Here is a 55,044-nt window from a genome sequence, read left to right on the forward strand (position 1 = left end):
GGTCACGGGCAGCCACAACCCGAAGGACTACAACGGCTTCAAGATGGTGATGGCCGGCCGCGCGATCTACGGCGACGAGATCCAGGCCCTGCGCCGCGTCATGGAGGACGGCAGCGCCGTGCTGGCCGAAGGCGGCAGCGTGCGCCAGGTCGACGTGATGCCCGCGTACGTGGAGCGCATCGTGGGCGACATCAAGCTGCAGCGCCCGCTCAAGATCGTGGTCGATTCGGGCAACGGCATCGCCGGTGCGTCTGCGCCGGCGATCTTCCGCGCCATCGGCTGCGAAGTGACGGAGCTGTTCAGCGAGGTGGACGGCAACTTTCCCAACCATCACCCCGACCCGAGCAAGCCCGACAACCTCAAGGACCTGATCGCGGCCCTGCAAAGCGGGGATGCCGAACTGGGCCTGGCCTTCGACGGCGACGGCGACCGCCTGGGCATCGTGACCAAGGACGGGCAGAACATCTTCCCTGACCGCCAGATGATGCTGTTCGCGCAAGACGTGCTCAAGCGCGTGCCGGGCGGCACCATCGTCTACGACGTGAAATGCTCGCAGCGTCTGGCGCCCGCCATCGAGGCCGCGGGCGGCGTGCCCATGATCTACAAGACCGGCCACTCGCTGATCAAGGCGAAGATGAAGGAAGTCGATTCGCCGCTGGGCGGCGAGATGAGCGGCCACATCTTCTTCAAGGAGCGCTGGTTCGGCTTCGACGACGGCACCTACGCCGGCTGCCGCCTGCTGGAGATCCTCTCGGGCAGCGCCAATGCGAGCGCCGTGCTGAACGCGCTGCCCACCAGCTTTTCCACGCCCGAGATCAACGTCAAGTGCGCCGAGGGCGAGCCGCATGCGCTGGTCGAACAGCTGCAGAAGACGGCGAAGTTCGACGCGCCGGCGCAGGTCTCGACCATCGACGGCATCCGCGTGGACTGGCCGGACGGCTTCGGCCTGATCCGCGCGTCCAACACCACGCCGGTGCTGGTGCTGCGCTTCGAAGGCCATTCGCAGGCCGCGCTGGCGCGCATCGAGGCCACCATGACCGCCCTGCTGAAGTCGGTCAAGCCCGACGCCGTGCTGGGCGAGGCCGCGCATTGAGGGAAACGGCACGGGCCGGTGCGTGGAGTGTCACAGTGAAGCGGTGCGGCGGTCCGGCCGCGCCAGGGATCGTTGAAGCGTGAGTGGTCGTTCGATTTCGCTGCGCCTGTATGGCCTGTTCATGCGCATGGCGCAGCCGCTGTTGCGGCGCAAGCTGCGCCGCCGCGCCAAGGCCGAGCCCGGCTATGCCGTGGCCGTGGAAGAGCGCTTCGGCCTCTATGACCCGGCGCTGTCGGGCACCGACTGGTGCTGGATCCACGCCGTGTCGCTGGGCGAGACGCGCGCCGCCGGCGTCCTGATCGCCGAGCTGCGCCGCCAGCTGCCGGGCGTGCCCATCCTGCTGACCCATGGCACGGCCACGGGACGGGAAGAGGGCGCCAAGCTGCTCCAGGCAGGCGACCTGCAGGTCTGGCAGCCCTGGGACACGCCGCAGGCCGTGGGCCGCTTCCTGGACCGCTTCCGCCCGCGCGTGGGCGTGCTGATGGAAACCGAGGTCTGGCCCGAGCTGACGGCCGCCTGCGCCGAGCGCGGCATCCCGCTCACGCTGGCCAACGCGCGGCTCAACGCGCGCTCGCTGGCCCGGGCCGAGCGCATGGCCTGGCTGGCGCGGCCGGCCTATGCCGCGCTGGCGGCCGTGTGGGCGCAGAGCGAGGCCGACGCGCACCGGCTGGTGTCGCTGGGCGCCAAGCTGGGCGGCGTGTTCGGCAACCTCAAGTTCGACGCGGCGCCCGACGCGCGCCAGCTGGCCCATGCCGAGGCGCTGCGCGCGCGCATCGACCGGCCCGTGATCGTGTTCGCCAGCTCGCGCGAGGGCGAGGAGCGCCAGCTGCTGGAAGCGATCAAGCATTACTGGGTGGTGGCGCCCAGCGAGACCTTGCGCGGGGCCACGCGCGGCGCCCCGCGCCTGCGCGCCTGCGACGTGCAGTGGATGATCGTGCCGCGCCATCCGCAGCGCTTCGACGAAGTGGCGGCGCTGATCGAATCCATGGGCTTTGCCTGCGCGCGCCGCAGCACGGCCGACGGCACGCCGCGCGAGAACGAGGTCTGGCTCGGCGACTCGCTGGGCGAGATGGCGCTGTACTACGGCATGGCGCAGGTGGCGCTGCTGGGCGGCAGCTTCGCGCCGCTGGGGGGCCAGAACCTGATCGAGGCGGCGGCCTGCGGCTGCCCGCTGATCCTGGGGCCCTCGACCTTCAATTTCGCCGAGGCGGCCGAACTGGCCCTGCAGGGCGGCGCCGCGATGCGCGTGGACGACCTGCAGCAGGCCGTGGCCCATGCGCTGGCGCTGGTGGCCGACAAGTCGCGCCATGGCGGCATGGTGCAGGCCGCGCAGCTCTTCGCGGGCAGCCACCGCGGCGCGGCCGAACGCACGGTGCATGCCTTGCTGACGCTGGTGCAGCAGCGGCCGGAGCCGGTGATCCCCGACGTGCCGCACGAGACCGTGCCGGCGCCCTTGCCCGCGGAGCCCGGCGCGCCAATGCCGAATGGCGGGGCCGCTTCGCGCGTCGAGCCGCGGCTGGATTGAGCGCATGCCGCCATCATGGCGGCGGTGCCTCCTGCGAACACCGCCGCTCTCAGCGTGGGGTGCCCGCGGCCGGCGCCGCCAGCGCTGCGTTGACCGCCGGCAGGTCGGCGGCCGTGAGCGAGCCGTTGGCTTGCCGCAGTTTCAGTTGGCCCAGCAGCAGGTTGTAGCGCGCCAGGGCGAGGTCGCGCTTGGTCTGGAAGAGCTGGCTCTGCGCGTTGAGCACGTCGATGTTGATGCGCACGCCCACCTGGTAGCCCAGGCGGTTGGCGTCCAGCGCGCTCTGGCTCGAGGCCTCGGCCGCTTCCAGCGCCCGGACCTGGCTGGTGCCCGCCTGCAGGCCCAGCCAGGCCGTGCGGGTGGCCTGGGTGAGGCGGCGGCGCGTGTCGTCGAGCTGGGCCTGGGCCTGGCTTTCCAGCGCCAGGGCTTCCTTGATGCGGTTCTCGGTCGCGAAGCCGGCGAACAGGGGCACGTTGAGCTGCAGCCCCGCCTGCGCCGCATGCACGCGCGTGCGCAGCGGGGTGTCGATCATGCCCTGCGGGTTGTTGACCACCTGGTAGCCCAGCGTGGCGTCCAGCGTGGGCAGATGGCCAGCGCGGGCCTTGTCGACTTCGAGGCGGGCGATCTCGCGCGCCAGCTGCGCCTGCACCAGCGCCGGATGCGCGGCTTCGGCCTGGGCCAGCCAGGGCTGCAGTTCGGCCGGCGCCAGCGCGGGCAGGGCCACGGGCTGCGCCAGCGGCCAGGGCAGCGTGCTGCGGCCGGTCAGCTCGTCCAGCGCCAGCTGCTTGACCTGCAGGTCGTTGCCGGCGGCGATCTCCTGCGCGGCCACCAGGTCGTGGCGGGCCTGGGCCTCGTGCGTGTCGGTGATGGTCGCGTTGCCCAGCTCGAAGTTGCGGCGCGCGGCGGCCAGCTGCTCGGCCACGGCGGCCTTCTGCGCGCGCACCAGCGTCAGCGTGTCGCGCGCGCCCAGCACGTCGAAGTAGGCCTGGGCCAGCCGCACGATCAGGTCCTGCTCGGCGGTCTGCAGCTGGGCCTGTGCGATCTCGGCCTGGCGCTCGCCCTGGCTGCGCGTGGCCCAGTTGGCGGGCCGGTAGATCGGCTGCGTGGCCTGGATGCCCACCTGCTGCGTGCTGAAGTCGCGGGCGGCCTTGCCCGCGTCGGCCCGCACGTCGGCTTCGGTGCGCGACACGCCGGCGGCCAGCCCCACCTGGGGCAGCACCGCGGCGCGCGCCTGGGCGCCGCGGGCGCGCGTGGCGTCGGCCTGTGCGAGCGCGCCCTGGTAGGTGGCGTCATGGACGCGCGCCGCCTCGTACAGATCGACCAGGCTCTGGGCCTGCGCGGGCAGCAGGGCCAGGCTCGCGGCCGCAGCCAGGGCGCGCAAGGCGCACCTGCCGGTGTGCAGGAACAGTTGCATGGCGGGATCGGCGAAGAAGGGAAGCGCTTCAGTAGCGCGGCACGGCCGGGTCCACCGTGAGCGACCAGGCATCGATGCCGCCCGCCACGTTGGCCACCTGCGCGAAGCCGTGGTGCTGCAGGAACAGGGCCACCTGCTGGCTGCGGCCGCCGTGGTGGCACAGGCAGGCGATGCGCTGCCCGTCGGCGTCCAGCTCGGCCAGCCGCGCGGGAATCTCGTGCATGGGAATCGCCACCAGCGTGCAGCCGCCGGGGCTCACGCTGGCGGTCTGGCGCTCCCAGGGTTCGCGCACGTCCAGCAGCACGGGCGCGGCATCGCCGTCCTGGGCGAACCAGGCCGCAAGGTCGGAAGGGCGGACTTGGTCGATCATGGTGTGCGCGCGAGGAGGAATCAGAAACTGAAGCGCGAGGGCTCGGGGAAGTTCAGCAGGCGCGGGGCCACGGTGTCCCAGGGCTGCTGCGTTTCCCACTTGCCTTCGGACAGGCGGGTGACGAAGTGGGCGCGCATCATGGGTTCCTCGCCCACGATGGCGGCCAGGCGGCCGCCGTTGTTCAGCGAACCCAGCAGGTTCTGCGGCACGCGCGCCACCGAGCCGCTGAGCACGATCACGTCGAAGGTCGGGCCGCTGGCCAGCGGCTTTGCGCCGTCGGCGTGGCGCACCTCCACGTTGCCGACGCCGTTGGCGCGCAGCGTCTGGGCGGCTTGCTTCGCCAGCTTCTCGTCGATCTCCAGCGTCAGCACCCTGGCCGCGCGATGTGCCAGCAGGGCGGCCATGTAGCCGGAGCCGGTGCCGATCTCGAGCACGGTGTCGGTGGGCTTGACCTGCAGGTCCTGCAGGATGCGCGCTTCCACCTTGGGCGAGAGCATGCACTGGCCGGGATCGCGGCCGTCGCCCAGCGGCAGTTCCATGTCGAAGAAAGCCATCGAGCGATGGACGGCGGGCACATAGTCTTCGCGGCGCACCACCGACAGGAGGTCCAGGATCTGCGGCTCCAGCACGTTCCAGGGGCGGATCTGCTGCTCGATCATGTTGAAGCGCAGGGCTTCAGGACTGGTGGGGGCGTTCATGGCGTTCTCGAAACGGACGGTGATAGGGGCAAACCCCTCATTCTAGGAGGCGCAGGAAGGCGGCTGCCCGCGTGCCGCCGGGGTGCACAGCCCGCGCAGCACGGTGTCGGACAGGGCCTGCAGGTAGCGCTCGGGGTCGAGTTCGGTGTCGACGCAGGCGTTGGCCGAATGGCGCCACAGCATCAGGAAGAGCATGGGCGCGATCACGGCATAGAGGGTGTGGTCGATGTCGGCGATCTCGAATTCGCCGCGCGCCACGCCGCGCTCGAGCATGCGGCGGATCAGCGCCTGGCCCGGGCGCACCACCTCGCGGCGGTAGAACTCGGCCAGCTCCGGGAAGTTGCGGCCCTCGGCCAGGATCAGCTTGGTGATGCCCGAGGCCTGGGTGAGCCCCACGCGCTCCCACCAGGTGCGCATGCAGTAGCGCAGCATGTCGGGCGTGCTGCCTTCGAAGTCGACGAATTCCTGCTCCCATTGCGCGAACAGGCCCGCGATGTTGTGCTTGACCACGGCCTGGAACAGCTCTTCCTTGGTCTTGAAATAGAGGAAGAGGGTGCCTTTGGAGACGCCTGCGCGCGCGGCCACTTCCTCCACGCGCGTGGCGGCGAAGCCCTTGTCCACGAACAGGTCCAGCGCCGCCTGCAGCAGCTCGCCCGGGCGCGCTTCCTTGCGCCGCGCACGCTTGGCGCGCAGGGGGCACAGCAGGTGGCTGATCGGGCGGTCGGGCATGGAAGCGCAATGAACTCGGGGCGCGGAAAAAGGCGGGCGGGCAGCCGACCGGGACGGGCCGGTCTCTTAATGACTCGCGGGTTAGTAATGTGCCAAAGCGCGGCGCATGCGTCAACCCGGCACAATGTCGCCCTTTCGCGCGGCAGACCGTGCCGTAACGTCCTCACTCGGAGCACCCGCATGGCCCTCGACAACGATTCCCTGGACACCCTGGTGCTGGGCGGCGGCTGCTTCTGGTGCACCGAAGCGGTCTTCGACCGCGTGGAGGGCGTGGTGGACGTGGAGTCGGGCTACTGCAACGGCCATGTGCACCGGCCCACGTACGAGCAGGTGTGCTCGGGCACCACGGGCCATGTGGAAGTGGTCAAGCTGCGCTTCGACCCCGCACGCATCAGCCTGCGCCAGCTGCTCGAGATCTTCTTCGCCGTGCACGACCCGACCACGCTCAACCGCCAGGGCAACGACGTGGGCACGCAGTACCGCAGCGGCATCTACACCGTGAACGACGCGCAGACGCAGGAAGCGCAGGCGCTGATCGCCGAGATGGCCGCCAGCGGCGTGTACGCGGGCCGGCCCATCGTGACCGAAGTGGTGCCGCTGGCCAACTACTGGCCGGCCGAGGCCTACCACCAGGACTACTTCCTGAACCATCCGGACCAGGGCTATTGCGCCTTCGTGGTCGGACCGAAAGTGCAGAAGTTCCAGCAGACCTTCGCGGCACACTTGAAGCGCTGAGCACGCCGCTTCCGCTTCTTCTTCCATGCCCGACGCCTCGCGTTTCGCCTCACGCATCCGCCCGCAGCGCCTGCGCCTGTGGGCGGGCTGGCTGGTGCTGGCGCTGTGCTTTTCGGGCACGCTGGGCCAGATGCACCGGGTGGTACATGCGCCCGGACTGGCCGCGCTGCAGGCCGCAGCGCAGCCGGGTGTCGGCACTCAGGCGCACAGCCACGGCCTGAGCCGAATATCGACGCAGGGCCTGAACGAGGCGGCTCATCCGCATGCCCACGGCTGGCTTGACAGCCTCTTCGGCGTGCACAGCGATGCCGAATGCCGCTTGTACGACCAGTTGAGCGGCGACCCGGCCCTGACCGGTGTGCCGCCGGTCGTGCTGCCCCTGCAGTTGCCGATGGCGCAACTGCGCACGCGCGCGGGCGACTTCATCGCCCGCTGGGTGGCGCTCTTCGACGCGCGCGGCCCGCCCTGCGCCTTCGTCTTCCCCCTCTGATTCTTCACCGTGCGATGCGTGGCGCCTGAGGCGCCGCGCCGGTGCGCCTGCGTGGTGCGCCGCCGGCCTTCAGGGCGCACGGCTGACCCCTTTCTGCGCCCCGGCGCGCTGCCCTTGCGGCGGCGTCGGCGCGCGCATCCTGATTTGCAAGAAGACCATGTCCTCCCGTTCCCCTCGCGGCGCTGCGCGCGCTGCTGCCTTCCGTCGCCTGTCCACGTCCCTGGTGCTGCCTGTGCGCCCCCGCCAGGGCGCCGTGGCCGCCGCCGTGCTCTCCCTGCTGCAGCCGGCGTGGTCGCAGGCCGTGGCCGATCCGGCCATTCCCACGCTGGCGCCGGTCACGGTGTCGGCCAGCGGCCTGAACCTGGGCGAAGACGACATGAGCACGCCCGTGAGCGTGCTCGAAGGCGATGCGCTGGTGCTGCGCCGCGGCGCCAACCTGGGCGACACGCTGGCCGGCGAGCCCGGCGTGAGCGCCTCGCATTTCGGCGCCGGCGCCAGCCGGCCCATCATCCGCGGCATGGACGGCCCGCGCGTGAAATTGCTGGCCGACGGCGTGGAGATCCATGACGCTTCCACCATCAGCCCCGACCACGCGGTCACGTCCGAGCCGCTGCTGGCGCGGCAGGTCGAGGTGCTGCGCGGCCCGTCGGCGCTGATCCACGGGGGCGGCGCCGTGGGCGGCGTGGTCAACGTGCTGGACAACCGCATTCCCACGCGCCGGCCCGAGAACGGCTTCGAGGGCAGCGTGGAGCTGCAGGGCCGCAGCGGCGCGCGCGAGGCGGCCGCCGCTTTCGACATCACTTCGGCCTTGACCGACCACCTGATCCTGCACCTCGAAGGCTCGCGCCGCGAGGCCAAGGACTACCGCGTCGGCAAGCACTGGGCGGGCGGCGACAAAGTGCCGGGCAGCGACAGCGCCAACGACAGCTTCTCCGCGGGCCTCTCCTGGGTGGGCGCGCGCGGCTACATCGGCCTGGCCTACAGCACGCAACGCGCGCGCTACGGCCTGCCGGGCCACAGCCACGCGTACGAGGGCTGCCACCCGCACGGCACGCACCTGCACTGCGGCGGCCACGACGACCACGGCCACGGCCATGGGGAAGAGGAGCATGCGCACGACGAGCATGAGCACGCCGACGAGCACGGACACGAGGAAGTGCATGCGCACGCTGACGAGCACGACCATGACCACGACGACCACGCCCATGGCAGCCCGTGGGTGAAGCTGCGCACCGAGCGCGTCGACCTGCGCGGCGAGTACCTGGACCCGTTGCCCGGCTTCACGCGGGCCCGCGTGCGCGCCGCCGTCACGCGCTACAAGCATGACGAGATCGAGGGCAGCGAGGTCAGCACCACCTTCCGCAACAAGGCGCACGAAGGCCGCATCGAGCTGGAGCACCAGCCCATCGCCGGCTGGCGCGGCCTGATCGGCTGGCAGGGCTCGCAGCGGCGCTTCAGCGCGCAGGGCGAAGAAGCCTACGTGGCGCCCACCGACACCCGGCGCCACGCGCTCTTCGTGCTGGAGGAAAAGCGCTTCGGCGACCTGCGTGTGGACGCCGCGCTGCGCCACGAATGGCAAAGCATCGACGTGGACTCGCTCACGCAGCGCGACACGAAGCACCGCGGCACCTCGTTCTCGACCGGGGCGCAATGGCGCTTCCAGCCGGGCTGGTCGCTGGGCGGCACCTTCTCGCACAGCAGCCGTCTGCCCACGGCCGAGGAGCTGTACGCCAACGGCATCCACATGGCGACCAGCACCTACGAGCTGGGCAACGACCAGCTGCGCAAGGAGACTTCGCGCAACATCGACCTGACGCTGGCCAAGACCACGGGCGACACCACCTTCTCGGTCACGGGCTTCCACAACCGCGTGAAGAACTACATCTACGCGAACACGCTGGACGCGTACGAGCGCTTCCAGCTCATCGAGTACGCGCAGCGCGATGCGACCTTCACCGGCGTCGAGGCCAAGCTGCGCCAGCAACTGGGCCGGCATGCGGGCGTGACGGTGTTCGGCGACTACGTGCGCGCCAAGCTGGACGCCGACGCGGGTGGCAACCGCAACCTGCCGCGCATCCCCGCCCAGCGTGTGGGCGTGCGGCTGGACGGCAACTACCAGGGCTTCAGCGCCTGGGGCGAGGTGGTGCGCACCGCGGCCCAGCGCCGCGTTGCGGACTACGAGAGCGTGACGCCCGGCTACACGGTGCTGAACCTGGGCGCGAGCTACCGCATGAAGGTGCAGCGCCTGGACACGCTGTTCTACGTGCGCGCCGACAACCTGACCGACAAGCTGGCCTTTGCCCACACCTCCTTCATCAAGGACGCGGCGCCGCTGCGCGGCCGCAGCGTGACCGTGGGCGCGCGCGTCAGTTTCTGAGGCCGCGACCGGCCGGGCGCGCATGCCGCTGCGCACGGCCTGAAGCGCCGACCGTCCCGTGCCTTCATGGCGCCGGGCGGTCGGCCCGCGTTCTACCGGCGGGTATGCTCGCCCGGTGAATTCCCTGGTTCTTTCGTCCCTGCTGCCGGTGGTCCTGCTGATCGCCGCGGGCTACTTCACCGGGCGGCAGAAATGGGTGGGCGCGGCGGCCGTGAAGGACCTGTCCAACCTCATCTTCCTGCTGCTGGCGCCGGCCCTCTTGTTTCGCACCATGAGCCTGGTGCGTGTGGAGGAACTCCAGTTCAAGCCGGTGGCCGCGTATTTCGCGGCTTCGGTGCTGATCTTCTGTGCCTCGCTGGCCTGGCGCGGCTTCAACCGCACCGGCGCCGTGCTGGCGCTGGCCAATACCTTCAGCAACACCGTGATGATCGGCCTGCCGCTGGTCGGCCTGGCTTTCGGCGACGCGGGCATGGTGGTGCTGCTGACCCTGGTGTCGCTGCATTCGCTGGTACTCATGACCGGCGCCACCGTGGTGCTGGAGCTGGCCACGGCGCGCGAGCAGGCCCATGCGCAGCACGCGGGCGGCGCCGCGCATGGCCAGCGCCGCGCCATGCTGCGCGCGGTGGCGCGGGCCCTGCGCAACGCCATCATCCATCCGGTGCCGCTGCCCATCCTTGCGGGCCTGCTCTACGGCCAGACCGGCTGGGGCCTGCCCGAACTCATCGACAAGCCGCTGGCCCTGCTGGGCCAGGCCTTCAGCCCCCTGGCGCTGGTGATGGTCGGCATCACGCTGGCCTGGACCCGCGTGGGCGAGCACCTGCGCGGCGCGCTGGTCCAGGCTGCGGTCAAGAACCTGATCCACCCGCTGATGGTGGCCGCCATCGCCTGGCTGTTCGGCGTGCGCGGCCTGCCGCTGGCGGTGATGGTGCTCACGGCCGCGTTGCCCATCGGCGCCAACGTGTTCCTGTTCTCGCAGCGCTACCGCAGCGCCGAGGCCCTGACGACCGCCAGCGTGGTGGTCTCGACCCTGCTGGGCCTGGCCACGGTGTCGCTCACGCTGGTGGCGGTGCGCGCGCTGATCTGAGCCAGCCCCGTCCCTGAGCCAGCCCGTTTGGCAGGCACGCCCTTCTATGCCGTTTGGAGGGTGGAGCAGGGCGCTGCCATGGCCGTTTGACAGGACGACGACGGCCAGCCGGGCATTTACATTCGTTGCCGATGTGTGACCGGATTCGTCCCGCTGTCTGGCTGGCGTGTTGCCGCCCTCCCGCTTCCGGCGCCCGCGCGGTGCCGGGCCGGGCGGCGCGCAGCCGTGCGGCGGCGTGCGCGCAGCGGGACTGCTGACATGCGCCGCGGGGGCAGGCCAGTGCGACGGTTCGGCGTCGCGGTCGGGGGCGCGTGCTGGATGGTGCTCGCCAGCTCCTGGGCCCAGGCTGCGGGCGCCCCGTGCCCCACGCCCTGCCTGGCGATGCCGGCGCCCGCGTCCGACGCCCCGGCACCCACAGCGCCCACAGCGCCTACGACGCCTGCGACGCCTGCGACGCCTACGACGCCTACGACGCCTACGACGCCTGCGACGCCTGCGACGCCTGCGACGGCGGCCAAACCTTCCCCTGCGCCGAAGGCGGCCAGCAAGCCCAGGCCCGCGCCCGTGGAGCGCGAGGCGGCGGCTGCCGCGCCGCCCGCCCCGGTGGTGCGGCCCATCCGCATGGCCTCGCCGCGCTGCACCGCGATCACGCAGCGGGCGCAGGTCGGCGAGCCGGTGTCCGAGAGCGACATGGCCTATCTGAGGAGTGAATGCTGATGCTGAAGATCGTTTCCCGCTGGCGGCCTGCCATCTGGGCGCTGGCCGCCGTCCTGTGCCTGGGCGCCTGCGCCACGCGGCCGGCCGGCACGGGCGCGGCCCTGCCTTTCGACCAGGCCGTGCAACTGGCCGTCGACGACCTCATGGTGCAGACGCAGAAACTGCCGGCCTTCCTCTCGCGCGTCGAAGCGCGGCTCAAGCCCAACCGCATCGTGATCGACCCGCTGCTCGACGGCGCCACGGGCCAGCAGACCGAGGTGACGCGCGCGGCGCAGAGCCTGCTGGTGCGCCGCATGCAGGAGCGCTTCAGCCAGTTCACAGTGGCGAACTTCTCGGCCGACGAGGTGGAGAAGGCGCAGTACGTGCTCAACGGCACGCTGTCGCGCGGCAAGGAGGGCGGCGGCCACCGCCTGAGCCTGGCCCTGACCGAGCTGCGCAGCGGTACTGTGATCGCGCAGGCGGCGGCACGCATCAGCGACGACAGGCTCGATATGCGGCCCACGGCCTTCTACCGCGACAGTCCCGTGAACCCCAAGGACCGCGCGACGGAGGGCTACATCCGCACCAGCGAGACCCCTGCGGGCCAGCCGGCCGATGCGCTGTACCTGGAACGCCTGCCGACCTCGGCCGTGCTGCAGGAGGCCATCGCCGCCTACGAGGCCGGCCAGATGCAGGAAGCGCTGACGCGCTACGAGGCGGCGTCGCGCCGGCCCGACGGCCAGCAGCTGCGCGTGTACAGCGGCCTGTATCTCACGCAGGCGCAACTGGGGCGCGCCGCCGATGCGGAGGCCAGTTTCGGCAAGCTGGCACGGCTGGGCCTGGAGACGAACAACCTGAGCGTGAAGTTCCTGTTCCGCCCCGGCTCCACCGACTTCCTCAGCGACCCGAAGATCAGCGGTGCCTACCCGATGTGGCTGCGCCAGATCGCGCGCCAGGCGACGCAGATCGACGCCTGCGTGGTCGTGACCGGCCACACCAGCCGCACGGGTTCGGAGCAGGTCAACGACCGGCTGTCGCTGCAGCGCGCGGTGGCCGTGCGCACGCGCCTGACGGCCGAGGCGCCCCAGCTGTCCAGGAAACTGCGCGAGGCCGGCATGGGCTTTCGCGAGAACATCGTGGGCACGGGCGCCGACGACGCCAGTGATGCGCTGGACCGCCGTGTGGAATTCAAGACGGCCGTGTGCGACGCGTCGGCCTGAGGGCGGCCAGGGGAGGGTGGGCGCTCATCAAGGCGCGAGCCGCTCGCGCACCCAGGCCTCGCCCTCGCGGCGGTAGCGCAGGCGGTCGTGCAGGCGGCTCTTGCGGCCCTGCCAGAACTCCCAGCGCTCGGGCACGAGCCGAAAGCCGCCCCAGTGCGGCGGGCGCGGCGGGTGGAGCAGGAACTTGGCGCTGTACCTGGCGGCATTGGCCACCAGCACCGAGCGCCCCTCGATCACCTGGCTTTGCGGGCTGGCCCAGGCGCCAATGCGCGAATCGAGCGGGCGGCTGGCGAAATAGGCGTCGCTTTCGGCCTCGTCCACCTTCTGCACGATGCCTTCGATGCGCACCACGCGCTCGAGCTCGACCCAGTGGAATTGCAGGGCGGCAAAGGGATTGCCGGCCAGCTCCTGGCCCTTGCGGCTGTCGTAGTTGGTGTACCAGACGACACCGCGCGCGTCATAGCCCTTGACCAGCACGATGCGCGTGGAGGGCCGCAGATCCGGCCCCACGGTGGCCAGCGTCATGGCATTGGGTTCGGGCACCTGGGCGGCCAGGGCTTCGTCCAGCCACTGGCCGAATTGCGCCAGCGGATCGGCGGCGCTCTGGCGTTCGTCGAGTTCGGCGCGCTCGTAGCTCTTGCGCAGCGCGGCCAGGTCTTGGGCGGAAAGGGTCATGCCCGCATTGTCCGCGCAGTGGCGGCCGCGCCGCCGCCCGGAGCCGGCCGGCCCGCCCGCGGCTGGGCATACTCGGGCGCATGTCCGGCATCGCCTCTTCGCCTGTCGTGCTGATCCTGGCCTCCGGCCGGGGCGAGCGTTTCCGCGCCTCGGGCGGCGGCGTGCACAAGCTGCAGGCACCGCTGGGCGGTGTGCCGGTGCTGCAGCGCACGCTGGACGCCGTGCGCGCCAGCGGTCTGCCGTGGCATCTGGAGCAGGCCACGCATCCCGGCATGGGGGATTCCATCGCTGCCGCCGTGCGCGCCACGCGCGCGGCGCCGGGCTGGCTGGTGCTGCCGGCCGACCTGCCGCTGGTGCTGCCGCAGACCTTGCGCCAGGTGGCGGATGCCTTGCGCGCCGGCGCCATGGTGGCGAGGCCGGTGTTCGACGGTGCCGCGGGGCACCCGGTGGGCTTCGGCCCGGCCTGTGGCGAGGCGCTGGCACAGCTGAGTGGTGCGCAGGGCGCCGCGCCGGTGCTGCAGGCGCAGCGCCGCGCGGGCGGGCTGCAGGAACTGGTGGTGGACGACGCGGGCGTGGTCAGCGACATCGACACCGTGGACGACCTGGCACGCGCCGAAGCGCTGTGGCGCGCGCGGCACCCGCAGCGCACCGATCCGGGCTGATCGCTTTACGCGCCGGAGCACCGGCCGCGTGCGGAAAGGCTCCCCGACCCGCCGCGCATCCACGCCGCGGTTCCCGTGCGGGGCGCGGCCCTTCGCCTGACGGCTTCAGATGTCCAGCCCGCGCAGATCGCCGGGCGCTTCCTTGCGTTCGGTCCCGGCCTCGCCCTGCAGATGCTGGCGCAGATGCACCAGCGCGCGGTACAGCGCGTCGCGTTCCTCGGGCGGAAGCACGCGGATGGCGGCCGCCTGCCGCGCGCGCGCGATGGGAATTGCTTCGCGGTGCAAGGCCTCGCCCTCGGGCGTGATCACGCACCACATCTTCTTGCGCGGCCCGGCGCCTTCGGCTTCCAGTTTCACCAGCCGGCGGCCTTCCAGCAGCTTGAGGGTGCGGCTCACCAGCGCCTTGTCCGAGGTGGACTGCACGACCAGGTCGCTGAATGCGATGCGCCGCGCATGCGCCACCAGCGACAGCAGCCGCCATTCCGACACCGTGACGCCGAACTGCTCCGCGTAGGGCACCGTGACGGTGCGCCGCAGGGCGTTGCCCACCTGGCTCATGAGGGTGGTGATGAAGGCGTCAACGGTCAGGCCGGTGCCGTTTTCGTCCAGGTCGGACCAGGGCGTGGGCGAGAGAGAAGCGGGGGGCGGCAGGCTCATGTGGGGCGCATTGTTCCACGGGGACGGTGGGGTTCGAGGAGATGAGGAAGATCAAACATTTGCATCAATGTCCATTGGTGTTTGCATCAAGTTGATGCATCAACACAAAGTACAGAATGTGCAATGTTCCTTTTGTGGTCTTGTGTTTTATATGCGAAACATCGACCGCTGTTTCTTCCTCCCTTCCACTTTGCGCCGCTTGGCGCGGCCTTCCCGCCGAGGAGCCCCGATGCCCACGATCCGCCGCCACCTTCTTGCCATCGCGCTGGCCTGCACCGCGCTGGCCGCTGCACCTGTGTCCGCGCAGGGCGACTACCCGTCCAAGCCGGTGACGGTGGTGGTGTCCTACCCGCCGGGCGGCGACACCGACGCCATCGCGCGCCTGTTCGCCGAAAAGCTGGGCCAGCGCCTCAAGCAGTCGGTGATCGTCGACAACCGCCCCGGCGCAGGCGGCGCCATCGGCAACGGCTACGTCGGCCGCGCGGCGGCCGACGGCTACACCCTGCTGTTCACGCCCAACCCCTTCACCACCGCGCCGCTGGTGATGAAGCTGTCGGGCGCCGCCAGCTACGACGTGCTGGGGGGCTACGAGGCCGTCATCAACACCGCCACGCAGCCGCTGGTGCTGGTCGCCTTCCCGGGCCTGGGCGTGAAGACGCTGCCCGAACTCGTGGCTGCCGCCAAGGCGGGCAAGTCGGTGTCGTACGCCAGCCCCGGTGCCGGCTCGCCCATGCACATCGCGGGCGAATGGCTCAACAAGGCCGCGGGCGTGAAGTTCACGCATGTGCCGTACCGCGGCGTGGGCCCCTCGGTCACCGACGTGGTGGCCGGCCATGTGGACACGGCCTGGGTCACGGTGGGCGCGGTGCGCCAGTACCTGGCCACCGGCAAGCTGGTGCCGCTGGCGATCGCCGATGCGCAGCGCTCCAAACTGGCGCCGCAGGTGCCCACGCTGGTGGAGCTGGGCTATTCCGACGTGGTGGTCGGCGCCTGGAACGGCTTCTTCGCGCCCAAGGGCACGCCGGCCCCCATCGTCAAGAAGCTCAACGAGCACCTGAACGCCATCGTGAAGGAGCCCGAAGTGGTGGAGAAGCTGGCCGTCTTCGGCGCCTTGCCCGCGGGTGGCGCGCCCGAGGTGCTCACGAAGCTGAACCAGCGCGAGTACGCGGTGATGGGCAAGGCGATCCGCGACCTGGGCATTTCGGCTGAATAAGCGCTCCGCGCCGTTCCTGCCCTGCGCGCGGCCGTGCGCGGGCGGACGGCGCTGACGCGTGATGCATGACGAGCTTCGCATGACCACCCCAACCCCCGATGCCTCCACGGCCCCCGGCGCCTCCACGCTGGGCGTGGAGATTCCGCAGGTCACGGCCCGAGCGAAGGTGCTGGGCCGCGCCCTCTACGCCGGCGACCTCAAGGTGGCCGGCATGCTGCACGGCAAGGTGCTGCGCAGTCCTTACCCGCATGCGCGCATCGTGTCCATCGACACCACGGCCGCGCGCGCGCTGCCCGGCGTCAAGGCCGTGCTCACCGGCGACGACGCGCCGGCCCAGCTCTGGGGCGTGCACCACAAGGAGCGCGCCGTGCTGGCCCGAGGCGTGGTGCGCTACTGCGGCGAAGAAGTGGCCGCCGTGGCCGCCACCAGCGAAGAGATCGCGCGCGACGCACTGGATCTGATCCAGGTCGAGTACGAGGAACTGCCCGCGATCCTGAGCGTGGACGAGGCGATGGACGAGGAAGCGCCGCCCATCCACCCGGGCCGCGCCGACAACATCGGCCACGAGATCCGCTTCGCGCGCGGCGACGTGGACGCGGGCTTCGCGTCGGCGCACCTGGTGCACGAGGCGACTTACACCACGCATTCGCAGTACCCCGGCTACATGGAGCCGATGGCCACCGTCGCCGCGCTGGACCCGGACGGCCGCCTGGTGCTGTGGACCTCCACCCAGGCCGTGAACCTGGTGCGCATGCAGGTGGCGGCGACGCTGGGCCTGCCCGTGTCACGCGTGCGCGTGGTGCAGGCGACCACGGGCGGGGGCTTCGGCGGCAAGATCGTGGAAGACGACAACCAACTGGTCGCCGGTCTGCTGGCGCTGAAGACCCAACGCCCGGTGCGGCTGGTCAACAACCGGCTCGAAGACTTCCAGGCCTGCTGCGCCAGCGTGCCCGAGCGCATCACGCTCAAGCTGGGCATGGACCGCGACGGAATCATCGTGGCCAAGGATGTGCGCATCGTGGCCGAGTGCGGCGCCTACGCGGGCCTGGCCGGCGACGTGATGCATGTGAGCGCCATGCGCAGCGACAACATGCACCGCAACCCGAATGTGCGCTCGCACGCGACGCTGTACTACACCAACAACCCGCCGCGCGGCGCCTTCCGCGGCTTTGGCGGCACGCAGATGCAGTTCGCGCTCAACAGCCACATCCACACCATGGCCACCCAGCTGGGCCTGGATCCGGTGCAGGTGCACGAACGCAATGCGCTCAAGGCCGGCGACGTGTCGGTGCATGGCTGGCAGATCGGCAGCACCGGCCTGGTCGAATGCCTGCACCAGGCGACCGAAGCCATCGGCTGGGCGGAGAAGCGCCAGCGCCCCAAGGACACGGGCGTCAAGCGCCGCGGCGTGGGCATGGCGGCCGCCATGCACGTGAGCGGCAACCGCACCATCGGCAACTGGGACGGCTCCACCGTGATCGTGAAGATCAACGAGGACGGCCGCGTCTTCATCCTCAGCGGCGAATGCGACATGGGGCAGGGCGCCAGCACCATGCTGAGCCAGATCGTCGCGCATGAACTGGGGCTGCCGCTGGACCATGTGTTCGTGGTGCCGCCCGATACCGACGTGGCGCCGGTGGCCGTCGGCACGCTGGCCTCGCGCGTCACCATGTCGGCGGGCAACGCGGCCATCGTGGCCGGGCGAAATGCGCGCGAGGCGCTGTTCGCGCTGGCTGCGCCGCGCTGGGGCGTCGAGCCGTCTGCGCTGTCCATCGGCGGTGGGGCCGTCTTCGTCACGGCGCAGCCCGAGCGGCGCGCCACCCTGGCTGAACTGGCGCGCCAGTCCATCTGGCGCCACGGCGGCGGTGGCATCCAGGTCGAAGGCCGCTGGGACCCGAAGACCGTGATGCACGACGACGAGCTGTTCGGCAACATCGCGGCCGCCTATTCCTACGCCGCGCAGGCCGTGGAAGTGGAGGTGGACACCGAGACCGGCCGCGTCACGGTGCTCGACAGCTACGTGGCCGACGACTGCGGCAAGGCGCTGAACCCCCTCGCCATCCACGGCCAGACCAACGGGGCCACGGTGCAAGCCTTCGGCTGGGCGCTGTACGAACAGCTGCACTACGAGAACGGCCGCCTGGCGAACGGCAACTTCGCCGACTACACCCTGGCCACGGCCGACGCCGTGCCCATGCTGCGCGGCGGCTTCGTCGAAAGCAACGACCCCCACGGCCCCTACGGCGCCAAGGGCGCGAGCGAGACGGCCATCCTGCCCGGTGCGCCGGCCATCGCCAACGCGGTGGAAGACGCGGTGGGCATCCGCATCCGCGACCTGCCGATCACGCCCGAGAAGGTGCTGGCCGCGCTGCGCGAGAAGAAAAAAGAGGAGGCGCGCCATGCGTGAGTTCGACTACCTGGAGCCCCGTTCGGTGGAGGAGGCCAGCCGCATGCTGGCCGACCTCGGCGACGAGGTGCGCGTGATCGCCGGCGGCACCGCGCTGATGCTGGCCATGCGCCAGCGCATGCTGGCGCCCACGCACCTGATCTCGGTGGCCAAGATCGAGCGCCTGCGCGGCATCACGTTCGATGCGCAGCAGGGCCTGCGCATCGGCGCGCTGGCGCGCCACAGCGAGGTGGCGCGCTCGCCGCTGGTGCAGCAGCACGCGCCCGTGCTCGCCAGCATGGCGTCGCGCGTGGCCAATCCGCAGGTGCGCAACCAGGGCACCATCGGCGGCAACCTCTGCTATGCCGATCCGTCCACTGACCCGCCGGGCTGCCTGATGGCGCTCGACGCGCAGGTGGTGCTGGGCAGCGCGCGCGGCGAGCGCGTGCTGAGCATGGAGGCGTTTCTGGTCGACTACTACGTGACGGCGCTGGAGCCCGACGAGATCGTGCTGGAAATCCGCGTGCCGCCGCTGGCGGCCGGCACCGAGGGCCTGTATTCGCGCTTTCTGCGCACGGCGGCCGAGCACCGGCCGCTCGTCAGCGTGGCGCTGGTGGCGCGGCGCAAGGGCGCGCTGTGCCGCGAGGCGCGCATCGCCATCGGCGCCTCGGTGCCGATCCCGGCGCGCATCCGGCGTGCCGAGGCCTTCCTCGAAGGCCGCACGGTCACGCCGGCCGTCGCGGCCGAGGTGGCCGACATCGTGGCGCAGGACATCACACCCGTGTCCGACCTGCGCGGCGGCGCCGAGTACCGGCGCGACATGGTGCGCGCCGTCGCACGCCGCACCGTGGCCGAACTGTTCGGCCTGTCCGTCGACGAAGGAGTTTCTTCATGAGCACACATTGCATCGCCTGCACGGTCAACGGCGAAGCGCACGAGGTGGAGGTCCCTTCGCGCCGCCTGCTGTCGGATTTCCTGCGCGACGACCTGCACCTGACGGGCACCAAGCGCGGCTGCGAGACCGGCATCTGCGGCGCCTGCTCGGTGCTGCTGGACGGCGAGGTGGTCAAGTCCTGCCTGATGCTGGCCGTGCAGGTGGACGGCCGCGCCCTCACCACCATCGAAGGCCTGGCGCAGGGCGAAGCGCTGCACCCGCTGCAGAAGAACTTCATGCAATGCGGCGGCCTGCAATGCGGCTACTGCACGCCGGGCTTCATCATGGCCGCGTGCGACCTGCTCCAGAACAACCCCCGCCCCAGCTGTGACGAGGTGCGCCACGGCCTGTCGGGCAACCTGTGCCGCTGCACGGGCTATACGCAGATCGTCGAATCGGTCCTGCACGCTGCCGAGGAAATGAACCATCATGGAAATTGAGAAGACCCTGACCGTCTCGGCCCCGCGCGAACAGGTGTGGGCCCTGCTGCTGGACCCGCAGGTGATGGGCGGTGCGGTGCCCGGCATGCAGTCCATCGACGTCATCAGCCCCACCGAATACGTGGCGGTGATGCATCAGAAGATCGCCTTCATCAGCGCCAAGTTCAAGCTGCGCACGCACATCACCGAACAGCGCGCGCCCGAATACCTGTGCGCCGAAGGCACGGGCGAGGACGCGTCGGTCGCCAGCTCGCTCAAGCAGCGCAGCGAGGTCTTCCTGACGCCCTCGGCCGACGGCGGCACCGAGCTGCGCATCAAGGTCAACGTCGATCTGCTGGGGCGCCTGGGCACCTTCGGCCTGAGCGTCATGAAGACCAAGGCGGACCGGCTCTGGGAGGAGTTCGGCGCGAACCTGAAGGCGCGCCTGGAGGCGGGCGGGCTGCCGCCGCCGGTGGTGGCGGCTGCACCGGCCGCGGTTGCCGCGCCGATGGCTGCGCGCGCGCCGGCTGCATCGTCTGCACCAGCGACGCGATCCGCCGTGCCGCCGGTGGCCGCGCCCGCGCTCGCGCCGGCAGTGGCATCGGCGGCCCCGTCGACTGCAGCGCCCGTCGCACCTGCGGCCCCGCAGGTCAACGTATCGGCGCCGGGGGGCGCGTCTGATGAAGGCGGCTTCTGGTCGCGCCTGCTCGGTGGTCGCGGCGCGCGTGCGCAGGCAGCGAGCGGCGGGCGCACGATCCGCATCGAGGTGCGCCAGATGGACCGCACCGTGAGCGTCGAATGGCCCCTGGAAGCGGCCGACCAGTGCCGCGACTGGCTGCGCGATCTGATGAAGTGAGCGCCGGGCAGGCCGTCCGGCAGGCAGCGAGCCTCGGAGCCCGTTCCGGGCTCCCGCAGCGGGGCGCCGCGATGGGCGCCGCCCGCGGCCCGCGTCAGCCGCGCTGGATCACCGCGCAGGCCACGCGCGGGCCTGAATTGCCGGCTGGCTGCGTCGTGTAGTCGTCGCGGTCACGGTGCACCACCAGCGCGCGGCCCAGCACGCTGTTGGCGGCGCCTTCGGTCAGCGAGATCGCATGCACGTCGACGCGGAAGCGCGCGCGGCCCTGCGCATCGGCCACCAGGCTGGGCAGTTCGCCCGCGTGGCTGCCGGGCGAGCCGAACATGCCGTGCGTGCCGCCCGAGGGGTTGAAATGGCCGCCCGAGGCGTTGGCGTTGTCGCCGCAGTCGCCCTTCTCGTGGATGTGGAACCCGTGCTCCTGCCCGGGCTTGAGGCCGCGCACCTCGCCTTCGACGCGCACGCCATGGTCCAGGGCGGTGAAGCGCACGTTGCCGCTCACCGCCATGCCCGGCACGGCGGCCGTGGGGGTGAGCTGGGCCACGGCGCGCGGCTTGCCGCCCAGGCTGGCGCAGCCGGTGATCAGCAGGGCGGCGGCGCCCGTGCAGGCGAGGGCGCCGAGGCGGGGAGTGAAGGTCATCGAAGGCTCCTGGGCAAGGGGATGCAAATGGGAAAAGTGGGAAGAGAGCGGCTGGCGCCGCCGCGCATGGCTGCAGGTATAGCGGGCGGCCGGGCGGGTGCCTGTCAGCGTGCGTCCAATTCGGTGCTGGCCAGCCGCATCAGGCGGGCCAGCGCCGCGTCGTGGATGCCGTGGCGCTGCAGTTCCTCGAAGGTCTGGCGCGCGTAGTCCAGCGAGCTGCCATAGCGGCCCGTGGCGGTGGCGAAGATCTCGCGGTAGCGCGCGTCGCTGAGCGTGCCGGTGAAATTGGGGCTCTTGCGCGACAGCGTGAAGGCCAGCGCGCGCACCGGGCCACCAGGCGTGGCGCAGCGCAGCCAGCGCGGGTCGTACACGCCGGTGGGCATCTCGCGCAGCCAGAGCCGGCCCAGGGTTTCCAGCCCGGCGGCGGCGGGAATGCGGAACACCACGCCGCGGCAACTGCCGCCTGACAGCAGGCCGAACACCAGCCCCGGCACCTCGGGGCTGCCGCGGTTCACGCGGCTCCACATCTTCAGCGCGCGGTGCCAGCCCTGCACCTGGGCCGGGCGGCGCTCCGCGAACTCGAAGTCCGGCCGCCAGATCAGCGAGCCGTAGCCGAAGAGCCAGAGGTCCTCATGGCCGCCCCATTCCTCGATGGTGCGGTCCAGCAGCGGCGCCGGGTCGCGCAGCGGCGGCGGCAGGGCGCCGGAGGCTGTCACGGCGGGCGCTCCGTTGCCGCCTACAATTCCAGGGTTATGGCTCACCCGCCCATTATTCAACCAACGCGCCTACTGTCAGGAGCCCCCTTGATGTCCGCCACCACCGACGACGATTCGCAACAGCGTTTTGCCCTGGGTTTCATCTTCATTCTGCTGGGCCTGCTGTTGAGCACGGTGATCGGTGCGGTGGTCTACCGGTCGGTCTTTGCCGGCGCCGAAGAAGCGCCGGCCCCGGCGGCCGCCGCGCTGCCGGCCACCTCGGTGGTCGTGGTGACCGAGACCGTGACCGCCGTGGTGCCCGAAGGCGCCAGCATCCAGGTCGCCGACGGCGTGGTGAACTTCTACTTCGCCACCGGCAGCGCCGACATCGCGCCCGGCGCCGCCGAGGCGCTGGCGCTGGTCATCCAGGGCGTGGAATCGGGCCGCCAGGCGCGCGTCTCGGGCTTCCATGACACGACGGGCGACCGCGCCCTCAATGAAGCGCTGGCCAAGAAGCGCGCCGAGACCGTGCGCGACGTGCTCGTGGGCCTGGGCGTGCCGGCCGACAAGGTCCGCCTGGAAAAGCCGTCCGAGATGACGGGCAGCGGCAGCAACGCGCAGGCGCGCCGCGTCGAGGTCCGGCTGATCGACTGATCGCCGCCGCCACCGCAAGCCGGCCGGGCCCGCGAAGGGCCTCTTCAAGAAAAAAGGGCGCTGCGGCGCCCTTTTTGCTGGGCGCCCGCCTGCCGGTGCTGGCCGCGCAAGACCGCTGGCGCGTCCAGGTTTGCGCCGGCGCCGCATCGGCGGCGGCAGGCCCCTTTGGTACGATGATTCGCTCCCGGACGGCTGCCGGGCCGCAGGGGATGCGGGGCCCGGTGCATCGCGCCTTTGCCCAGCAGCATCTCGGGCCGCCGGCAAACCTGCAGAACCCCACATTGCGCCCCACCATGAGCCCACATTCCACCCTCGTCCGTGTCACCGAGCGCATCCGCGAGCGCAGCCGCACGCTGCGCAGCGCCTACCTGGCGCAGCTCGCGCAGATGCGCCAGCGCGACCGCGGCTCCGACCGCATGGGCTGCGCCAACGTGGCCCATGCCGTGGCCGGCGTGCCCGGCAACGACAAGCTGCGCATCGTGGCCGAGCGCGCGCCCAACATCGGCATCGTCAACGCCTACAACGACATGCTGTCGGCGCACCAGCCCCTGCAGCACTACCCGGACCTCATCAAGCACGAGGCGCGGCGCCTGGGCGCCACGGCGCAGGTGGCCGGCGGGGTGCCGGCCATGTGCGACGGCGTGACCCAGGGCACGCCCGGCATGGAGCTGAGCCTGTTCAGCCGCGACGTGATCGCCATGGGCACGGCCGTCGCGCTCACGCACGACATGTTCGACGCCGCGCTCATGCTCGGCGTGTGCGACAAGATCGTGCCGGGCCTGTTGATCGGCGCGCTGCATTTCGGCCACCTGCCCACGGTGTTCGTGCCGGCGGGGCCTATGCCCTCGGGTCTGTCGAACAGCGCCAAGGCCAAGGTGCGCGAGCAGGCCGCGCAGGGCCTGGTGGGCCGCGACGGCCTGCTCGAAGCCGAGATGCAGGCCTACCACGCGCCCGGCACCTGCACCTTCTACGGCACCGCCAACAGCAACCAGATGCTGCTCGAAGCCATGGGCCTGCACGTGCCCGGCACGGCCTTCATCCAGCCCGGCGACGCGATGCGCGAAGCGCTCACGCGCGAAGCGGTGCGCACGGTGCTCGGCAAGGCCGCAACGCAGCCCTTCGACGTGCCGCCGATCGGCGAGGTGGTGGACGAGCGCTGCATCGTCAACGCCATGGTCGCGCTGCTGGCCACGGGCGGTTCCACCAACCACCTGATCCATTGGGTGGCGGTGGCGCGCGCGGCGGGCATCCTGATCGACTGGAACGATTTCTCCGAGCTCTCGGACGTGGTGCCGCTGCTCACGCGCGTGTACCCCAACGGCAGCGCCGACGTGAACGAATTCCAGGCCGCCGGCGGTCCGGGCTTCGTGATCGGCGAACTGCTGGGCGCGGGCCTCATGCATGCCGACGTGCTCACCGTGCGCGCGGGCGGCATCGCCGAGTACGCGAACGTGCCGGTGATGCGTGGCCAGGCCTCGGCCGAAGGTGTGCTGCACTGGGAAAGCGCCGCGCCCTCGAAGAACGAAGCCGTGGCGCGCCCGGCCGCCCACCCCTTCAGCGCCACCGGCGGCCTGAAGCTGCTGCAGGGCAACCTGGGGCGCAGCGTGATCAAGGTGTCGTCGGTGCCCGACGACCGCCACGTGATCGAGGCGCCCGCGCGCGTGTTCGATTCGCAGGCCGCGCTGCAGAAGGCCTTCTCGGCCGGCGAGCTGGACCGCGACGTGGTCTGCGTGGTGCGCTGGCAGGGCCCGCAGGCCAACGGCATGCCCGAGCTGCACAAGCTCACGCCGCCCTTGTCGGTGCTGCAGGGCAAGGGCTTCAAGGTGGCGCTGGTCACCGACGGGCGCATGAGCGGCGCCTCGGGCAAGGTGCCCGCGGCGATCCATGTCTCGCCCGAAGCCGCCGCCGGCGGCCCGCTGGCCAAGGTGCGCGATGGCGACGTGATCCGCCTGGATGCCGTGGCCGGCACGCTGGCCGTGCGGGTGCCCGACGACGAGTGGGCCGCGCGCGTGCCCGATACCATGTCGGATGCGCAGCGCTTGGCCGACGGCCATGGCCTGGGGCGCGAGCTCTTCGCCGGCATGCGCCGCAACGCCCGCACCGCCGAAGAAGGCGCCTGCACCTGGCTCTGAACGCCTCCCGACGTTTTTTCTCCCATCGAAAGTCCTGACATGAACGATGCCGTGACCCCCCTGACCGCGCTGGACGTGATGCGCGATGCGCCCGTCATCCCCGTCATCGTGCTGCACGACGTGAAGGACGCCGTGCCGCTGGCGCGTGCGCTGGTGGCCGGCGGCATCCGCATGCTCGAGGTGACGCTGCGCACGCGCGAGGCGCTGGAGTGCATCGAGGCCATTGCCAAGGAGGTGCCCGAGGCCGTGCCCGGTGCCGGCACCATCCGCAGCGCGGCCGATGCGCAGGCCTCGGCCCTGGCCGGTGCGCGCTTCGGCGTGAGCCCGGGCTACACGCGCGCCGTGGGCAAGGCCTGCCACGACCTGGGCCTGCCGCTGCTGCCGGGCGTGGCCACGGGCAGCGAGATCATGCTGGCCCAGGAAGACGGCTACACCGAGCTGAAATTCTTCCCGGCGCTGCAGGCCGGCGGCATCAACATGCTGCGCGCCTGGAGTGGCCCCTTCAACGACGTGAAGTTCTGCCCCACGGGCGGCGTGCACGCCGGCAATGCCGAAGAGTTCCTCGCGCTGCCCAACGTGGCCTGCGTGGGCGGCTCGTGGATCGTGCCGACCGAGGCCATCGCGGCCAAGGACTGGGCGCGCATCGAGACGCTGGCGCGCGAGGCCAGCCGGCTGGCGCGCTGAGCCGCGGGCAGCACCCGCAAGGCGCCGCCCCTGTGGCGCCGACAAGGATTTCCAGGAAGCAGAGAGACAAGACACGCATGGCCGCCTCCACGCCTTTCGATCCGTCCTCCTTGCAGGTCATCGCCTTCGACATCTTCGGCACGGTGGTGGACTGGCATGGCGGCATTGCCGCCGAAGTGGCGCAGCGCCTGCCCGGCGTGGACGCCGACGCCTTCGCACTGGCCTGGCGCGCGGGCTACCAGCCGGCCATGCGGCGCGTGATGGAGCGCATGGGCGCAGGCGAAGGCGGCTTCACGCTGCTGGACGAGCTGCACCTGGGCATCCTCGACGAAGTGCTGCGCGACTTCGGCGTGGCTGGGGTGAGCGGCGATGCGCGGCGCGAGCTCAACCGCGCCTGGCACCGGCTGCCGGCCTGGCCCGACGCGGTGCAGGGGCTCACGCGGCTCAAGCGGCGCTACACGATCTGCACGCTGTCGAACGGCAACCTCGGCCTGCTCACCGACATGGCCAAGCGCGCCGGGCTGCCCTGGGACTGCGTGCTCTCGGCAGAGGTCTTCAAGGCCTACAAGCCCGACCCGCGCACCTACCTGGGCGTGGCCGCGGTGTTCGACCTGGCGCCCAGCCAGGTGATGCTGGCGGCGGCGCACCATGACGACCTGGCTGCCGCGCGCGTGTGCGGGCTGGCCACCGCGTACATCGAGCGCGCGCACGAATTCGGCGCGCGGCGGCCCAAGGACGTGTCGCCGCAGCCGGGCAACGACCTGCATGCGCGCGACATCGGCGCGCTGGCCGATCTGCTGGGCTGCTGAATGCACGGTGCCGTGCCCGTGCCCGCGCCTGCGTCCTCAGCGGCAGCGGCCGCCGACGTGGAAGCGCTGCGCGAGGAACTGAGCCGGCGCGAAGACCTGTACCACGCCGCCTGCCCCGCGGCCACGCCCGAGGCCTTCGAACAGGTGGTGGCGCCGGAGTTCTGGGAGATCGGCGCCTCGGGCCGGCCCTACACGCGCGCCTTCTGCCTGCAGGTGCTGTCGCAGCGCGGCGCGAGGCCCGCGGCGGACGGCTGGCGCGTGCGTGAGGCGCGCGCGCAGCGCCTGGGTGCCGACCATGCGCTCCTGGTCTACACCCTGGAGCAGCCCGGCCGCACGACGCTGCGCAGCACGCTGTGGCGCCGCTCCGAACGGGGATGGCTGGCCGTGTTTCACCAGGGCACGGTCATCCAGCCCTGACGAGGGGCGGGCCGGGCCCCGGGGCGGGCGCTCAGGCCGCGGCGACGTCGATGTAGTACAGGCCCCAGGGGCTGTGGACGAAGCGCTCGTTGACGGGCTTGGTGCGGAAGGCCGGCAGCGCGTCGGCTTCGTAGATGGCCCACTGGGGGCCCAGGCCGCCCAGGGCCAGCGGCTGGCCGTCCATGTGCGTGGCGACGATCACACGCCATTCCTGCACTTCGGCCAAGGTGAGATCGGCGTTGTAGCCGTCCACTGCGCGCAGGCCCAGGCGCAGCGGCTTCTTCAGGTCGGCGCCGGCGGCTTCGAGCACGGTGGTCAGCAGCGGGCCCTGCAGTTCGTGCAACTGGTTGTCGTACTCCAGCGTCACGCGAAAGCGCGTGGCGGGCAGGCGGGCGAGGCCGGCCGCGTCGAAGGCCGTGGCACGGCTGAACTTCAGGTCATGCTTGCCCATCATCTGGTCGCGCACCTTGTCGAGCGCGCCGCGGTTGCCGGGGCTGACGGCGCCGCCCACCGTGAGCAGCACCGGGCCGGCCGGCGCGGGAACGGTCGTGGCCGCCATCGCCGGCGCGGCGGCCGGCAGCAGGCCGGCCAGCGCGGCGCCGGCCAGGAAGTCGCGTTTGTGCATCAGAACCTCGCGGTGTTCGGGCGCCGCCGGACATCGTGGCGCCACCGGGCCGCGATTATGGAGAGCGACGCCGCAAGGTCAATGCGCGCCGGGCTCAGCGCAGGCCGCCCCCGGCGGCGTTCTCGGCGCGCTGGATCAATTCGATCTTGTAGCCGTCCGGGTCCGTCACGAAGGCGATGACGGTGGTGCCGCCCTTGACCGGGCCGGCTTCGCGCGTGACGTTGCCGCCGGCCGCCTTGATCTTCTCGCAGGCCGCGTAGGCATCAGGCACGCCCAGCGCGATGTGGCCGTAGGCGGTGCCCAACTCGTAGCGGTCGGTGCCCCAGTTGTAGGTCAGCTCGATCTCGGCCTGGTCCGGGTTGCCTTCGCCATAGCCGACGAAAGCGAGGCTGTACTTGTACTCGGGGTTCTCGCTGCTGCGCAGCAGGTTCATGCCCAGCACCTTCGTGTAGAAGTCGATGGAGCGCTGCAGGTCGCCGACGCGCAGCATGGTGTGAAGAAGACGCATGGTGGGGAAGGGAATGTGCGTTGAAAGAGTCCCCGGACGCCGCGCATGGCGGGGCGCGGCACCGGACAGAGGCTCTATTGTCGGGCGCCGCGTTTCGGTCTCGCTGGGGCGGGGGCTTCGTCGGCCGGCGCATGCGCGGATACGGTGGCCAGGGCGCCGACGATCAGTGCATGCATGCCCTGCATGAGTTCGGCTTCCATTTCGGCCTCTTCTGCGGCGCGGTCGGTGCCCAGCACGGGCTCTTCGCCGGCCACCGTGTACACCGTGTCGGCCACCGCCATGCCGTGGAAGGCCACGGTCGCCAGCAGCCAGCGCGCCTGCGCCTTGGGAATGCCGTAGGCCTGCGCGATGTGTGACTGGTGCGCGTCGATCTTGCTCAGCATGGGCTGGGTGGCGGCCAGCCGGCGGATCACATACGGCGTCACGCCGGGGTGCTTCCTGACAAAGTCCCGGACCGAGGCGGCGAACCGCTCGAGGTAGGCCTGCAGGTCTTCGCGCCGGGGGTCTTCCGCCGCCTGCGGGATCTGCCAGCGGGCGAAGACTTCCTCGGCCACCAGGTGCTTGAGGGCCTCCAGGCTGGGCACATGCTTGTAGAGCGCCATGTGGCTCACGCCCAGCGCAGCGGCCACGCCCACGAAGGTGATGCGCGGCAGGCCCATCTCGATGCCGGCATCGACGATCTTCTCGCGCGTGATGGTGCGTGGGCGCCCGCGCGGCGCAGCAGGCTCTGGAGATTTCATGCGAGTTCCTCTTGAGCGGCAAGCCGGCGCCATGCGGCAGCCCCGGCCTAGGCGCCTATTTTGTTTAGTATGATGCAACTAATTATTGTTTCGATTCGCTTTGGCGTTCTGAACGCCTGGCGGCACGCCTGAGCCCGGCATTCTGCGCGGTGCCGGCGTGGCTGCCTTTCTCATCTCAACCGCAAGAAAGTCCGCATGTCATCCGGCCGCTTCCCGACTCCTTTCCTGGTGCCCGCTTCGCCCTGGGCCCGGCACCGATGCCCCCTGGCGCCCCGCCCGCGGGGCGCCGCCGCGCGGCAACTGCTGTGCGCGAGCCTGGTGGCGGGCCCCTGCGCGATCTTGCCTGTGGCCCAGGCCCAATCCGCCATTGAGGCCCAGGCGCTGCCCGCGGTGACGGTATCGGCCGAGCAGGGGGCCGCCACCGTGCCCTACGCCGGGGGCCAGGTGACGTCCGGCGCCCGGGTCGGCCTGCTGGGCGAGAGGGACTTCATGGAGACGCCTTTCTCCGCCGTCAGCTACACCGAGCAGTTCATCGCCGACCGGCAGGCGAAGGACCTCACCGATGTGATCTCGGCCACCGATCCGACCGTGTTCAGCAACGGCGTGACGGGCGCCTGGAGCGAGAACTACTCGATCCGCGGCTTCGCCTCCAGCACTACCGACACCACCGTGGGCGGCTTGTTCGGCATGGCGGGCTACTACCGCACCTCGCCCGAGATGTTCGAGCGCGTGGAAGTGCTCAAGGGCCCTTCGGCCCTGCTCAACGGCATGCCGCCGGGCGGGTCGGTCGGCGGCGCGATCAACCTGGTACCCAAGCGCGCGGCCGATGCGCCGCTCACGCGCCTGACGGCCAGCTACAGCTCGGACGCGCAATGGGGCGCTCATGTGGACCTGGGCCGGCGCTTCGGCGAGCGCCGGCAGTTCGGCATTCGCCTCAACGGCGCCTACCGCGACGGAGAGGGGGCCGTGCGCAATCAGGAAAAGAAAGTACAGCTCGGCGCGCTGGGGCTGGATTGGCGCAGTGACCGAGTGCGGCTGTCCGCCGACCTGTACAGCGCGCAGGACCGCGTGGATGGACCGACCCGCGGCATCAACCTGGCGCCCGGCCTGGCGGTGCCGCGGCCGCCGAAGTCCGACACGCTGATCAACCCGAGCTGGGCCTTCGTCGAAAGCCGGGACAAGGCGGCCATCGTGCGTGCCGAAGTGGATCTGAGCGATGCGCTGATGGCCTATGCGGCCGTGGGCCGCAGCCAGACCGACTACCAGTACAACGGCGCCATCTCCGCGCAGGTGCTCAACGCCCGGGGCGACTACCGGACCACCATCGGGCAACTGGCCTTCGAGGTGGAGAAGACCTCGGCCGATGTGGGGCTCAGGGGGCGCCTGCAGACCGGTCCGGTCAAGCACCAGTGGGCCGTGAACGCCACCCACTACGACCACCAGCAGAAGGACTACGGCCGGCGTTCGGTGCCCGGCGCGGACTGGACCACGAATCTGTACCGGCCGGTCTGGGGTGCGCCGGCACCCTTCATTACGCCGCTGATCTCGCGCACGGCGCTGCGCATGCGCAGCTACGGCGTGGCGGACACGATGTCTTTCGCGCAAGACCGCGTGCAACTGACGCTGGGCGCGCGCCGTCAGCAGGTGGTGAGTGACACCTTCCACACCAGCACGGGCGTGCGCACGGCACGCTACGACGAAGGCGCCACCTCGCCGGCGGCCGCCTTGCTGTTCAAGGCCACGCAGCGCCTGTCGGTGTACGCCAACTACATCGAGGGCCTGAGCCAGGGCGCGACGGCACCCGTGACGGCGGCCAATGCGGGGGAGGTGTTCGCGCCCTACAAGACCAAGCAGAAGGAAATGGGCCTGAAGCTGGACCTGGGCGATTTCGCCCACACCTTCAGCGTGTACGAGATCGAGCGCCCCAACAGCTACACCGACCCCGTAACGAACGTGTTCTCCTTCGGCGGCGAACAGCGCAACCGCGGGGTGGAATGGGGCTTCTTCGGCAGTCCCTGGCGCGGCGTGCGCCTGATGGGCGGCGTGGCCTATGTGCAGCCGCGCATCACGCGCGCGGCCAGCGCCGCCCAGGAAGGGCGGCAGGCCACCGGTGTGCCGAAGCTGCAGGGCAAGCTGGGCGCCGAATGGGATGTGCCGGCGCTGCCGGGCCTGACGCTGACCGGCAACGCCACGGCCATGTCCAGGCAGTACATCAGTGCCGACAACCAGCTATGGGTGCCGGGCCGCACGGTCTTCGATGTGGGAGCGCGCTATGCCACCGCCGTCATGAACCGGCCGCTGACCTTGCGCGCCAGCATCACCAACGTGACCGACAAGGCCTACTGGGGCATGCCGCTGCTGTCCTCGCTCGCACTCGGGGCGCCGCGCGCCATTGCGCTCTCGGCATCGATGGACTTCTGAAGCCGGGCCGCGTCGTTTTTTCGGGCGAAGCCCTGCCTCCGGCGGGCCGGGATCGCCGCATTTCTCCGCTTACAAAGAGACCTTCATGAATCTGTTCAAAGCTTCGTCCTGGTGGAAGTTCGCGCTGGCCGCGCTGTGGATGACGGCCGGCGTCCCCGGCCTGGCGGCCGATGCTTCCGTGCCCGTGATGCGCACGCCCCTGGCGCCCGGCTTGTACGAGCTGGCGTACAGCGAACGGCAGGACGCGCTCTATGTGGCCTCGGCGGGAGACCGCGGGGCCGGTGCCCAGCCTTCGCGCATCCTCAAGCTGCACCCCGGCACGCTGGCCGTGCAGGCCGAAATCGTGCTGGCGCATGGCGGCTACGGCCTGGCCTTGGACGACGCGGCGCAGCGGCTGTATGTGGGCCATGCCATGGATGCGGGCATCACCGTGATCGACCTGGCCACCGACCGGGTGGCGGGGGTGGTCCAGCTCGCGCAGAAGGTGCGGGCGCCCGGCTTCGACGGCCAGCCCGCCGAGCGCTATCCGCACAGCCTGCGCGAGCTGGTGGTGGACCCGGCGCGGCACCGCCTCTACGCGCCGGGGGCCTGGTTCACCGACAGCGCGCTCTACGTGGTGGACACGCAGCGCCTGCAGGTGGAAAAGGTGCTTCCCGGTTTCGGCTTCCTGGCAACCGGCATCGCGCTGGATGCGCAGCGCGCCCAGGTGTGGGTGTCCAACCTGCAGGGCCAGCTCTTTCGCGTTGACGCGCGGAGCCTGGCCGTGACCCGCCTGCAGGCGGGCGGTGACCAGTTGCTCAACCTGGCCCTCGATCCCGCCACGCACGAGGTCTGGGCCACGGACCAGGGCCTGCCGATGGTCGACGGCCTGCGCCGGGAGCAGGGCGGCCTGACGGACTATGTGCGCCGCGGCGACGGCAACCGGGTCGTCGTGCTGGACCCGGACTCGGGCCGCCTGCGGGCCAGCCTGCCCACGCAGCCCGGTCCGGTGGCGCTGCTGCTGGACGCCCGGCGTGAGCGGCTGTACGTGACCCAGCGCGAGGCCGGCACGCTGGCCATCTTCGACAGCCGGACCTCGGCGCTGCTGCACACCATCGAGCTGCCTGCGCATCCCAACAGCCTGGCCCTGGATGCGAAGCGCAACGTGCTCTACGTCAGCATCAAGAATGCGGCGGGTGGCGACAAGGGGGCGGCTGAAAGCGTGGCGCGCATCGCGCTGCCCTGAGACCCCTTCCGAGCCCGCCGCGGCGCGCGGGCGTTCAGAACGTGTTCAAGGTCTCGCGTGGGGTCCAGCTGGCCAGCCGGCCGCTGTGCATCACGCCGACGTGGTCGGCCATGTGGCGTGCCTCGGCCTCGTCGTGCGTCACGAGCAGCGCGGTCTGGCCCGCGCGCTGCAGGATCTCGCGCACCTCGGCCGTGAGGCGCGCGCGCGTGCCGCTGTCGAGGTTGGAGAAAGGCTCGTCCAGCAGCAGCAGGGCCGGCGCGGGCGCCAGCGCGCGGGCCAGGGCGATGCGCTGCTGCTGCCCGCCCGAGAGTTCGTGCGGATAGCGCCCGCCTGCGTCGGCCAGCCCTACCAGCGTCAGCAGTTCGGCCACGCGCGCCTGCTGGGCGGCGCGCGGCAGCCGGCGCAGGCCGAAAGCCACGTTCTGCGCCGCCGTGAGGTGCGGGAAGAGGGCGTATTCCTGGAACATCATGCCCACGCGGCGCTGCTCGGGCGGCAGGTGCGCGCGCGGCGACGAGAGCAGTTGATCGCCAAGCCGGATCTCGCCCGCGCGCACGGGCTCGAAGCCGGCCACGGCGCGCAGCACGGTGGTCTTGCCGCAGCCGGAGGGGCCCAGCAGGCAGGCGATGCGGCCGGCCGCCAGTTCCAGGTTCAGACCCTGCACGACGGTATGCGGGCCGCGCGGCGTGTCGTAGGCCAGGCGCAGGTCGGTGAGGCGGAGGGCGGCGGTCATGACGGTCAGGGGTTGGGAAGCACCGCGCCGGCGGCTGCGGCCCCGGTCGTGCTGGTCTCCTGGGGGGCGCCGTCCTGCACGAGCTGCGTGCGCGCCAGGAGGATCACGGGCGCCAGCCCGGCCAGCACGATCAGCAGCGCGGCGATGGCGCCTTCTTCATACGTGCCGCGCGCGGCCTCGGCATAGAGCCAGGTGGCCAAGGTGTCGAAATTGGCGGGCCGCAGCAGCAAGGTGGCGGGCAGTTCCTTCATCGCGTCCACGAAGACCAGCAGCGCGCTGGCCGCCAGTGCTGGGCGCAGCAGCGGCAGGTGCACGCGGCGCAGGGTGCCGCCCACGTTCTCGCCGAGCAGGCGCGCGGCCTGCTCCAGCGCGGGCGGGATGCGTGCCAGCCCGGCTTCGATGCCGCCCACGGGCATGGCCAGGAAGCGGATGGTGCAGGCCACCACCAGGATCACGCCCAGGCCCATCAGCGGCAGGCCCGGCAGGCCCAGCAGGCGCGCCACCGCTGCATCGGCGGCCAGCGCCGGGGTCAGCAGGCCGATGGCCAGCACCGTGCCCGGCACCGCATAGCCCAGCGTGGCCGCGCGCGCCGGCCAGCGCGTGGCGCGGCCTGCCGCGCTGCCCTGCTGGCGCGCGGCCCAGGCCACGACCAGCCCGGCGGCCACCGCGAGCACGGTCACGCCCAGCGCCAGCGCCAGTGTGTTGCCCAGGCTGGTCAGCAGCCCGCGCGACACGCCTTCGCCCAGCTGCAGGCGCTTGGCGCTTTCCCAGACCAGGTAGGCGGCCGGGGCCACGAAGCCGATCACGATGGGCAGCGCAGCGGCCACGGTGGCCGCCCAGCCCAGCGCGCCGGGCAGGCGCCGCGGCGTGATGCCGCGCATGCGCTGCGTGCTGCCGAAGCGCTGGTGGCGCCGGCCGTGCCGCTCCAGCAGCACCAGCAGCACCACCATGCCCAGCATGGCGCAGGCGATCTGCGCCGCGCCGGCCAGGTCGGAGCGCGTGATCCAGGTCGTGTAGACCGCCACGGTGAGCGTGTTCACGCCCAGGAATTCGGAGGCGCCGATGTCGTTGAGCGTCTCCAGCAGCGCCAGGCTCAGACCCACGGCCAGCGCCGGGCGCGCCAGCGGCAGCGCCACGCGCCGGAATGCGCCCCAGCGGCTTTCGCCCAGCGTGCGCGCCGCCTCCAGCAGGTGCGCGGGCTGCGTCATGAACATGGCGCGCGCCGTCATGTAGACATAGGGGTAGAGCACGAAGCCCAGCACGAAGACCGCGCCGCCCATCGAACGCAGGTCGGGCAGGCGCCACTGGCGCGGGCTGTCGTAGCCCAGCAAGGCGCGCAGCGCGCCCTGCACGGGGCCGATGGGGTGCAGCAGGTCCAGGTAGGCAAAAGCGACGATGTAGGCCGGCATGGCCAGCGGCAGCAGCAGCGCCCAGTGCAGCACGCGCCGGCCCGGAAAGTCGCAGGCCGTCACCAGCCAGGCGCAGCCCGTGCCCACCGCCAGCACGAGCGCGCCCACGCCGGCGAGCAGCAGGGCGGTGTTCCAGGCGGCTTCGGGCAGCACGTGACGCATCAGGTGCGACCAGTGCGTGAAGTCGGCGCCCAGCGCCAGCCAGGCCAGCGACAGCACGGGCGCCAGCACGCCCAGCGCGACGAGCACCGACGCTGCCTGCCACACCGGGCCCACGGGCCGCAGCCCGCGCGCAGTCAACTGCATCGTGGATCGTTCAGAAGAAAAAGGGCCGGCGTGGACACCGGCCACCCGCGCACGGCGGCGGCATGCCGGGCGCCAGTGGCAGGGCCCTCGTCATGCCGCGGCAGGCGCGCGGGGCCGGCCAGGCAGGCGCCCAGGGCGCCCGGCGCGCGAGCGCGAGGCATGAGGCCGAGCCCGGCGCTCAGCGGTCGAAGCCCACCTTGTCGACCAGCGCGCTGGCCTGCTTGCGGTGCTTGGCGATCTCGGTCAGCGGCAGCGGGTCGATCTTCAGCTCGCCGATGGACTGGGCCACGATCGGGTCCAGTGCCACGCCCTTGCGCACCGGGTGCTCGTAGTTGGCCTGGGCGTACATGTTCTGCGCGGGTTCGGACACCAGGAATTCGAGCAGCTTCACGGCATTGGCACGGTTCGGGGCGTTCCTGGCCATCGCCGCGCCGCTGATGTTCACGTGCGTGCCGCCGCTTTTCTCGTTCGCGAAGGTGGGCTTGATGACCTTGATCGCATCGCCCCACTTGCGCGCGTCGCTGCCTTCCTTGGACGACTTCATCTGGCCCACGTAGTAGGTGTTGGCGATGCCGATGTCGCAGATGCCGCCCAGGATGTCGCGCGCCACGTCGCGGTCGCCGCCGGTGGCCTTGCGCGCCAGGTTGTCCTTCACGCCCCGCAGCCACTGCTCGGTCTTGGCCTCGCCGTCGTGGGCGATCATGGCCGCGATCAGCGCCGTGTTGTACGGATGCTGGCCGGCGCGGATGCAGACCTTGCCCTTGTACTTGGGATCGGCCAGGTCTTCGTAGCGGAAGCTGCGCAGCGGCAGGCTCTTCTCGGCGTACAGCACGCGCGCGCGCATCGACAGCGTGAACCACTGGCCGTCGGCGCCGCGCAGGTTGGCCGGAATGGCCGATTCCAGCGCGGCCGATTTCACGGGCTGCGTCACGCCGCCTTCGACCAGGTCGAGCAGGTTGCCCACGTCCACCGTCATCAGCACGTCGGCCGGCGAGCGGGCGCCCTCGGCCTTCACGCGCTCCAGCAGGCCGTCCTTGACGAAGACCGTGTTGACCTGGATCTGCGTCTGCGCCGTGAAGGCGGCCAGCAGCGGCTGGATCAGCCCCGGCTCGCGCGTGGTGTAGAGCGTCAGCTCGTTGGCGGCCAGTGCGGGCAGGGCGGCGCCCCCCAGGAGCGCGGCGGTGGCCAGCGCGGTCGACAGACGTCGGATCATTCAGCTTCTCCGTTCGGGTGAGTTCTTGTGCCTTGCCGCCCGCGGACGCAGGTCCGAAAGCAGCAATGCGAACAATTATCAGCGTTGTTCGAACGGGGCCGGGCATATCCCGGCGCGGCGGCGGGCTGCCCGTCAGCGCGCCGAAGGCAGGTCGAACACCAGGCAGGTGGTGGTCGCATGCGCGTACAGCGTCCCGTCCGGCCCCACCAGGCGCGCCTCGGCCGTGGCCAGCTGCCGGCCGCAATGGACCACCGTGCCGATGGCGCGCACGCGCGACACCCGCGCGGGGTGGATGGCGCGCACCATGTTCACGCTCAGCTCGGCCGTGGTGTAGCCGCGGCCGGCAGGCATCAGCGTGTGAATGGCGCAGCCCAGGGCGGAATCGAGCAGCGTGGCGAACCAGCCCCCGTGCACCGAGCCCAGCGGGTTCAGGTGGCGCTGCAGCGGCGTGCCCTGGAAGACGGCGCGGCCGGGCGCGACTTCGATGATGGTGAAGTCCAGCGTGCGCGCGATCTCGGCGTAGGGCAACTCGCCGGCGAGCATGGCCTGCATCACTTCCAGGCCGGTCTTGCCGGCCACCTGGGCCGGCTGGGCGAGGCCCGGGCCGGGGCCCCGGTCCAGGCGGGCGACGACGGCGGCCTCGTCGGCCAGCCACTGCGCGAGTTCGGAGGAGGAAGAAGCGGGAGAAGATGTCTGCGTCATAGGGGCTCCTGATTCCGTGACGGAAGGGAATGCATGCGATTTTGATTGCATATGCAATTGTTGTGCATACAATCATAGTCCATGAAGACCGCCACACAACCCCAGGGCTGCACCAACTTCAAGTTGCGGCAGCTGATGCGACAGGTCGCACGGCTGTACGACGCGGAGCTGGCGCTGGCCGGCCTCAAGACCACCCAGTACTCGCTGCTCAGCCACGTGCTGTACCTGGGCCCGCTGCGGCCCGTGGACCTGGCGCAGGCCATGGGGCTCACGCCGTCCACGCTCACGCGCAACATGCAGCCGCTGATGGCGGCCGGCTGGATCGAGCTGGGCGAGGGCCCCGACGCGCGCAGCCGCCTGGTGCACCTCACGCCCGCGGGCCGCGACAAGCGCACCGAGGCGCAGCGGCGCTGGAAGGCCGCGCAGCTGCAGCTCAACGCCCGCTTGGGCGACGAACGCGTGGCGGCCCTGCATCAACTGATCGACGAAAGCCTGGCCCTGCTGGGCCCGCAGGAACAGGACTTGGAAGACGGCGATGAATGAGCCCACGAAAACACCCGCCGCCGGCACGGCCGAGAAGCTGATCAAGTCGCCCGCCCTCTGGCTGGTGCTGCTGGCCGCGGCCGGCACCTTCGCGCTGACCATGGGCGTGCGCCAGACCATGGGCCTGTTCCTGTCGGCGCTCAACACCTCGACCGGGCTGGGCGTGGGCAGCATCAGCCTGGCCTTCGCCTTCGGCCAGCTCTGGTGGGGGCTCACGCAGCCCTTCGCGGGCGCGGTGGCCGACCGCATCGGCGCCGGCCGCACCATCTTCATCGGCGTGCTGCTGGTGGCGCTGGGCACCATCGTCACGCCCTTCATGAGCAGCACGGCGGGCCTGATCCTGGCCATCGGCGTGCTGGCGGCGGGCGGCGCGGGCATGGCCGGCCCCTCGGTCATGATGGCCGCGACCATGCGCCTGGTGCCGGTCGAGCGGCGCGGCCTGGCCACGGGCGTGGTCAACGCGGGCGGCTCCTTCGGCCAGTTCGCGATGGCGCCCATCGCCGTCGGCCTGACCGCGGCCTGGGGCTGGGCCGGCGCCATGCAGGGCCTGGGCTGGCTGGTGCTGCTGGCGCTGCCGGCGGCCTGGGTGCTGCGCGGCAATGCGCGGGCGCTGGCGGCGCAGGCTGCCGCGGCCAGCGGCACGAAGGCGCTGAGCGCGCGCGAAGCCATCTCGCAGGCCCTGGCGCTGCCCAGCTACCGCTACCTGGCGCTGGGCTTCCTGGTGTGCGGCTTCCACGTCGCCTTCCTGGCCACGCACCTGCCGGGCGTCATCGCGGCCTGCGGGCTGCCGGCCGAGGTGGGCGGCTGGGCGCTGGCCGTGATCGGCCTGTTCAACATCGTGGGCAGCATCGCCATGGGCTGGGCCGTGGGCCGCTGGCGCATGAAGTCGCTGCTGTCGCTGGTCTACGCCACGCGCGCCGTCGCGGTGCTGGTCTTCCTGCTGGCGCCCAAGACCACGGCCGTGATGCTGGTCTTCGCGGCCGTGATGGGGGTGAGCTTCCTGTCCACCGTGCCGCCGACGGCGGGGCTGGTGGCCAAGATGTTCGGCCCGGCCAACATGGCCATGCTCTTCGGCATCGTGATGCTGTCGCACCAGATCGGCGGCTTCCTGGGCGCCTTCCTCGGCGGCTATATCTTCCAGGTCACGGGCAGCTACGACTGGGTCTGGTACATCGACATCCTGCTCGCCGTGGGCGCGGCGCTGGTGCACCTGCCGATCCGCGAGGCGCCGGTGCGCACTGCGGCGGCAAGCGCCTGAGCCAGGAGGCGAGCCGATGTCCGCGACTGCAAGCCCCCTTGATCCGCGCACGCGCCTGCTGCTGGAGGCGCCGATCCTGCCCACGCTGCTGCGCCTGGCCGGGCCCAACGTGGTGGTGATGGTGGCGCAGGCCGCCGCCGGCCTGATCGAAACCTGGTTCGTCGGCAAGCTGGGCACCGACGCGCTGGCCGGGATGGCGCTGGTCTTTCCCATCGTCATGCTCATGCAGATGATCTCGGGCGGCGCCATCGGCGGTGGCATCGCCTCGGCCATCGCGCGCGCGCTGGGCGCGGGCCGCCGGGCCGACGCGCAGGCGCTGGTGTGGCACGCGGTGGTCATCGCGCTGGGCTGCGGCGTGGCTTTCACGGCCGCGCTGTGGCTGGGCGGGCGCTGGCTCTACAGCCAGATGGGCGGCACCGGCGCGTCGCTGGCGGCGGCGCTGACCTATTCGCATTGGGTGTTCGCGGGCGCGGTGCTGGTGTGGCTGTTCAACGCGCTGGCGGCGGTGATTCGCGGCACGGGCAACATGGCGGTGCCGGCCAACGTGACGGTCATCGGCACGGTGGCGCTGGTGCCGCTGTCGCCGCTGCTGATCTTCGGCTGGGGCCCGGTGCCGGCGCTGGGCATCGCGGGCGGCGCGTTGGCGCTGGTGCTGTACTACGCGGGCGGCACGCTGGCGCTGTGGGCGTACCTGCGTTCGCCGCGCAGCCTGCTGCGGCCCACGCGCGAGACGCTGCACCTGCACCGCCCGCTGTTCGCCGACATCCTGCGCGTGGGGCTGGTCGGCGCCGTGTCCACGGTCGCCACCAACCTCAGCATCGCGATCGCGACCGGCCTCACGGGCCAGTTCGGGCCTGGCGCCATCGCGGGCTACGGCACGGCGTCGCGGCTCGAATACCTGCTGGTGCCGCTGGTCTTCGGCCTCGGCGCGCCGCTGATCGCGATGGTGGGCACCTGCATGGGCGCGGGCCTGCATGAACGCGCACTGCGCATCACCTGGGCCGGCGCGGCCGTGGCCTTCACGCTGACCGAGGCCATCGGGCTGGCGGCAGCGCTGTTCCCGCGGCAGTGGCTGCTGCTCTTCGGCCATGACGCGGCCATGCTGCAGGCCGGCACGCAGTACCTGCGGGTGGTGGGGCCGCTGTACGGCTTCTTCGGGCTGGGCTTGGTGCTGTACTTCGCGTCACAGGGCGCGGGGCGGCTGCTGTGGCCCGTGCTGGGCAACCTGGCGCGGCTGGCCGTGGCGGCCGTCGGCGGCTGGCTGGCGCTGCGCTGGGGCGGCGAACTGGTCCACGTGTTCTGGGCCCAGGGGGCGGCGCTGGCGGTGTATGGCGTGGTCATCAGCGCTGCCATCGCGGGCGGCGCCTGGTTCGGCCCGCTGGGCCGGCCGCGCGGCCCGCGCGCGCTGGCGGCGCGTTTGCAGAAGGCCTGAACCGGCCGGCGCCTGCGGACGCCCGCGGCGCCTCAGTAGCGGTACGGGTTGTTCGGACGGCGGTCGTAGCGGTTGGGCACGCCGTCGCGGTCGTTGTCGTACCAGCCATGGCGCTGCTGGGCGCGCCAGGCCTGGCGCTGCTGCCACTGCAGATGGCGCTGGTACTCGCGCTGTGCGTGGCGATAGGCGCGGGCGCGTGGGTCTGCGTAGGAAGGGTGGTAGCCCGGATGGCCGTGGTAGCCATGGCGGCGGTCGTGGTCGGCATGGGCCGGCGCGGCGAGCGTCGTCAAGGACACCAGCGTGGCCGACAGCAAGGCGGCGAAGGTCAGCTTCTTCATGGCGAGGCTCCTGATGGATCGATGCCTCCACTGTCGCGAGCCTCTGTAAACGCGCCGTCAAGCAGGCGCGAATTCGCATGAAGAGTTGTGGAAGGCCGTGTGCGCCGGTGCGCGCCCCCGGCCCCCTGCACTGTTGCGCGGGCGGGCCTTTGACGGCTTCAGCGGCCTGCCGGTGCAGGCAGCAGCCGGCGAAGGGCCTCGAAGAACAGGTCCGACTGCTCGCGCTCGCCCTGGATCTGCGCCGCCACATGCGCCGCGAGCTTCGCATCCACGGGCTTGAGCGGACGGCCCGTGCTCTGGGCCAGCACCTGGTGCAGGCAGGCGCGCTCCAGGTAGTACAGGTCGTCGTAGGCATGGGCGATGGTGTGGCCGGTCACGATCACGCCGTGGTTGGCCAGGAAGGCCACGTCCTTGTTGGCGTTCTCGCCCATCATGGTGCGCGCGATGCGCTCGCCCTCGGCGTCGTCCAGCGCCAGGCCGTTGTAGGTGGCGTCGATGGCGATGCGGCCCATGTAGCGCATCGCGTTCTGGCTCAGCGTCGGGTCCAGCGCCACGTCGCCGGTCAGCGTGAGCGCGGTGGCATAGGGCATGTGGCAGTGCAGCACCACCGCGCGCTGCGTCAGGCGGTGCACGGCGCCGTGGATGAACAGGGCCGTGGGCTCCACGCGGTGCCGGCCCGCCACCACCTTGCCGCGCACGTCGATCAGCACGATGTCGTCCGGGCCCACCTCGCACCAGTGCAGGCCGCGCGGGTTGATCAGATAGAGATCTTCGCGCCCCGGGAGCATGACGCTGAAATGGTTGCACACGCCTTCCTCGAGCCGGTGGTGCGCGGCGGCGCGCAACGCCAGGGCCAGGTCCTCGCGCAACTGGCGTACCACGGGGCTGGCATAGAGCGCATCGGCACTTTCGCTGGCTTGGGAGGGGAGGGCGGCGTTCATGAGGGCGTCCTGTGTGTTCTGGGAAAAAAGGTTGGGGGCTGATTCAGCCTGTGCAAGCCTGCCGCCAGGCAGCGACGAAGCGCAATGCGTCGGCATGCACCTGCGCGGCGGGCTTGCCCGGCTTGTAGAGGGCCGAGCCGATGCCGAAGCCGGCGGCGCCCGCGGCACGCCAGTTGGCCATGTTCTCGGGGGCGATGCCGCCCACGGGCATCAGCGGCGTTCCTGCCGGCAACACCGCCAGCAGCGCCTTGACCACCGCCGGCGAGGCCAGTTCGGCCGGGAAGAGCTTGAGCCCGGTCGCGCCCGCGGCGAGCGCGCCGAAGGCTTCGGTGGGCGTCATCACGCCGGGCAGGCTGACCAGGCCCAGGTGCGCGCTTTCGCGCACCACGGCGGCCTCGAAGTTGGGCGACACGATCAACTGGCCGCCCGCGCCGTGCACGGCCTGCACCTCGTCGGCGCCCAGCACCGTGCCGGCGCCGACCAGCGCCTGCGCACAGCGCGCGCGCAGCGCCTCGATGCTGCGCAGCGGCTCGGGCGAGTTGAGCGGCACTTCGATGAGCTGGAAGCCGGCGTCGACCAGGGCGGCGCCCACGTCGGGCGCCTCGGCGGGCGTGAGGCCGCGCAGGATCGCGATCAGCGGCAGGTCGCGCATCGCGGCGGAGAAGGCGGTGTGGACAGGGGAGGTCATGCGGCGAAAGCAGGTGCAGCCCGGCGGGCCGAATGCAGAGCGTGCGCGCCGGCCCAGGTGGCTTCGGCGCCCAGCACGCGCGTGGGGATGTGCCATGCCTGCAGCGCGAGGGCATAGCGCTGCGTGAGCGCGGCACCGCCCACCAGCACCACGGTGTCCTCGGTGTTCAGCGTTTGCGCGTTCAGCTCCTCGCCGATCAGCAGCCCCGACAGGTAGCTGGCCAGCGATCCTTCGGCCATCTGGTGGAACAGCGCCAGCGTGCGCGCGCCGAAGGCATGGTGCAGCAGGCCGCCTGCGTGTGCGCGCACACGCTGCACGCCCTGCAGGAAGGCGGCTTCGTCGAGTGGCGCCTCGGCCTGGAGCGTGCGGGCCAGGATCGAGTGCTGCGCCAGCAGCGCGTAGAACTCGCCCGTCATGAAGGTGTGGAAGCCCCGCACCCGGCCGTCTTGCACGCGCACCCACTTGTTGTGCGTGCCGGGCAGCACGAACAGGCCGCTGTGCTGGCCCGTGAGCGCCATGGCGCCGAAGATCTGCACTTCCTCGCCGCGCATCACATCGGGCACGCCGTCGTGCGTGTCCGACAGGCCGGGCACCAGGGCGATGCGGCCCGGTTCGATGGCGAGGATGTGCTGCGCCACGTCCGCCGCATCGGCCGGGCAGGCGCAGTAGGGCGCCTCGACCCAGCCCTGGCGGCTGCCCGCCATGCCCGAGATCAGGCAGTGGGCGCCGGGCTCGCGCATCCAGTCGCCGAAGAGCTCGTCGAACACGGCCGGAAAGCCGCCGGCCGGCACCGTGAGGATGCCGCGCGGCGCGCTGCGCTCCTCGCGCACCTGGCCGGTGGCTTCGTCGATGCGCGCCCCGCGCAGGGAGCTGGTGCCCCAGTCAACGGCAACAAGGGTCATGAAATCGGTCGGTACGAATGCGAAAGCGCACCGCCCGGGCGCGCGATGCGTGGGAAGGCGACGGCGGCGCCCCGCACGGCGGCTCAGTGATTGTCACGCGGCACGAAGGCCCCGCGCTTGCCCTTCAGGAATGCAAGGTCCGCGCCTTCGTCGGCCTGCAGCACCGTGTCGACGTAGAGCTTCCAGTAGCCCGATTCGAGCGGCGGCTTCGGCGGCGTCCAGGCCGCGCGGCGGCGCGCCAGTTCCTCGTCGCTCACATACAGGTGCAGGCGGCGGTTCGGCACGTCCAGCTCCACGAGGTCGCCGTTGCGCACCAGCGCCAGCGGCCCGCCGGCCGCCGCTTCGGGCGCGGTGTGCAGCACCACCGTGCCATAGGCCGTGCCGCTCATGCGCGCGTCGCTGATGCGCACCATGTCCGTGATGCCCTTGCGCAGCACCTTGGGCGGCAGGGGCATGTTGCCCACCTCGGCCATGCCGGGGTAGCCCTTGGGGCCGCAGTTCTTGAGCACCAGCACGCAGTGTTCGTCCACGTCCAGGTCCTCGTCGTCGATGCGGGCGTGGAAGTCCTCGATGTCCTCGAAGACCACGGCGCGGCCCGTGTGGACCATGAGCGCGGGCGTGGCCGCGCTGGGCTTGATGACGGCGCCGCGCGGCGCCAGGTTGCCGCGCAGCACGGCGATGCCAGCCTTGTCCTTGAAGGGCGCATCGAAGGTCTTGATCACGCGCGGGTCGTGGTTCTGCGCGTCGGCGATGTTCTCGGCCACCGTCTTGCCGCTGGCCGTGACGATGCCGGTGTGCAGCAGGTGCTGGATCTCCTTCATCACCACGGGCAGGCCGCCCGCGTAGCAGAAGTCTTCCATCAGGTGCTGCCCCGAAGGCTGCAGGTTCACCAGGCAGGGCATCTCGCTGGCCAGGCGGTCGAAGTCCTCCAACTGCAGCGGCACGCCCAGGCGGCCCGCGATGGCCGTGAGGTGGATCACCGCGTTGGTGGAGCCGCCGATGGCCGCCAGCGTGCGGATCGCGTTCTCGAAGGCCTCGCGCGTGAGGATCTGCGAAATCCGGATGTCCTGCTTGACCATCTCGACGATGCGCCGGCCCGCCATGCGCGCCAGCACGTTGCGCCGCCCGTCGACGGCCGGGTAGGCCGCGTTGCCCGGCAGGCCGATGCCCAGCGCCTCGACCATGCTGGCCATGGTGCTGGCGGTGCCCATGGTCATGCAGTGGCCGTGGCTGCGGTGCATGCAGCTCTCGGCCTCGAAGAAGTCCTGCAGCTTGAGCGTGCCGGCGCGCACCTGCTCGCTCATGCTCCACACGCCGGTGCCGCTGCCCAGCTCCTGCCCGCGCCACTTGCCGTTGAGCATGGGCCCGCCGGAAACGCCGATGGTCGGCAGGTCGGCGCTGGACGCGCCCATCAGCAGCGAGGGCGTGGTCTTGTCGCAGCCCATGAGCAGCACCACGCCGTCGACCGGGTTGCCGCGGATGCTCTCTTCCACGTCCATGCTCGCGAGGTTGCGGTACAGCATGGCGGTGGGGCGCAGCAGCGTCTCGCCCAGGCTCATGACCGGGAACTCGAGCGGGAAGCCACCGGCCTCGTACACGCCGATCTTCACCTGCTCGGCCAGCGTGCGGAAGTGACTGTTGCAGGGCGTCAGCTCGCTGAAGGTGTTGCAGATGCCGATGACCGGCCGGCCGTCGAACTGGTCGTGCGGCACGCCCTTGCCCTTGACCCAGCTGCGGTAGGCAAAGCCGTCCCGGTCCTGGCGGCCGAACCACTGCTGGCTGCGCAGCGCGCGCGGCTTCGCATCCTGCGCGGTGCCGCCTTTCCCATCCTTGTCTCTTGCATCATCGTGCTGGTTCATTGGGGAAATTCCTCGGTTGTCAAACATATTATGGTCATACGATTGAAACCGATTTCTCAGTGCAAACCATGACCATCCGCAACGTCCACGGCAGCACGGTCGACCGCATCGGCGGCGACATCGTCGCGGGGCGTTATGCGCCCGGCAGCAGCATCCCGCCCGAGCCTCTGCTGTGCGAAGAACTGGGCGTGAGCCGCACCGTGGTGCGCGAGGCCGTGAAATCGCTGATCGCCAAGGGCCTGATCAGCAGCGGGCCCAAGGTGGGCACGCGCGTGCTGCCGCCCGACCAGTGGAACTGGTTCGATGCCGACGTGATCGTGTGGCAGACGCGCGTGGGCCTGTCGCCCGACTTCCTGCGCGACCTGCAGGACCTGCGCCGCGCCGTGGAGCCGGCCGCCGTGCGGCTGGCGGCCGAGCGCGCCACGGACGAGGACATCGCCGGCATGGAGGCCGCCTATGCGCTCATGAAGGACGCCATCGAGTTCGGCGGCGACTACGTCACGCCCGACCTGCGCTTCCACCAGGGCCTGATCGCGGCCAGCCACAACCGCATGCTGGTGCAGATGAGCCGCGCGCTGGCCGCGCTGCTGCGCACCAGTTTCGAGATTTCCACGCGCCGCAAGGGCGGGCCGGCGGGCTCGCTGCCGCTGCACCGTGCCGTGCTCGACGCCGTGATCGCGCGCAAGCCCGACCGCGCCGAGAAGGCCATCCGCGTGCTGATCGACGGCGCGCGCGAGGACATCGACACCGTGCTGGCCTCGGGCAAGCGCCTGCCGCAGATCCACGCGCCACCCCGGCGCATCCGCGCGGTGGCCTGAGCCCACCGTCGACCGAGCCCGCGCGCAGACGCGGCCCCCGCACAAGAGCAAGGAGACAGGACAACGATGAAACGTGCCATCGACGCATTCTTCCGGTTGCTGGAGTTCCTGGTCGTGGTCTGCATGGCCGCCATGGTCGTCATGGTCTTCGGCAACGTGGTGCTGCGCTACGGCTTCAACTCGGGCATCACGGTGTCCGACGAGATGTCGCGCTACTGCTTCATCTGGCTCACCTACATCGGCGCCATGGTGGCCATGCGCGACGGCGCGCACCTGGGCGTGGACACGCTGATCCGCCGCCTGCCGCGGTTGGGCCGCAAGCTCTGCTTCGCCGTCAACCAGCTGCTCATGCTGTTTTGCAACGTGCTCTTCTTCATGGGCACCTTCGAGATGCACGAGCTACAGCGCACCAACATCTCGCCCGTGGTCGGCATCTCGATGATCTGGGTCTACGGCATCGGCTACATCGTGGCCGTGGTGATGGGGCTCATGAACCTGCACCGCCTGTGGCTGCTGTTCACGAACCGGCTCAGCGACGAACAGCTGGTGCAGGTGATGGAATCCGAGGACAACGCGCCCGAGGAAGCGGGCACCGTGGCCACGCCGGGGAGTGCACGATGACCGTCACGATCTTCGTCGTCTCGCTGCTGGCCGCCATGGCCATCGGCATGCCCATCGCCTATGCGCTGCTGGTGTGCGGGGTGTCGCTGATGGGCTGGCTCGCCTTCACCGGCGTGCTGCCGGCCTTCGACAGCCAGATCATCGCGCAGCGCTTCGTCGACGGCGCCGACAACTTCCCGCTGCTGGCCGTGCCCTTCTTCCTCCTGGCCGGCGAGTTCATGAACGCGGGCGGCCTGTCGCGGCGCATCGTCGAGATGGCCGTGGCCTGGGTGGGCCACTTCCGCGGCGGCCTGGGCTACGTGGCCGTGGTGGCGGCCATCATCATGGCGGCCATCTCCGGGTCGGCCGTGGCCGACACGGCCGCGCTGGCCGCGCTCATGATCCCGATGATGAACCGTGCGGGCTACGACACCAAGCGCTCGGCGGGCCTGATCGCGGCCGGCGGCATCATCGCGCCGGTGATCCCGCCCTCCATCGGGCTCATCGTGTTCGGCGTGGCGGCCAACGTCTCGATCACCAAGCTCTTCCTGGCCGGCATCGTGCCCGGCATCCTGATGGGCCTGGCCATCGGCATCACCTGGTGGATCGTGGCCCGACGCGACAAGGTGCCGCCCGCGCCGCGGGTGGCCTGGGGCGAGCGCCTGCGCGTCACCGGCCGCGGCAGCCTGGCGCTGTTCCTGCCGGTGCTGATCATCGGCGGCATGAAGATGGGCCTGTTCACCCCCACCGAGGCCGCCGTGGTCGCCGCCGTCTATGCGCTGGTGGTGGGCATGTTCGTCTACGGCGAGCTCAAGGTGTCGATGCTCTACCGCCTCACGCTGGCGGCGGGCAAGACCACGGCCGTGGTCATGTTCCTGGTCGCGGCGGCCATGGTCAGCGCCTGGCTCATCACGGTGGCCGACATCCCGGGCGAGGTGGCCAGGATGCTCGAGCCCTTCATGGACAACCGCATGCTGCTGATGTTCGTGATCATGGTGCTCATCGTGATCGTGGGCACCGCGCTGGACTTCACGCCCACGGTGCTGATCCTCACGCCGGTGCTGATGCCGGTGGTGCTCAAGGCGGGCATCGACCCGGTCTACTTCGGCGTGATGTTCATCATCAACAACGCCATCGGCCTGATCACGCCGCCGGTGGGCACGGTGCTCAACGTGGTGTGCGGCGTCTCGCGCATCACGATGGACGATGCCTTCAAGGGCGTGATGCCCTTCTTCATCGCGCACCTGCTCGTTCTGTTCCTGATGGTCCTGTTCCCGCAGATCGTGACCGTTCCGCTCTCGTGGTGGATGGCGCGGTAGTTCCCACCCCCGCAAGCAAGGAGACAAGAGATGTTGAACCGCAGAACCTTCACGGCCGCCGTGGCCGGCTCGGGCCTCGCGCTGGGCATGCCCGCACTGGCCCAGTTCAGCGAACGGACGATCAAGTTCACCAACGGCGTGAACGAGGACCACCCGGTCGGCGTCGGCGTCAAGAAGATGCAGGAGATCCTGGCCGCCAAGACCGGCGGCAAGATGAAGATCGCGGCCTTCTGGGGCGGCGCGGCGGGCGGCGACCTGCAGGCCACCCAGGCGCTGCGCGCGGGCACGCAGGAGATGGTGTGCACCTCCAGCTCGCCGCTGGTGGGCATCGTCAAGGAACTGGGCGTGTTCGACCTGCCTTTCCTCTTCAACAACGAGAAGGAAGCCGACGCCGTGCTCGACGGCCCGGCGGGCGAGTACTTCAACAAGAAGCTCGAAGCCGCGGGCCTGATCAACCTGGCCTACTGGGAGAACGGCTTTCGCAACCTCACCAACAGCAAGCGCCCCATCAACAAGGTGGAGGACTTCGAGGGCGTGAAGGTGCGGGTGATGCAGAACAACATCTTCCTGGACTCCTTCAAGACCCTGGGCACGAACGCCGTGCCGATGGCCTTCGGCGAGGTGTTCACCGCGCTGGAGACGCGCACCATCGACGGCCAGGAGAACCCCTTCGTGACCATCGAGACCTCCAAGTTCTTCGAGGTGCAGAAGTACCTGAGCGTGACGCGCCATGCCTACACGCCCTTCCTGGTGCTCTACAGCAAGAAGCTGTGGGACGGCCTCAAGCCCGAGGAGCAGGCCGTGCTGCGCGAAGCGGCCAAGGAAGGCCAGAAGGTGCAGCGCCAGGCCAACCGCGACCTCAATGCGAGGTCGCTGGAAACACTGAAGAAGTCGCTGCAGGTCAACGAGATCAGCCCGGCCGAGCAGAAGCGCATGCTGGACAGGGTCAAGCCGGTGTACGACAAGAACGTGGCCACCATCGGCGCCGAGGCGGTGAAGGTGGTGATGGACGAGCTCAAGAAGGTGCGCGGCGGCTGAGCGGCTGCGGCGCCCCGGGCCGCATCTTCGGATGCGGCCTTTTTTCTTGTCCCCGAGCACGAGTGCCCCATGAAGATCACGCAAGTCGAAACCATCCGCCTCGGCGAGTTCCCGAACATCCTGTGGGTACGCCTGCACACCGACGAAGGGCTGGTCGGGCTGGGCGAAACCTTCATGGGTGCTGCCGCCGTGGAGGCCTACCTGCACGAGTGGGCCGCGCCCAAGCTGCTGGGCGCCGACCCGCTGGCCATCGAGGCGCGCAACCGCGACCTGACCGGCTACCTGGGCTGGCGCGGCTCGGGCGTGGAAACGCGCGGCAATTCGGCCGTGGACATCGCGCTGTGGGACCTGTTCGGCAAGGCGGCCGGCATGCCGGTGCACACGGCGCTGGGCGGCAGGAGCCGCGACGCCATCCGCATCTACAACACCTGCGCGGGCTACCAGTACGTGCGCAGCACGGCCAACCAGAGCACGTCGAACTGGGGGCTGGGCAACCACGCCGGTCCCTACGAAGACCTGCAGGGCTTCCTGCACCATGCCGACGAGCTGGCCGAGTCGCTGCTCTGCGAAGGCGTGACGGCCATGAAGATCTGGCCCTTCGACCCGGCGGCCGAGAAGAGCCACGGCCAGTACATCAGCCCCGAAGACCTGGACCTGGCGCTGGAACCTTTTCGCAAGATCCGCAAGGCCGTGGGTAACAAGATGGACATCATGGTCGAGTTCCACAGCCTGTGGCGCCTGCCCATGGCGCAGAAGATCGCGCGCGCCCTGCAGGAGTTCGACACCTTCTGGCACGAGGACGCGATCCGCATGGACAGCCTGGACCTGCTCAAGCAATACGCGGTCGACTGCAAGGCGCTGGTCTGCGCGAGCGAGACGCTGAGCTACAAGTGGGGCTTCAAGGACTACCTGCAGACCGGCGTGGCGGGCGTCGCCATGCTGGACCTGAGCTGGTGCGGCGGCCTCACCGAGGCGCGCAAGATCGCCGCCATGGCCGATGCCTGGCAGCTGCCCGTGGCGCCGCACGACTGCACCGGCCCCGTGGTGTGGGCCGCCTCCACGCACCTGAGCCTGCACGCGCCCAATGCGCTGATCCAGGAGAGCGTGCGGGCCTTCTACACGGGCTGGTACAAGGAACTGGTGACCGAGCTGCCGATCGTGGAGCGGGGCATGATCCGTGTGAACGACAAGCCGGGCCTAGGGCTGGAGCTGCTGCCCGATCTGCACAAGCGCAAGGATGCGGTGGTGCGGGTGTCGACGCCGTCTTGAGGTGGTGGTTCCCCGGGTGGGGGCCGCACGGCGCGTGCCGCCGGCCCGTGCGCCCAACGCCAGCGGCCTTCGCTGGCGCTCCGGCTCCCCTGCGGTGCTCGGCCACCGGGCGCATCGCGTAACTCGCTGCGTTCACTTCGTTCACTGCGCTCGGACAGACGCGATGAGTCAGATCACGAAGGGCACGCGACTTCGCGTGCCCACGCCCGGCGGCCTGCGCGCCTCGGCGCTGCCGATGGGCGCGCGGGCCGGCGGCACGCGCCGTGCTCCGCGGCTGTGCGGGTGTCGCTCGTGTCGCTCGGCCAGCGAGCGTGAGCGAAGCCCTCAGGGCCTCCGAGGAACTGGCTCTGCCAGGCCTTTGGGTGCACCTCGCTCCCGCAGGAGAGGGGGAACCGCGAAGCCGCGCGATGAGTGTCAGCCCATCCTCACCCGCAACAACGCCCGCACCAGCCCATGGTCCGTGCGCGTGCGGTCGCGGCCTTCGTGCAGGTGGTCGTTGAAATAGTCGACGCGGCGCACGTCGCCGATGGCGCGGCGCGAGCCGACGGCGAATTCCTCGCTCACGAAGATCTGGTCCAGCACTTCGGGGTGGCCCTGGTGGATGTGGGAGTAGGCCACGTCCTTCTTGAGCGCCGACTCGCCCTGCATCTCGTACGCGTTGAACAGCGCCACGTCGCGCGCGGCCTTGTCGTAGAAGGCGTCCGAGGTGGCGGCCACCAGCTGCGTGGTCACGCTGTGCGGGTGGTCGTTGAAATCGCCCATCACCACCAGCGGCACCCGGTTCTCGTGGAGCAGGTCGATCACGATGCAGCGCAGGGCCGCCGCCTCGGCGGCGCGCATGAGCAGTGAACGCAACGAGGCCCGTGCCGCGATCTTGGGGTCGTCCCGGTTCTCCAGCGGCTGGCCCGCGGCGTCGATCAGGAACTTGGGCCGCTTGGATTTGAGGTGCACCGTCAGCACGTTCACGGCCTGGCCGTGCTTCATGCGCAGCTGTGCGAGCAGGGGCGGGCGCTCGAAGCGCACGTGGCGGCCCAGCTCGGGCACGTCGACCGAGATGTCCTCGGGGAAGTCGACAAAGGAGCGCAGCGCTTCGACCTTGAGCCGCGTGACGATGCCCACGCGCGGCGTGCCCTGGGCGCCCTGCGCGGGCGGCGTGCTTTCGGCGCCGGGCACGGCCACGCTGTCATAACGCAGGCCGCTGGCGGCGATCGCCTCCTTCAGGGCCGTGTCGTCCCACACCTCCTGCACCGCCAGCACGTCGGCGTTGAGCATGCGCACGCGCTCGCCGAGCCAGCCGACCTTGCGCTGGTACTCGCGCGCGTCGTAGGGCTCCTGGTTGGCGTAGAACAGGCGCTGCGGCCGCGCCAGGTTCAGCGCATTGCAGGTGGCGACGAAGAGGGTGGCGTAGTTGGGCGGGATCTCTTGCATGGCCCCCATTGTGGCCATGCGCCCGGCCGCCCGCCGGACGGGCCAGCACAAAGGGCGCCTTGCGGCGCCCCGGTGGGTGGTGCAGCCGGGCCTGGCAAAGACCCGGTGCCGCATGGCTTCGGTGGCTCAGTAGCCGCCGCGACGGCCGCCGCCGTAGCCACCGCCGCTGCGGCGACCGCCGCCACTGCGGTTGCCGCCACCGCCGCCGTAGCCGCCCCCGCCGCTGCGGCGGCCGCGCCCGCCGAAGCTGTCGACACTGGTGCGCAGCGGGTCGGGCTGGCCGGCGCCGCCGAAGCCTTCCGTCTCGGCGCGGCGATGGGCCAGCGCGTCGGCATGCGAGGGGCTGGCCGTGTTGCCGAAGTGCTTGGGCTGGCGCTCGGGGCGCTCGCGGTCTTCGTACAGCGCATGCGGGCCGGCATGCTGCGGGTTGTTGTGATGCCGTTTGGGGCCGTTGCTGTTCTGGCGCGGCGGCTGGCCGCCCTGCGCGCTGCGCGGGCCCTTGTTGCCGCCCCCATTGGCGTTGCCGCGGCCCTGGCCCTGGCCACCCGAGGCGCCCTGCGGCTTCTTGCCGGCGCCGCCGCGCTCGCCCTGGGCGGCCTTGTTGTCGCGGATGCGCTGCATCATCTCCTGGCGCGCGGCCTTGGCCGCGGCGGCCATCACTTCGCGGCTCGGCGGGCGGCCGGCGCCGCCCCACAGGGTCTGGCGGCCCATGGCGATGGGCTCGGCGATCTCGCCTTCGTCGGGGCCGAAGCCCTCGATCACCTGCACCGGGATCTGCTGCTTGGTGAAGCGCTCGATCTCCTGCATGAAGCCTTCCTCGTCCAGGCAGACCAGGCTCACGGCCTGGCCCTCGCGGCCGGCGCGGCCCGTGCGGCCGATGCGGTGCACGTAGTCTTCGCTGACGTTCGGGATCTCGTAGTTCACCACGTGCGGCAGGTCGTCGATGTCGATGCCGCGCGCGGCGATGTCGGTGGCCACCAGGGCGCGGATCTCACCGCTCTTGAAGCCGGCCAGCGCCTGCGTGCGGGCGCTCTGGCTCTTGTTGCCGTGCAGCGCCATGGCCGTGATGCCGTTCTTTTCCAGGAACTCGGCCACGTGGTTGGCGCCGAACTTGGTGCGCGTGAACACCAGCACCTGGCTCCAGTTGTGCTCGTTGATGATGTGCGCGAGCAGCTGCTTCTTCTTGGCCCGGCCCACCGGGTGGATCACCTGCGTGATGCGCTGCACCGTGGTGTTGCGCGGCGTGACCTGGATGTTCTGCGGGTTGCGCAGCAGGCCGTTGGCCAGCTCGCGGATCTCGTCGCTGAAGGTGGCCGAGAACAGCAGGCTCTGCTTGTCCTTGGGCAGCAGCGCCAGGATCTTCTTCACGTCGTGGATGAAGCCCATGTCCAGCATGCGGTCGGCTTCGTCCAGCACGAGGATCTCGACCGTGGACAGGTCCAGGTGGCCCTGCTGCTGCAGGTCCAGCAGGCGGCCCGGGGTGGCCACGAGGATGTCCACGCCGCGCTTGATGCGGTCGATCTGCGGGTTCATGCCCACGCCGCCGAAGATGACGGTGGACGTGAGCGGCAGGTACTTGCCGTAGCTGCGCACGGACTCTTCGACCTGCGCGGCCAGCTCGCGCGTGGGCGTCAGCACCAGGGCGGCGATGCCGTCCTTGCCGAACTTGTTGGTCTTGCCTTCGCCCTTGGACAGCTTGTGCAGCAGGGGCAGCGTGAAGGCGGCGGTCTTGCCGGTGCCGGTCTGGGCGCCGGCCAGGAGGTCATGGCCTTCCAGGACGGCGGGGATGGCCTGGGCCTGGATCGGGGTCGGGGTTTCGTAGCCCTGCTCGCGCACGGCCTTGAGGATGGCCGGGGCCAGCTTCAGTTCGTCGAAGTTCATTGATTCCAAAGAGCGCCATGCACGGCGCGGTGTTCTTCTTGGGTGTCTGCCCGCCGTGGGATGCCCGTGCTTGTGGTTCGGGACGTCAGGGCCAGTCGAGGGCAGATCGGTTGGAGGCGGGAGCCTGGAAGCTCAGAAGTTCCGTCGTCCCCGGCAGAAAGCCGTGTTGCGGGTGACCGGGCCCGGCAACAACGCGATTGTCGCACGAGTTGGCCCCAAGCTCGCGCCGGCCGCGCGGCTTTGCGCACGGCGGGCGGGGCCATCGGGCACAAGCGGGGATAATCCATGCTTTTGCGCGCGGCCCGCCCGCGGCCCGGCATCCTTGCGGGTGCCTGCGCGCCCTCCCGCTTCGAGAACCTCCAGAACGCCATGGCCCAGTACGTCTACACCATGAACCGCGTCTCCAAGACCGTGCCGCCCAAGCGGCAGATCTTGAAAGACATCTCGCTGTCCTTCTTCCCGGGCGCCAAGATCGGCGTGCTCGGCCTCAACGGCTCGGGCAAGTCCTCGCTGCTCAAGATCATGGCCGGCGTGGACAAGGAGTTCGAGGGCGAGGCCATCCCGATGGCCGGCCTGTCCATCGGCTACCTGCAGCAGGAGCCGCAGCTGAACCCCGAGAACACCGTCCGCGAGGAAATCGACGAGGCGATGGGCGAGGTCAACGACGCCAAGAAGCGCCTCGAGGAAATCTACGCCGCCTACGCCGAGCCCGATGCCGACTTCGACGCCCTGGCTGCCGAACAGGGCCAGCTCGAGGCCGTGATCGCCGCCGCCGGCACCGACTCGGAGCACCAGATCGAGATCGCCGCCGACGCGCTGCGCCTGCCCCCGTGGGACGCCAAGATCGGCCTGCTCTCGGGCGGCGAGAAGCGCCGCGTGGCGCTGTGCAAGCTGCTGCTGTCCAAGCCCGACATGCTGCTGCTCGACGAACCCACCAACCACCTGGACGCCGAATCGGTGGAGTGGCTGGAAATCTTCCTGCAGCGCTTCACCGGCACCGTGGTGGCCATCACCCACGACCGCTACTTCCTGGACAACGCGGCCGAGTGGATTCTCGAACTCGACCGCGGCCGCGGCATTCCCTACAAGGGCAACTACACCGAGTGGCTGCTGCAGAAGCAGAACCGCCTGGAGCAGGAGCAAAAGGGCGAGGAAGCTCGCGCCAAGGCCCTGAAGAAGGAACTGGAGTGGGTGCGCCAGAACGCCAAGGGCCGCCAGGCCAAGAGCAAGGCGCGCATTGCCCGCTTCGAGGAGCTGAGCGACTACGAATACCAGCAGCGCAACGAGACGCAGGAAATCTTCATTCCCGTGGCGGATCGCTTGGGCAGCCAGGTAATCGAGTTCAAGGGCGTCAGCAAGAGCTTCGGCGACCGCGTGCTGATCGACAACCTGTCGATGAACATTCCGGCCGGCGCCATCGTCGGCATCATCGGCCCCAACGGCGCCGGCAAGTCGACGCTGTTCAAGCTGATCGCGGGCCGCGAACAGCCCGATTCGGGCGAGGTCGTGATCGGCCAGACCGTGAAGATGGCTTACGTGGACCAGTCGCGCGATGCGCTGGCCGACGACAAGACCGTGTGGGAAGACATTTCGGGCGGCCTGGACATCATCAACGTCGGCAAGTTCCAGATGGCCTCGCGCGCCTACGCGGGCCGCTTCAACTTCAACGGCCAGGACCAGCAGAAGAAGGTCGGCAACCTGTCGGGCGGTGAGCGCGGCCGGCTGCACCTGGCCAAGACGCTGATCCAGGGCGGCAACGTGCTGCTGCTGGACGAACCGTCCAACGACCTGGACGTGGAAACCCTGCGCGCGCTGGAAGACGCGCTGCTGGAATACGCGGGCACCGTGCTGGTCATCAGCCACGACCGCTGGTTCCTGGACCGCATTGCCACCCACATCCTGGCCGCTGAAGGCGATTCGCAATGGGTCTTCTTCGACGGCAACTACCAGGAGTACGAGGCCGACAAGAAGAAGCGCCTGGGCGAGGAGGGCGCCAAGCCCAAGCGCGTGCGCTTCAAGGCGCTCAAGTAAGCCGCGATGCGACCGGTCCCTGCGGGGCCGGCCTGCCGCCCTCCAGGAGCCCGCCGGTGCCGCCGTCGGGCTCCTTGTGTTTGACGAAGCCGCAGCGCCCGCCGTGAGCGGGCGCAGGAGACCGACGATGCGTCGATTGGCCCGCCCCGAAGACATCACGAAAGTCCACGCGATCCACAGCCACCCGCAGGTCTCGCCCTTCCTGACCTACGAGCCCATGTCGCTGCAGGACTTCGGGCCGGTCTACGACGAACTGCTGGCCAGCGGCGCCTTCTATGTCTGGACGGTGGGCGGCCAGGTGGCGGGCTTTTACCGCATCACGCGTTACCCGGGCCGCGCGAACCATGTGGCGCTGCTGCGCACGCTGGCGGTCGATCCCGAGGCGCAAGGCCACGGCGTGGCCCGTGCCATGGTGCAGGACGCCCTGCTGCACCTGCGCGCCGATGGCATCCGCCGTGTCGAGCTCTATGCCGAAGCCGACAACGCGCGCGCCCTGCGCTTCTACGAGAAGATGGGCTTCGTGCGAGAGGGGCTGCTGCGCGGCTTCTACCGCCGCGCGCAC

General features: G+C 70.6%; 52 protein-coding genes (2 of these 52 running past the window's edge). 30 read left to right on the forward strand and 22 right to left on the reverse strand.

Going from position 1 to position 55,044, the window contains the following annotated elements:
- On the forward strand, positions 1 to 1,093 hold the 3' portion of the coding sequence (locus LG388_RS04685) for a phosphomannomutase/phosphoglucomutase (RefSeq protein WP_225781654.1). It extends 290 nt beyond the left edge of the window; 1,093 of the gene's 1,383 nt are visible here — the last part of the coding sequence; its start codon lies beyond the left edge, outside the window; its stop codon occupies positions 1,091 to 1,093.
- 121 nt (positions 1,094 to 1,214) lie between these two features.
- A complete protein-coding gene (locus tag LG388_RS04690) occupies positions 1,215 to 2,618 on the forward strand; it encodes a 3-deoxy-D-manno-octulosonic acid transferase (protein WP_225781827.1) in 1,404 nt (467 codons plus the stop codon).
- A gap of 49 nt (positions 2,619 to 2,667) precedes the next feature.
- Here LG388_RS04690 and LG388_RS04695 read toward each other — a convergent pair whose 3' ends face one another.
- From LG388_RS04695 to LG388_RS04710, 4 genes are read right to left on the reverse strand one after another with little or no spacing between them, the layout of a single operon-like run.
- Positions 2,668 to 4,029 (reverse strand): TolC family outer membrane protein, encoded by a 1,362-nt coding sequence (locus LG388_RS04695; protein ID WP_225781655.1) that lies wholly within the window; start codon positions 4,027 to 4,029, stop codon positions 2,668 to 2,670.
- Between the two features lie 28 nt (positions 4,030 to 4,057).
- Positions 4,058 to 4,399, reverse strand: coding sequence for a rhodanese-like domain-containing protein (locus LG388_RS04700; protein ID WP_225781656.1), 342 nt, complete (start codon positions 4,397 to 4,399; stop codon positions 4,058 to 4,060).
- A 20-nt stretch (positions 4,400 to 4,419) separates the two neighbouring features.
- On the reverse strand, positions 4,420 to 5,097 hold the full coding sequence (locus LG388_RS04705; protein WP_225781657.1) for a protein-L-isoaspartate O-methyltransferase: 678 nt from the start codon (positions 5,095 to 5,097) through the stop codon (positions 4,420 to 4,422).
- Between the two features lie 42 nt (positions 5,098 to 5,139).
- Entirely contained in the window at positions 5,140 to 5,826 is a 687-nt protein-coding gene (locus tag LG388_RS04710; RefSeq protein ID WP_225781658.1) for a TetR/AcrR family transcriptional regulator, read from the reverse strand.
- Positions 5,827 to 6,006: 180 nt separating this feature from the next.
- Between LG388_RS04710 and msrA the strand changes: the two genes are divergently transcribed.
- The 5 genes from msrA (at position 6,007) to LG388_RS04735 (ending at position 12,428) form a co-directional block, all read left to right on the forward strand.
- Entirely contained in the window at positions 6,007 to 6,561 is a 555-nt protein-coding gene (gene msrA / locus LG388_RS04715) for a peptide-methionine (S)-S-oxide reductase MsrA (protein WP_225781659.1), read from the forward strand.
- A gap of 25 nt (positions 6,562 to 6,586) precedes the next feature.
- Positions 6,587 to 7,051, forward strand: a complete 465-nt coding sequence (locus LG388_RS04720) for a hypothetical protein (protein ID WP_225781660.1) — start codon at positions 6,587 to 6,589, stop codon at positions 7,049 to 7,051.
- Positions 7,052 to 7,208: 157 nt separating this feature from the next.
- Entirely contained in the window at positions 7,209 to 9,428 is a 2,220-nt protein-coding gene (locus tag LG388_RS04725; RefSeq protein WP_225781661.1) for a TonB-dependent receptor domain-containing protein, read from the forward strand.
- Between the two features lie 115 nt (positions 9,429 to 9,543).
- On the forward strand, positions 9,544 to 10,512 hold the full coding sequence (locus LG388_RS04730; RefSeq protein WP_225781662.1) for an AEC family transporter: 969 nt from the start codon (positions 9,544 to 9,546) through the stop codon (positions 10,510 to 10,512).
- Between the two features lie 716 nt (positions 10,513 to 11,228).
- Positions 11,229 to 12,428: an OmpA family protein gene (locus LG388_RS04735; RefSeq protein WP_225781663.1), complete on the forward strand. Its 1,200-nt coding sequence runs from the start codon at positions 11,229 to 11,231 to the stop codon at positions 12,426 to 12,428.
- Between the two features lie 27 nt (positions 12,429 to 12,455).
- Here the strand turns inward: LG388_RS04735 and pdxH are convergent, their stop codons facing one another.
- Positions 12,456 to 13,103, reverse strand: a complete 648-nt coding sequence (gene pdxH / locus LG388_RS04740) for a pyridoxamine 5'-phosphate oxidase (protein WP_225781664.1) — start codon at positions 13,101 to 13,103, stop codon at positions 12,456 to 12,458.
- Positions 13,104 to 13,183: 80 nt separating this feature from the next.
- On the opposite strand from pdxH, the gene LG388_RS04745 reads away from it, so the two are divergent.
- Positions 13,184 to 13,765 carry an NTP transferase domain-containing protein gene (locus tag LG388_RS04745; protein WP_225781665.1) on the forward strand — a complete coding sequence of 194 codons (582 nt, stop codon included), beginning with the start codon at positions 13,184 to 13,186 and terminating at the stop codon, positions 13,763 to 13,765.
- A gap of 105 nt (positions 13,766 to 13,870) precedes the next feature.
- Here the strand turns inward: LG388_RS04745 and LG388_RS04750 are convergent, their stop codons facing one another.
- On the reverse strand, positions 13,871 to 14,422 hold the full coding sequence (locus LG388_RS04750; protein ID WP_225781666.1) for a MarR family winged helix-turn-helix transcriptional regulator: 552 nt from the start codon (positions 14,420 to 14,422) through the stop codon (positions 13,871 to 13,873).
- Positions 14,423 to 14,651: 229 nt separating this feature from the next.
- Here LG388_RS04750 and LG388_RS04755 point away from each other — a divergent pair, with 229 nt between their 5' ends.
- From LG388_RS04755 to LG388_RS04775, 5 genes are all read left to right on the forward strand, one after another.
- Positions 14,652 to 15,635, forward strand: a complete 984-nt coding sequence (locus LG388_RS04755) for a tripartite tricarboxylate transporter substrate binding protein (RefSeq protein WP_225781667.1) — start codon at positions 14,652 to 14,654, stop codon at positions 15,633 to 15,635.
- Between the two features lie 79 nt (positions 15,636 to 15,714).
- The gene (locus tag LG388_RS04760) at positions 15,715 to 18,042 is read left to right on the forward strand and encodes a xanthine dehydrogenase family protein molybdopterin-binding subunit (protein ID WP_225781668.1); all 2,328 of its coding nucleotides are present in this window, start codon (positions 15,715 to 15,717) and stop codon (positions 18,040 to 18,042) included.
- Complete coding sequence (locus LG388_RS04765) at positions 18,035 to 18,916, forward strand: xanthine dehydrogenase family protein subunit M (RefSeq protein WP_225781669.1); 882 nt, start codon at positions 18,035 to 18,037, stop codon at positions 18,914 to 18,916. The genes LG388_RS04760 and LG388_RS04765 overlap by 8 nt, the downstream gene beginning before the upstream one ends.
- The gene (locus tag LG388_RS04770) at positions 18,913 to 19,395 is read left to right on the forward strand and encodes a (2Fe-2S)-binding protein (RefSeq protein ID WP_225781670.1); all 483 of its coding nucleotides are present in this window, start codon (positions 18,913 to 18,915) and stop codon (positions 19,393 to 19,395) included. The genes LG388_RS04765 and LG388_RS04770 overlap by 4 nt, the downstream gene beginning before the upstream one ends.
- Positions 19,385 to 20,230 carry a CoxG family protein gene (locus LG388_RS04775; RefSeq protein WP_225781671.1) on the forward strand — a complete coding sequence of 282 codons (846 nt, stop codon included), beginning with the start codon at positions 19,385 to 19,387 and terminating at the stop codon, positions 20,228 to 20,230. Before LG388_RS04770 ends, LG388_RS04775 begins: the two co-directional genes overlap by 11 nt.
- A gap of 94 nt (positions 20,231 to 20,324) precedes the next feature.
- Here LG388_RS04775 and LG388_RS04780 read toward each other — a convergent pair whose 3' ends face one another.
- Entirely contained in the window at positions 20,325 to 20,867 is a 543-nt protein-coding gene (locus tag LG388_RS04780; RefSeq protein ID WP_225781672.1) for a superoxide dismutase family protein, read from the reverse strand.
- A gap of 104 nt (positions 20,868 to 20,971) precedes the next feature.
- Entirely contained in the window at positions 20,972 to 21,583 is a 612-nt protein-coding gene (locus tag LG388_RS04785; protein ID WP_225781673.1) for a gamma-glutamylcyclotransferase, read from the reverse strand.
- Between the two features lie 90 nt (positions 21,584 to 21,673).
- Between LG388_RS04785 and LG388_RS04790 the strand changes: the two genes are divergently transcribed.
- From LG388_RS04790 to LG388_RS04810, 5 genes are all read left to right on the forward strand, one after another.
- Positions 21,674 to 22,216: an OmpA family protein gene (locus LG388_RS04790; protein WP_225781674.1), complete on the forward strand. Its 543-nt coding sequence runs from the start codon at positions 21,674 to 21,676 to the stop codon at positions 22,214 to 22,216.
- 293 nt (positions 22,217 to 22,509) lie between these two features.
- Positions 22,510 to 24,348: a phosphogluconate dehydratase gene (edd, locus tag LG388_RS04795; protein ID WP_225781675.1), complete on the forward strand. Its 1,839-nt coding sequence runs from the start codon at positions 22,510 to 22,512 to the stop codon at positions 24,346 to 24,348.
- A gap of 39 nt (positions 24,349 to 24,387) precedes the next feature.
- Positions 24,388 to 25,032, forward strand: coding sequence for a bifunctional 4-hydroxy-2-oxoglutarate aldolase/2-dehydro-3-deoxy-phosphogluconate aldolase (gene eda / locus LG388_RS04800; RefSeq protein ID WP_225781676.1), 645 nt, complete (start codon positions 24,388 to 24,390; stop codon positions 25,030 to 25,032).
- A gap of 77 nt (positions 25,033 to 25,109) precedes the next feature.
- Positions 25,110 to 25,841 (forward strand): haloacid dehalogenase type II, encoded by a 732-nt coding sequence (locus LG388_RS04805; protein WP_225781677.1) that lies wholly within the window; start codon positions 25,110 to 25,112, stop codon positions 25,839 to 25,841.
- Complete coding sequence (locus LG388_RS04810) at positions 25,842 to 26,258, forward strand: DUF4440 domain-containing protein (RefSeq protein ID WP_225781678.1); 417 nt, start codon at positions 25,842 to 25,844, stop codon at positions 26,256 to 26,258.
- A gap of 31 nt (positions 26,259 to 26,289) precedes the next feature.
- On the opposite strand, the gene LG388_RS04815 is transcribed toward LG388_RS04810, so the two are convergent.
- From LG388_RS04815 to LG388_RS04825, 3 genes are all read right to left on the reverse strand, one after another.
- Positions 26,290 to 26,883 (reverse strand): molybdopterin-dependent oxidoreductase, encoded by a 594-nt coding sequence (locus LG388_RS04815; protein WP_225781679.1) that lies wholly within the window; start codon positions 26,881 to 26,883, stop codon positions 26,290 to 26,292.
- Between the two features lie 94 nt (positions 26,884 to 26,977).
- Positions 26,978 to 27,391 carry a lactoylglutathione lyase gene (gene gloA, locus LG388_RS04820; protein WP_225781680.1) on the reverse strand — a complete coding sequence of 138 codons (414 nt, stop codon included), beginning with the start codon at positions 27,389 to 27,391 and terminating at the stop codon, positions 26,978 to 26,980.
- Between the two features lie 74 nt (positions 27,392 to 27,465).
- The gene (locus tag LG388_RS04825) at positions 27,466 to 28,131 is read right to left on the reverse strand and encodes a TetR/AcrR family transcriptional regulator (RefSeq protein ID WP_225781681.1); all 666 of its coding nucleotides are present in this window, start codon (positions 28,129 to 28,131) and stop codon (positions 27,466 to 27,468) included.
- Between the two features lie 195 nt (positions 28,132 to 28,326).
- Here LG388_RS04825 and LG388_RS04830 point away from each other — a divergent pair, with 195 nt between their 5' ends.
- On the forward strand, positions 28,327 to 30,552 hold the full coding sequence (locus LG388_RS04830) for a TonB-dependent receptor (protein WP_370630098.1): 2,226 nt from the start codon (positions 28,327 to 28,329) through the stop codon (positions 30,550 to 30,552).
- 85 nt (positions 30,553 to 30,637) lie between these two features.
- Complete coding sequence (locus LG388_RS04835; RefSeq protein WP_225781682.1) at positions 30,638 to 31,777, forward strand: YncE family protein; 1,140 nt, start codon at positions 30,638 to 30,640, stop codon at positions 31,775 to 31,777.
- A gap of 34 nt (positions 31,778 to 31,811) precedes the next feature.
- Here the strand turns inward: LG388_RS04835 and LG388_RS04840 are convergent, their stop codons facing one another.
- From LG388_RS04840 to LG388_RS04855, 4 genes are all read right to left on the reverse strand, one after another.
- Positions 31,812 to 32,507 (reverse strand): ABC transporter ATP-binding protein, encoded by a 696-nt coding sequence (locus LG388_RS04840; protein ID WP_225781683.1) that lies wholly within the window; start codon positions 32,505 to 32,507, stop codon positions 31,812 to 31,814.
- Positions 32,508 to 32,512: 5 nt separating this feature from the next.
- Complete coding sequence (locus LG388_RS04845; protein ID WP_225781684.1) at positions 32,513 to 34,222, reverse strand: iron ABC transporter permease; 1,710 nt, start codon at positions 34,220 to 34,222, stop codon at positions 32,513 to 32,515.
- 178 nt (positions 34,223 to 34,400) lie between these two features.
- On the reverse strand, positions 34,401 to 35,435 hold the full coding sequence (locus LG388_RS04850) for a Fe(3+) ABC transporter substrate-binding protein (RefSeq protein ID WP_225781685.1): 1,035 nt from the start codon (positions 35,433 to 35,435) through the stop codon (positions 34,401 to 34,403).
- Between the two features lie 132 nt (positions 35,436 to 35,567).
- Positions 35,568 to 36,137: a PaaI family thioesterase gene (locus tag LG388_RS04855; protein ID WP_225781686.1), complete on the reverse strand. Its 570-nt coding sequence runs from the start codon at positions 36,135 to 36,137 to the stop codon at positions 35,568 to 35,570.
- Between the two features lie 81 nt (positions 36,138 to 36,218).
- Here LG388_RS04855 and LG388_RS04860 point away from each other — a divergent pair, with 81 nt between their 5' ends.
- From LG388_RS04860 to LG388_RS04870, 3 genes are read left to right on the forward strand one after another with little or no spacing between them, the layout of a single operon-like run.
- On the forward strand, positions 36,219 to 36,680 hold the full coding sequence (locus tag LG388_RS04860; protein WP_225781687.1) for a MarR family winged helix-turn-helix transcriptional regulator: 462 nt from the start codon (positions 36,219 to 36,221) through the stop codon (positions 36,678 to 36,680).
- Positions 36,673 to 37,938: an MFS transporter gene (locus LG388_RS04865; RefSeq protein WP_225781688.1), complete on the forward strand. Its 1,266-nt coding sequence runs from the start codon at positions 36,673 to 36,675 to the stop codon at positions 37,936 to 37,938. The genes LG388_RS04860 and LG388_RS04865 overlap by 8 nt, the downstream gene beginning before the upstream one ends.
- Positions 37,939 to 37,954: 16 nt before the next feature.
- A complete protein-coding gene (locus tag LG388_RS04870; protein ID WP_225781689.1) occupies positions 37,955 to 39,370 on the forward strand; it encodes an MATE family efflux transporter in 1,416 nt (471 codons plus the stop codon).
- Positions 39,371 to 39,402: 32 nt separating this feature from the next.
- On the opposite strand, the gene LG388_RS04875 is transcribed toward LG388_RS04870, so the two are convergent.
- From LG388_RS04875 to LG388_RS04895, 5 genes are all read right to left on the reverse strand, one after another.
- Positions 39,403 to 39,708: a hypothetical protein gene (locus LG388_RS04875; protein WP_225781690.1), complete on the reverse strand. Its 306-nt coding sequence runs from the start codon at positions 39,706 to 39,708 to the stop codon at positions 39,403 to 39,405.
- Between the two features lie 158 nt (positions 39,709 to 39,866).
- Positions 39,867 to 40,649, reverse strand: a complete 783-nt coding sequence (locus LG388_RS04880) for an aldolase (protein WP_225781691.1) — start codon at positions 40,647 to 40,649, stop codon at positions 39,867 to 39,869.
- A gap of 43 nt (positions 40,650 to 40,692) precedes the next feature.
- Positions 40,693 to 41,337: a 2-dehydro-3-deoxy-6-phosphogalactonate aldolase gene (locus LG388_RS04885; RefSeq protein WP_225781692.1), complete on the reverse strand. Its 645-nt coding sequence runs from the start codon at positions 41,335 to 41,337 to the stop codon at positions 40,693 to 40,695.
- Positions 41,334 to 42,239 (reverse strand): 2-dehydro-3-deoxygalactonokinase, encoded by a 906-nt coding sequence (locus tag LG388_RS04890; RefSeq protein WP_225781693.1) that lies wholly within the window; start codon positions 42,237 to 42,239, stop codon positions 41,334 to 41,336. Before LG388_RS04890 ends, LG388_RS04885 begins: the two co-directional genes overlap by 4 nt.
- A gap of 83 nt (positions 42,240 to 42,322) precedes the next feature.
- Complete coding sequence (locus LG388_RS04895; RefSeq protein WP_225781694.1) at positions 42,323 to 44,098, reverse strand: IlvD/Edd family dehydratase; 1,776 nt, start codon at positions 44,096 to 44,098, stop codon at positions 42,323 to 42,325.
- A gap of 68 nt (positions 44,099 to 44,166) precedes the next feature.
- Here LG388_RS04895 and LG388_RS04900 point away from each other — a divergent pair, with 68 nt between their 5' ends.
- The 5 genes from LG388_RS04900 (at position 44,167) to LG388_RS04920 (ending at position 49,142) form a co-directional block, all read left to right on the forward strand.
- Positions 44,167 to 44,916: a FadR/GntR family transcriptional regulator gene (locus LG388_RS04900; RefSeq protein ID WP_225781695.1), complete on the forward strand. Its 750-nt coding sequence runs from the start codon at positions 44,167 to 44,169 to the stop codon at positions 44,914 to 44,916.
- 66 nt (positions 44,917 to 44,982) lie between these two features.
- Positions 44,983 to 45,537, forward strand: coding sequence for a TRAP transporter small permease (locus LG388_RS04905; protein ID WP_225781696.1), 555 nt, complete (start codon positions 44,983 to 44,985; stop codon positions 45,535 to 45,537).
- Positions 45,534 to 46,835 carry a TRAP transporter large permease subunit gene (locus LG388_RS04910; protein ID WP_225781697.1) on the forward strand — a complete coding sequence of 434 codons (1,302 nt, stop codon included), beginning with the start codon at positions 45,534 to 45,536 and terminating at the stop codon, positions 46,833 to 46,835. Before LG388_RS04905 ends, LG388_RS04910 begins: the two co-directional genes overlap by 4 nt.
- A 30-nt stretch (positions 46,836 to 46,865) precedes the next feature.
- The gene (locus LG388_RS04915) at positions 46,866 to 47,873 is read left to right on the forward strand and encodes a TRAP transporter substrate-binding protein (protein ID WP_225781698.1); all 1,008 of its coding nucleotides are present in this window, start codon (positions 46,866 to 46,868) and stop codon (positions 47,871 to 47,873) included.
- 69 nt (positions 47,874 to 47,942) lie between these two features.
- Positions 47,943 to 49,142, forward strand: a complete 1,200-nt coding sequence (locus LG388_RS04920) for a mandelate racemase/muconate lactonizing enzyme family protein (RefSeq protein ID WP_225781699.1) — start codon at positions 47,943 to 47,945, stop codon at positions 49,140 to 49,142.
- A 414-nt stretch (positions 49,143 to 49,556) separates the two neighbouring features.
- Here the strand turns inward: LG388_RS04920 and LG388_RS04925 are convergent, their stop codons facing one another.
- A complete protein-coding gene (locus tag LG388_RS04925) occupies positions 49,557 to 50,570 on the reverse strand; it encodes an endonuclease/exonuclease/phosphatase family protein (protein WP_225781700.1) in 1,014 nt (337 codons plus the stop codon).
- Positions 50,571 to 50,696: 126 nt separating this feature from the next.
- On the reverse strand, positions 50,697 to 52,451 hold the full coding sequence (locus LG388_RS04930) for a DEAD/DEAH box helicase (RefSeq protein WP_225781701.1): 1,755 nt from the start codon (positions 52,449 to 52,451) through the stop codon (positions 50,697 to 50,699).
- A 369-nt stretch (positions 52,452 to 52,820) separates the two neighbouring features.
- Between LG388_RS04930 and ettA the strand changes: the two genes are divergently transcribed.
- Together ettA and LG388_RS04940 are read left to right on the forward strand one after the other, a co-directional pair.
- On the forward strand, positions 52,821 to 54,482 hold the full coding sequence (ettA, locus tag LG388_RS04935) for an energy-dependent translational throttle protein EttA (protein ID WP_225781702.1): 1,662 nt from the start codon (positions 52,821 to 52,823) through the stop codon (positions 54,480 to 54,482).
- A gap of 127 nt (positions 54,483 to 54,609) precedes the next feature.
- A protein-coding gene (locus LG388_RS04940) for a GNAT family N-acetyltransferase (protein ID WP_225781703.1) crosses the window boundary here: on the forward strand, positions 54,610 to 55,044 show its 5' portion. Its footprint extends 51 nt past the window's final position; 435 of the gene's 486 nt are visible here — the first part of the coding sequence; it begins with the start codon at positions 54,610 to 54,612; its stop codon lies off the right edge, out of view.

The organism is Xenophilus sp. Marseille-Q4582 (genome assembly GCF_916700565.1).
Taxonomy (GTDB): domain Bacteria; phylum Pseudomonadota; class Gammaproteobacteria; order Burkholderiales; family Burkholderiaceae_C; genus Xenophilus.

Excerpts from the sequence above, each read along its gene's own strand:
- msrA (WP_225781659.1), top strand. The coding sequence starts at position 6,007 with ATGGCCCTCGACAACGATTCCCTGGACACCCTGGTGCTGGGCGGCGGC.
- LG388_RS04910 (WP_225781697.1), top strand. The coding sequence starts at position 45,534 with ATGACCGTCACGATCTTCGTCGTCTCGCTGCTGGCCGCCATGGCCATC.
- ettA (WP_225781702.1), top strand. The coding sequence starts at position 52,821 with ATGGCCCAGTACGTCTACACCATGAACCGCGTCTCCAAGACCGTGCCG.
- LG388_RS04755 (WP_225781667.1), top strand. The coding sequence starts at position 14,652 with ATGCCCACGATCCGCCGCCACCTTCTTGCCATCGCGCTGGCCTGCACC.
- LG388_RS04760 (WP_225781668.1), top strand. The coding sequence starts at position 15,715 with ATGACCACCCCAACCCCCGATGCCTCCACGGCCCCCGGCGCCTCCACG.
- LG388_RS04745 (WP_225781665.1), top strand. The coding sequence starts at position 13,184 with ATGTCCGGCATCGCCTCTTCGCCTGTCGTGCTGATCCTGGCCTCCGGC.
- LG388_RS04915 (WP_225781698.1), top strand. The coding sequence starts at position 46,866 with ATGTTGAACCGCAGAACCTTCACGGCCGCCGTGGCCGGCTCGGGCCTC.
- LG388_RS04830 (WP_370630098.1), top strand. The coding sequence starts at position 28,327 with ATGTCATCCGGCCGCTTCCCGACTCCTTTCCTGGTGCCCGCTTCGCCC.
- LG388_RS04905 (WP_225781696.1), top strand. The coding sequence starts at position 44,983 with ATGAAACGTGCCATCGACGCATTCTTCCGGTTGCTGGAGTTCCTGGTC.
- gloA (WP_225781680.1), bottom strand. The coding sequence starts at position 27,391 with ATGCGTCTTCTTCACACCATGCTGCGCGTCGGCGACCTGCAGCGCTCC.
- LG388_RS04690 (WP_225781827.1), top strand. The coding sequence starts at position 1,215 with ATGCGCATGGCGCAGCCGCTGTTGCGGCGCAAGCTGCGCCGCCGCGCC.
- LG388_RS04895 (WP_225781694.1), bottom strand. The coding sequence starts at position 44,098 with ATGAACCAGCACGATGATGCAAGAGACAAGGATGGGAAAGGCGGCACC.
- LG388_RS04870 (WP_225781689.1), top strand. The coding sequence starts at position 37,955 with ATGTCCGCGACTGCAAGCCCCCTTGATCCGCGCACGCGCCTGCTGCTG.
- LG388_RS04735 (WP_225781663.1), top strand. The coding sequence starts at position 11,229 with ATGCTGAAGATCGTTTCCCGCTGGCGGCCTGCCATCTGGGCGCTGGCC.
- LG388_RS04885 (WP_225781692.1), bottom strand. The coding sequence starts at position 41,337 with ATGACCTCCCCTGTCCACACCGCCTTCTCCGCCGCGATGCGCGACCTG.
- LG388_RS04890 (WP_225781693.1), bottom strand. The coding sequence starts at position 42,239 with ATGACCCTTGTTGCCGTTGACTGGGGCACCAGCTCCCTGCGCGGGGCG.
- LG388_RS04805 (WP_225781677.1), top strand. The coding sequence starts at position 25,110 with ATGGCCGCCTCCACGCCTTTCGATCCGTCCTCCTTGCAGGTCATCGCC.
- eda (WP_225781676.1), top strand. The coding sequence starts at position 24,388 with ATGAACGATGCCGTGACCCCCCTGACCGCGCTGGACGTGATGCGCGAT.
- LG388_RS04835 (WP_225781682.1), top strand. The coding sequence starts at position 30,638 with ATGAATCTGTTCAAAGCTTCGTCCTGGTGGAAGTTCGCGCTGGCCGCG.
- LG388_RS04775 (WP_225781671.1), top strand. The coding sequence starts at position 19,385 with ATGGAAATTGAGAAGACCCTGACCGTCTCGGCCCCGCGCGAACAGGTG.
- LG388_RS04865 (WP_225781688.1), top strand. The coding sequence starts at position 36,673 with ATGAATGAGCCCACGAAAACACCCGCCGCCGGCACGGCCGAGAAGCTG.
- LG388_RS04845 (WP_225781684.1), bottom strand. The coding sequence starts at position 34,222 with ATGCAGTTGACTGCGCGCGGGCTGCGGCCCGTGGGCCCGGTGTGGCAG.
- LG388_RS04875 (WP_225781690.1), bottom strand. The coding sequence starts at position 39,708 with ATGAAGAAGCTGACCTTCGCCGCCTTGCTGTCGGCCACGCTGGTGTCC.
- edd (WP_225781675.1), top strand. The coding sequence starts at position 22,510 with ATGAGCCCACATTCCACCCTCGTCCGTGTCACCGAGCGCATCCGCGAG.
- LG388_RS04860 (WP_225781687.1), top strand. The coding sequence starts at position 36,219 with ATGAAGACCGCCACACAACCCCAGGGCTGCACCAACTTCAAGTTGCGG.
- LG388_RS04900 (WP_225781695.1), top strand. The coding sequence starts at position 44,167 with ATGACCATCCGCAACGTCCACGGCAGCACGGTCGACCGCATCGGCGGC.
- LG388_RS04700 (WP_225781656.1), bottom strand. The coding sequence starts at position 4,399 with ATGATCGACCAAGTCCGCCCTTCCGACCTTGCGGCCTGGTTCGCCCAG.
- LG388_RS04790 (WP_225781674.1), top strand. The coding sequence starts at position 21,674 with ATGTCCGCCACCACCGACGACGATTCGCAACAGCGTTTTGCCCTGGGT.
- LG388_RS04720 (WP_225781660.1), top strand. The coding sequence starts at position 6,587 with ATGCCCGACGCCTCGCGTTTCGCCTCACGCATCCGCCCGCAGCGCCTG.
- LG388_RS04880 (WP_225781691.1), bottom strand. The coding sequence starts at position 40,649 with ATGAACGCCGCCCTCCCCTCCCAAGCCAGCGAAAGTGCCGATGCGCTC.
- LG388_RS04810 (WP_225781678.1), top strand. The coding sequence starts at position 25,842 with ATGCACGGTGCCGTGCCCGTGCCCGCGCCTGCGTCCTCAGCGGCAGCG.
- LG388_RS04850 (WP_225781685.1), bottom strand. The coding sequence starts at position 35,435 with ATGATCCGACGTCTGTCGACCGCGCTGGCCACCGCCGCGCTCCTGGGG.
- LG388_RS04825 (WP_225781681.1), bottom strand. The coding sequence starts at position 28,131 with ATGAAATCTCCAGAGCCTGCTGCGCCGCGCGGGCGCCCACGCACCATC.
- LG388_RS04930 (WP_225781701.1), bottom strand. The coding sequence starts at position 52,451 with ATGAACTTCGACGAACTGAAGCTGGCCCCGGCCATCCTCAAGGCCGTG.
- LG388_RS04815 (WP_225781679.1), bottom strand. The coding sequence starts at position 26,883 with ATGCACAAACGCGACTTCCTGGCCGGCGCCGCGCTGGCCGGCCTGCTG.
- LG388_RS04705 (WP_225781657.1), bottom strand. The coding sequence starts at position 5,097 with ATGAACGCCCCCACCAGTCCTGAAGCCCTGCGCTTCAACATGATCGAG.
- LG388_RS04695 (WP_225781655.1), bottom strand. The coding sequence starts at position 4,029 with ATGCAACTGTTCCTGCACACCGGCAGGTGCGCCTTGCGCGCCCTGGCT.
- LG388_RS04770 (WP_225781670.1), top strand. The coding sequence starts at position 18,913 with ATGAGCACACATTGCATCGCCTGCACGGTCAACGGCGAAGCGCACGAG.
- LG388_RS04855 (WP_225781686.1), bottom strand. The coding sequence starts at position 36,137 with ATGACGCAGACATCTTCTCCCGCTTCTTCCTCCTCCGAACTCGCGCAG.
- LG388_RS04925 (WP_225781700.1), bottom strand. The coding sequence starts at position 50,570 with ATGCAAGAGATCCCGCCCAACTACGCCACCCTCTTCGTCGCCACCTGC.
- LG388_RS04725 (WP_225781661.1), top strand. The coding sequence starts at position 7,209 with ATGTCCTCCCGTTCCCCTCGCGGCGCTGCGCGCGCTGCTGCCTTCCGT.
- LG388_RS04750 (WP_225781666.1), bottom strand. The coding sequence starts at position 14,422 with ATGAGCCTGCCGCCCCCCGCTTCTCTCTCGCCCACGCCCTGGTCCGAC.
- LG388_RS04780 (WP_225781672.1), bottom strand. The coding sequence starts at position 20,867 with ATGACCTTCACTCCCCGCCTCGGCGCCCTCGCCTGCACGGGCGCCGCC.
- LG388_RS04765 (WP_225781669.1), top strand. The coding sequence starts at position 18,035 with ATGCGTGAGTTCGACTACCTGGAGCCCCGTTCGGTGGAGGAGGCCAGC.
- LG388_RS04840 (WP_225781683.1), bottom strand. The coding sequence starts at position 32,507 with ATGACCGCCGCCCTCCGCCTCACCGACCTGCGCCTGGCCTACGACACG.
- LG388_RS04920 (WP_225781699.1), top strand. The coding sequence starts at position 47,943 with ATGAAGATCACGCAAGTCGAAACCATCCGCCTCGGCGAGTTCCCGAAC.
- pdxH (WP_225781664.1), bottom strand. The coding sequence starts at position 13,103 with ATGACCCTTTCCGCCCAAGACCTGGCCGCGCTGCGCAAGAGCTACGAG.
- LG388_RS04710 (WP_225781658.1), bottom strand. The coding sequence starts at position 5,826 with ATGCCCGACCGCCCGATCAGCCACCTGCTGTGCCCCCTGCGCGCCAAG.